Origin of the sequence: Ruegeria atlantica, assembly GCF_947495585.1 — a bacterium.
Taxonomy (GTDB): Bacteria; Pseudomonadota; Alphaproteobacteria; order Rhodobacterales; family Rhodobacteraceae; genus Ruegeria; species Ruegeria atlantica_G.
The window spans coordinates 54,873-110,714 of record NZ_CANLZK010000012.1 but is presented as its reverse complement, the minus strand read 5'-3'; the positions used below and the strand labels follow the sequence as shown (position 1 = coordinate 110,714).

Here is a 55,842-nt window from a genome sequence, read left to right as displayed (position 1 = left end):
GAAGCGACAGCCACGCTGCGACCTTTGGACAGTGCATAGCTGAGCACCAGCAGGACCGTCGGTCCTGGGATCAATAGTAGGGCCGTAGATGCAGCGACAAAGGCGAGCCAAAGGTCAAGGGACATCGGAAATCCTGTGAATGCGTTTTTCGCAGCAAGCCCGGACCGGCGCGCAAGGTCAAGCCCTGCGTGGTTGCGTTGTCAGACGCATCAGCGCCTCGAGCGGACCGCGTTTGAATTTGCGGGACCACAATAGGGCAAAGATCGAGGACGCGGCACAGAACGCAACAGCGTAACCCGCGATCTGCGGGGCGTTAAGTGACCCGTTCAGCAACCCGGCCTCATCCAGTATGCCCATGCCGATCAGGATGTGCGCCACATAGAGCGTCAGGCTTTGCCGACCGGGCGCGGTCAGGGCTGGACCGATGCGCAATTTTTCGATCTTGGGCCACAGCTTCAGCAGCAGTCCGATCATCACGCAAGCCGACCCAGTACCGGCAATAATGTAGAACGGTCCCGGTGGGATAGACGCGGTTCCCAGATAGATCACCAAATCAGGATCCGAGGCCAACTTCTGCGGAAATAAGGAAAATACGGCAGCTCCGAACCCCCACATGATCAGCCTGTGTTGAATGCAGATCGTGTGCAGCTCGGATCGTCCAATGGCCATTCCGATCAACAGGAACGCCGCCCATGGAAGGACCGGGTGCCAGCCGTTGAAAAACAGGTTGCGCAAAAAACCGGGCAGGGTCCAAAGGTCGGTGTATGTCAGCGTTTCCCAGTCCCAGCCAAGGTCGTAGTTGAAAATCATGACGGCGAGGACAGCCAGCGCCACCACCCCAACTGAACCCAACCACAATGCACGGGTTGGTGCCGTCAGGAAAGCAGCGCCAACAACGAAGTACACGGCGTAGAAATGCAGGATATCGGCGTCAAATACGGTCATGTTGATCAGGCCGAGCGCGAACAGAAACACCGCGCGCCGTAGCAGCACCGACGTTGAAACAGAGGATAACCCAATTCCGATGCCGGCCAGGATGACGAACAAAGCGGCCGCGCGGCCTTCAAGCAAATCGATCAGTGTCGAGGCCCAGTCATTGCCAGGGGCGACCTGAGCGGCAATGCGGAAATTCACCAGAACCATTCCGCAAAACGCCAGAAATCGGGCTGCGTCCAATGCCTCAAGTCGCTTCATGCTATCCCTCTGTTTCGCCGGCGTTTTGACGGTGCCGTGCGAACCACAGATCGGTGCAGTACAGGCGATTTTTCAAGATGAAGGGCAAAAAAGAGCCGGGGCTGTGCAACGCGGCAACAAGTTTTAAGATTGGATTAAGTGTAACCCGCGCGGCTTGAAACGGTTCCTTGGGCCATCGACCTTGGAGCGGACGCAACACTTCGGAGAGGCCGATGGTTCAAACAGATCAAACACGCGTGAACGCGGCACCTGAAACCAGCCACTCGCGGCTTGCCCACGTAAAGGGCGCGCTGATCCTTTTGGTTCCGGTCCTCGCGGTGATCTATGCGGGCATCGTGGGGTACATGTATGTGAACCAGCAATCGCTGTTGTTCAAACCGGACGGAGAATTACCGGCGCCCAACACGGTAGGGTTGGCTGATGCGGAGTCCGTTTCCTTCACAATGTCCGATGGCGTTACGCTGACCGCGTGGTCCGCCCCGCCCGCGACCGATGATGCGCCGACAGTATTGTTCTTTCATGGCCAATCGGGCAACCTGGGCGACCGGGCCGATCGGATGAGAGAGATCCTCAACAGTGGTTTCGGCCTGCTGGCCCCGAGCTATCGCGGATATCCGGGCAGCGAGGGCGAACCGTCCGAGATGGCGCTGATTTCCGACGGCATCCAGATGTATGACCAGCTGGATCGCCAAGGCGCGGACGTTGTGTTGCACGGCCAAAGTCTTGGAACAGCCGTTGCAACCGCGGTGGCCGAACAGCGCCCAAATGCACAGCTGCTGGTGCTTGAGGCACCCTTTACGGCCACGGTGGACGTCGCGGCGGAAAGGTATCCCTGGCTACCCGTGCATGCCCTGATGCGGGATAAGTTCGCGACCCGTGATTTGATCGGGAACGTGACCGTTCCGACTTTGATCTTCCACGGGACCCAGGATGAAACGGTCCCGCTGCATCATGGTGAAGAACTGGCCGCGATGTCTGGGGATACCGCGCAGATCTTTGTTATCCCGGACGGCACACACAACGACCTCTGGTCGCATGGGTTGTGGGATCAGGTTCAACAGTCTTTGCCAGCCAACTAAGGTTGCCAGTCAGAGAATCCGACCAGCAACAGCATCCAGTTTTGCCAACACGGTGGGATCACGTTTCTCCGGTGCGGTCAGGATGGCATATTCCAAAGCCCGGTCGCAGCCATGAGGGCAGGGCGCGCGGTCAGCGCCCAGCAGATCGGGCAGACCTTTGACAAGCGCACGGCCTTTCTCGGCATTGCCGGTCAGCGTGGCGATGATGGCGGTCACGTCCACCTCGCCGTGATCCGGGTGCCAGCTGTCGTAATCGGTGACCATGGCGATCGATGCATAGCAAAGCTCGGCCTCGCGGGCGAGTTTGGCCTCGGGCATGTTTGTCATACCGATTACGTCGCAGCCCCAGTGTTCGCGGTACATCTTGGATTCCGCCAGCGTAGAGAATTGCGGCCCCTCCATCGCCAGATAGGTGCCGCCGCGATGGATGGTTATCCCTGCCGCTCGACCGGCAGTCTCACACGCGTCCGACAGGCGCGGGCAGGTGGGGTGTGCAACGCTGACATGGGCCACGCAGCCGGTGCCAAAAAAGCTCTTCTCGCGCGCAAACGTCCGGTCGATGAACTGATCGACGATCACGAAATCGCCCGGTGCCATATGCTCGCGGAACGACCCGCAGGCCGAAACTGAGATCACATCCGTCACGCCCAGTCGCTTCAGCGCGTCGATATTGGCGCGGTAAGGCACTTCAGTAGGGGAATGCACGTGGCCGCGCCCGTGACGAGGCAGAAAGGCCATCTCAACGCCATTCAGCGATCCCGTCAGGATCTGATCCGAAGGATCGCCCCATGGGGTTTCGACCGTGACCCATTCCGCATTTTCCAAACCGTCGATGTCGTAAATGCCTGATCCGCCGATGATGGCGATTTTGGTCTGGGTCATGGCTGCTCTCCACAAGAAAAAACTGTCTGGGAAGTTCTGCGTGGCCGTTGCGGGTTTGGCAAGTGGGTTCAAGGGTTTGTGTAACTTGCTTGCCAGCTATGCGGTTTGCGCATATCAGGGTCCCGCTGGGTGCAGTATCTAATGTCAGATATGACAGGTAAAAGGCATCTTTCGCGCGAACAAACAACCCCACAGGACGTCTCATGCCCCGAGCCATGCTGGCAAGCTTTGCCAATCGTATAGCCAAACCCGATCTCCGCTGGATGCCGGATGAGGGGCTGACCGTCTCGCGCCTGCGGATTGAGCTGTTGTCGGGCCTGACGGTTGCGCTGGCGCTGGTCCCCGAAGCGGTGGCGTTTGCCTTTGTCGCAGGTGTGCACCCGTTGGTCGGGTTGTATGCCGCGTTCATGGTGGGCTTGATCACGGCGCTGATCGGCGGTCGACCTGGAATGATCTCCGGCGCAACCGGCGCTCTGGCTGTTGTGATGGTGGCGTTGGTGGCTGAACACGGGGTGGAGTACCTGTTCGCCACGGTGGTTCTGATGGGTATTTTGCAGGTCATTGCAGGCGCGATGCATTGGGGCCGGTTCATCCGACTGGTGCCGCATCCGGTGATGCTGGGGTTTGTGAATGGTCTGGCCATCGTGATTTTTCTGGCCCAGATGGGGCAGTTCAAGGTTCCGGGCACCATGGAAAACACCGGTCACGGCCTAAGTGGTGGCGAATGGCTTTCGGGTCTGCAGATGTATACGATGCTGGGTCTGGTCGCCCTGACGATGGCCGTGATCTGGGTCACGCCGCGGATTACACGCATCGTGCCCGCGCCATTGGCCGGTATCTTTGTCGTTGCCGCGCTGGTGATTGGCTTTGGTCTTGATGTGCCGCGCGTCGGCGATCTGGCCTCAATCGAGGGCGGTCTGCCCGCATTCCACATCCCGATGGTGCCGCTGAACTGGGAGACCTTTGAGATCATCCTGCCTTACGCCGTCATTCTGGCCGCAATCGGCTTGATTGAATCTCTGCTGACCCTGAACCTTGTTGGTGAGATTACCGGAAAGCGCGGCGGCGCGTCGCAAGAGTGTATCGCGCAAGGTGTGTCCAATGTAGCGACCGGATTTTTCGGAGGCATGGGCGGTTGTGCGATGATCGGTCAGTCGATGATCAACGTAAAATCGGGCGGTCGTACACGCATTGCTGGGATCGCTGCGGCGCTGTTCTTGTTGATCTTTATCCTGTTCGCCTCACCCCTGATTGAGCAGATTCCACTGGCGGCGCTGGTGGGTGTGATGTTCATGGTGGTAATCGGAACCTTTGCCTGGAACTCGTTCAAGATCATGCGCAAGGTGCCCCTGACGGATGCGTTTGTCATCGTTTTGGTGACTGTTGTGACCGTGATGGAAGACCTTGCGGTTGCCGTGGTTGTTGGTGTGATTGTGTCAGCGCTGGCCTATGCCTGGAACAATGCCAAGCGTATCCATGCCGTCACGCGTGAGTCTGCCACGGAAGAAGGTGCAAAGGTCTATGAGATTCAGGGACCGCTGTTTTTTGGCTCATCCGATGGTTTTACCGAACTGTTCGATGTTCAGAATGACCCTGACACCGTAATCGTAGACTTTGCCGAAAGCCGCGTCGTGGACCAATCCGCGCTGCAGGCCATAGAGAACATCGCTGGCAAATACGAGACCGCAGGCAAACGCGTTATGCTGCGCCACCTCAGCCGGGACTGCCACAAACTTCTAAACAAAGCGGGCCACCTTATGGTCGATAGCGACGATGACCCGGATTACGAAATTGCAGTAGATTACTCGGTCCGCACTGGTGTTCTGGGCGGGCATTGATTGAAAAAGGCGGCCACTTCGGCCGCCTTTTACTTTGGAGCAATCCGTTCCAATTTTTCAATATTACCGGACAGAAGCGCCTCTTCGGCTTCGGCGATCTTCTCGGCGGGCCAATCCCACCAGTTCAATGCCAAAAGCCGGTCGATGGTGTCCTTTTCGAACCGGAACCGCCGCACTTCGGCAGGGTTTCCGGTAATGATCGCATAGGGCGGTACGTTTCCGCGAACAACAGACCCGGCACCAATAATTGCCCCCGAACCGATCTGCGCACCGGGTAGGATCATTGCGCCATAGCCAATCCAGACATCGTGGCCGATGAGAGTGTCGCGCGTGTCCGGCTGAAACCCGGTCATTCCGTCCGGGTCAAACACTGGAAACGGAAAGCACGTCAATCCATCCATTGAATGATTGGCCGATGATGTGATGAAACGTACGCCATGGGCGATCTGACAGAACTTCCCCAGCACCAGCTTTTCTTGCGAAAACGGAAACAGGTAGGGGGCAAGTCGTTGCGCCCAATCGTCTGACGGCTCAAAATCCGATGCGTAGCTGTATTCTCCGGCCTGAAACCTGGGATGGTCAATCGCTTCAGACAGGAAAACTGTGCCCTTGTGATCAGAGCCATCAGGGAGCGTGATCGGGTATCTGCGTAAGGGGTCAGGAAGCGGCATTAGTCATCCGGTCGTGAAAGGCTGAACAGCTCGGTGACCACTGAATAGTCCCGGTACCCAAGCCTTGCCAGCGGTTGGAATGTTGTGACGTCGAACATGCCGTCTTTCAGGCAATCGTCGCGCAGATGTACGCCGGTTACTTCTCCGAACACCACCCGATTGGCCTCGCCCGGAAGGGACACGATCTGGGTTAGCTTGCATTCCAGCGCTGCCGGAGCCCCATCGATCCGGGCGCATGGGATGGTTTCGCATTCCAAGGGTGTCAGGCCTGCATGGCCAAATTCGTCGACATGTTTCGGCAAGCCTGCTGAGCTGGCATTCATTGCGTCGCGATGTGCGTGCGCCACGACGTTTACACAAAACACCCCCGTTGCCTTGATATTGGCAAGACTGTCTTTCGTGCCGTCTTGATCGTGTTTGGTTCCGGTTGAAGCAAACATCACCTGCGGCGGGGTGTAAGCAACGCCGTTGAAAAACGAATACGGAGCCAGATTGTTGATCCCATCTGTGTCACGCGTGGAAATCCAGCCGATCGGTCGTGGCGTGATAATGGCGTTGAACGGATTGTGTGGCAGGCCGTGGCCGTCTTCGGGGCGATAGAACATAAGATCTCCAAGCGTTTGCCCAAGGCGTACCGAAGTGCTAGGGCGATTGCCAGCTAGGAAAAGAGGGCAGGGTGCAGCAGTTCGTGATCAGGCCGGAGGAGCCGGATGATTGGTGGGAGGTCGAGGCACTTTACGACCTGTGCTTTGCGCCGGGGCGTGAAGCGCTGTCCTCGTATCGTCTGCGCGATGATGTTCCACCTGTGTCGGGCCTTTCGCTTGTTGCGCGCGACGGGCAGGGCATTCTGGCCGGGGCGATCCGTTTCTGGCCCGTGCATGTGGGCGATCACGACGCTTTGTTGCTGGGCCCCGTGGCGGTGCACCCGACCCATCAAGGCGAAGGTCTGGGGGGATTCCTGATCCATCAGGGGCTTGAGGCCGGTCGCGAAATAGGCTGGCAAAGGGCGATGCTGGTGGGCGATGCGCCTTATTATGCGCGTTTCGGGTTCACACGACTTTCCGGTGTGGAAATGCCCCCGCCAACAAACCCAGACCGGGTCTTAGGCGCGGAATTGAGCCCCGGTGAATGGTTGAATGTGCGTGGCGAGGTGACCCGCTGGACGCGCTGAGCTATTGAAACCCTGCCGTTCAGCCCCGATGTTTAACGTCAGGAGGGCTTATATGCAGGACGTGCTTCTAGTCGAAAAGCTGGATACCGATGCCGAATTGGATCGGTTGGCCAAGTATTACAGAACCGCCGGAGGTCCCGGCGTTAAACTGTTGAACAGTTTGGGGGGGTCGGCGGAATCGCTACTGGAACAACTTCCTGTATCTGTGCGTGAGGGGCTGACAGGGGCCACCGAACAGGCGCTTTGGCTAGCGATGCACGCAGCCGAGGGTTCGCGTCGCGCCGTTCCGGATCAAAAGCCATGGGTGAACACGGCTGTCGCAACGGCGATGGGGGCGGCCGGTGGCATGGGTGGCGTGTCGACTGCCCTGATGGAATTGCCTGCAACAACGGCCATGCTATTGCGTGCCATTCAGGGCGCGGCGTTCCGCGAAGGGTTCGATCCGTCCGAAGAAGGCGTCAAATTTGATTGCGTTCGCGTCCTGTCTGCAGCCGGACCTCTGTCTTTTGACGATGGCGCAGATCTGGGCTTCTTTTCGGTCCGCCTGACGTTGACTGGCCCGGCGATGCAAAAGCTAATTTCAGCGGTAGCGCCGCGACTGTCCATTGTACTGGGCCAGAAGCTGGCAGCGCAATCGATACCGGTTCTGGGTGCGATCGCAGGTGGTGGTATGAACTATGTCTACACCCGATATTATCAACAGGTGGCGCGCGTTCACTTCGGGTTGCGGCGGCTGGCAATCGATGCCGATATCCCGCATGAAGATCTGGTTCGGAAGCTGGCTGCCCGCGTTTGAAACCGACCTAAATGCTTGGAAGAAACCGCACCATATGGTATTCTGACCCCAGCCGGCCGCTAAATGTATAAAAACCTCAAAGGTCGGCGATTGAGGATGAAAGCAGTTTGAAAGGTGGTGCGGCGTGATCGGTGCGAGGCAACCGACGTGTCAGCGGGGAAGCGAACAGCACCTGCGGCTTAAGCATCAATCGGCAGCGCTCTGCTATCGCATCAAACACGGAAAGCTCAGGGTTTTGCTGATCACAACGCGCAAATCCAAGCGCTGGATCATACCGAAGGGCTGGCTGATCGCGGATATGACACCGTCGCAAACCGCCAGACGAGAAGCTTGGGAAGAGGCTGGGGTTAAAGGCAATTGCGCAAACAAGCCCATGGGCCGTTTCACATACCTAAAATCCCGCTCGAGTATGAACCCTATGGTGTGTCTGGTGGATGTCTTTCCCCTCTGTGTTACGTCGATTGCGCCTGAATTTCCTGAACGGGCCCAACGAAAGCGAAAGTGGGTTTCGCCCAAAAAAGCGGCCTCTCTGGTGAAATCGCCGGAACTGTCCCATTTGTTACGCAGTCTTGGCCCGATTCTACACTGACTCGCCTTGCGAAGGGCTTGATCTTGCCATGTCTGTCGGTATCTATTTGCCTACCGGAAAATGGACGGACCATGATTCAATATTCGCTGAAATGCAGCCGCGACCATACATTTGACAGTTGGTTTCAATCGGCCGCCGCTTACGACAAACTCGCCTCCGCAGGTATGGTGACCTGCGTTGTGTGTGGTGACGCGCAAGTAGATAAGGCTATCATGACCCCTCGCGTTCGTCCGGCCCGCAATGCCCAGACAACTGAACCACAAAGCAAACAGGTGGATGTCGCGACCCCGTCGCCAGACATCGAGAAGGTGCTGGCGGATTTGCGTCGCAAGGTCGAGGAAAACTCGGACTATGTCGGTAAGGATTTTGCCAAAGAGGCGCGTAAGATCCATTTGGGCGATGCGCCCGAACGCGCGATCTATGGCGAAGCCAAGCCCGATGAGGCCAAAGCGCTGATCGAAGACGGCGTGCCGGTTTCGCCGCTTCCTTTCCTACCCACCCGTAAAACGAACTGACCCATGCATATCGTTATCACCGGGGCTAATCGCGGAATTGGCCAAGCTCTGGCAGATCGTTACCGCGTGCAGGGGCATGACGTTACCGGAACCGCCCGGGATTCCAGTGCGCAGCTTGTACTGGATGTGACTGATCCGAAACAGCAGGCCGCGATGGCACAAGGGCTTGCGGGTCGTCCGGTTGATCTGTTGATCTGCAACGCCGGGGTCTATCTGGACAAAGGCCACGGCATAGACGGCTATCCTGCCGACATGTGGGCGCAGAGTTTTGCGACCAACGTGACGGGCGTGTTTCTGACCGTGCAGGCGCTTTTGCCCAATCTTCAGGTCGCGAAAGGCAAGGTTGCGATCCTGTCGTCCCAGATGGCGTCGCATACGCGCGCGCCCGGTGGCAGCTATATCTATCGTGCGTCCAAAGCGGCGGCCCTGAATCTGGGGCGCAATCTGGCGACGGATTTGCGCGCGGATGGTGTCGCCGTGGGTATCTATCATCCGGGTTGGGTGCAGACGGATATGGGGGGCACTCAGGCTGAGATCACTGTTGATCAGGCTGCCGACGGGCTGCTTGACCGTTTTGGGGCATTGTCACTTGCCACAACCGGGTGTTTTGAAACCTGGGACGGTCAGCCGCACGATTATTGACGTTTCAGCGCTGCCGTGGGGATTTCGTAAACTTCATCGGGGTCGATGAAGACCACTGTCAGGTCACCCCGTGTTTCGTGACTGATCCGGGCCGGTGAGCTGCTGGAGGTCGGTACGCCATCCGTGAAATAGATGCTGCGTACTTCGGCGCCGCCCAATCCGACAGCAAGTGTCGTGGTTCCGTCGTCATGGTGGCGCAGCTCGGCGTGGCAGCTGCTCAGCGCTGCTCCGCCTTTGGCACAGGGCACCGTACCCAGTGCATTCTTGCCGTCGGTTGCAGCCAGCGTTGAGACCTGTGCAAAGGCGGATGAGGATAAAAGGACGAGGGCTGCGGCAGCGCGGATCATGGAGAACCTCTGGGAATAAATGCGAGTTGCAGGCTGACAGCCTCTTGGTCGGTTGTAAAGCGATCAGGTGCGGCCATCCGACTGGTTTTGAACTCTTGCCCTTGCGGCCCCCCTCGCATAAGACGCACGGGACCAGAAATCCAAGGCGCGGAGACACTTGCCCCCATGCCCTTACTCGTGATGAAATTTGGCGGCACTTCGGTGGCCAACCTTGACCGTATCCGCCGCGCAGCCAAGCGCATCGGCGTCGAAGTGGCGAAGGGCTATGACGTGATCGTCATCGTGTCGGCCATGTCCGGCAAGACGAACGAGCTTGTGGGCTGGGTCGATGAAACTTCACCGCTATATGATGCGCGTGAATATGATGCCGTTGTTTCCTCGGGTGAGAATATCACGGCTGGTCTGATGGCGTTGACGCTGCAGGAAATGGATGTCCCGGCACGCAGTTGGCAGGGCTGGCAGGTTCCGCTGATGACCACCAGCGCCCACAGCCAGGCCCGGATCGAAGAAATTCCGACCGATAACCTGAACCAGAAGTTTGGCGAGGGCATGAAGGTTGCCGTTGTCGCCGGGTTCCAGGGCATCAGCCCCGAAGGCCGTATCACGACCTTGGGCCGGGGTGGGTCGGACACCACCGCCGTGGCATTTGCCGCCGCCTTCGGTGCCGAGCGGTGCGACATCTACACGGATGTTGACGGTGTCTATACCACCGACCCGCGCATCTGCGAGAAGGCACGCAAGCTGGACCGTATTTCGTTCGAGGAAATGCTGGAATTGGCCTCGCTGGGGGCAAAGGTGCTGCAAACCCGCTCGGTCGAATTGGCGATGCGGTATAAGGTGAAACTGCGCGTTCTCTCAAGTTTTGAGGAACAATCCGACGAGGCTGGTACGCTGGTCTGCGATGAGGAGGATATCATGGAATCCAATGTTGTGGCCGGTGTGGCCTATTCCCGCGACGAAGCCAAGATGACCGTTGTCTCGGTGGCTGACCGCCCGGGCATCGCGTCGATCATTTTTACCGCGCTTAGCGATGCGGGCGTGAATGTCGATATGATCGTGCAGAACATCTCGGACGAAGGGCGCACGGACATGACCTTTTCCTGCCCCACCGATCAGGTGGCCCGCGCCGAACAGGCATTGCTGGCGATCAAGGATGCGGGTGAGCTGAATTATGCCGAACTGGTCGCGGATCAGGATGTCTGCAAGGTCTCGGTCGTGGGTATCGGTATGCGCTCGCAGTCGGGCGTGGCGGCCAAGATGTTCAAGATACTCTCGGATGAGGGGATCAACATCAAGGTCATTACAACCTCCGAGATAAAAATTTCCGTCCTAGTCGACAGGAAATACATGGAACTTGCTGTTCAGGCACTGCATGATGCCTTTGAATTGGACAAGGCGGCCTGAGCATTTCAGCCAAAGGTCTCGCCTGATTCCGTAATTTGGGTGGGATATGGCGGAAGGCACCGAAACTGAATCCCGCAAGCTGCTGGGGCGGCTGCGCGAAGAGATGGCGAGCGAAGCCGCCGGTCAGGAACGTCTTGACCGGATCACCCATCTGATTGCCGACAGTATTCGGGCCGAGGTGTGCTCGATTTACCTGTTCCGGGATGCCGACACCCTTGAGCTTTGCGCGACTGAAGGGTTGTCGCCAGAGGCGGTTCACAAGACACGTATGCGGTTGGGTGAAGGGCTTGTGGGTCATGTTGCGCAATCCGGCAAGGTTGTGAACACAGCAGACGCGCCTTCAACCAAAGGGTTTCGGTACATGCCGGAAACCGGCGAAGAGAGGTTCTCGTCCTTCATCGGGGTGCCGATCCAACGTTTGGGTGAAAAGCTGGGCGTACTGGTCGTGCAATCCCGTGATGCACGCGTGTATTCTGCTGACGAGGTCTATGCGCTGGAAGTGGTCGCCATGGTCTTGGCCGAAATGACCGAGCTTGGTGCCTTTGTGGGCGAGGGCGCAGCGCTTTCACCTCGGCACCAGCAATCGGTGCAATTTGAGGGGGGACCAGCACAGGAAGGATCTGCCGAAGGGCATGTCTGGTTGCATGAACCCCGTGTTGTCGTCACCAACCCGATTGCTGACGATCCCCACCGCGAACGTGAACGTTTGAACGAGGCCGTGGATGAACTGCGCGTGGGCGTCGACAAGATGCTTGAGATTTCGCAGGGCGGTGACAAGGAACAATTGCAGGTTCTGGAAGCCTATCGCATGTTCGCCAATTCCAAAGGCTGGATGCGCCGGATGGAAGAGGACATTGCCCTGGGCCTTAGCGCCGAAGCGGCGGTTGAGAAAGAACAGTCGCAAGCGAGGGCGCGCATGGGGCAGGTTACCGACCCCTATCTGCGGGAACGGCTGGCAGATCTGGATGACCTCAGCAACCGGCTGCTGCGTATCCTGACCGGGCAGGGGGGCACCAACGGGGCCGACCTGCCACCCGATCCGATCCTGGTTGCCCGAAATATCGGGCCAGGGGATCTGCTGGAATATGGTCGCTCGTTGAAAGGGATCGTTCTTGAGGAAGGCTCGGTCGGTAGCCACGCCACGATTGTGGCTCGCGCCCTGGCAATTCCACTGGTGGTTCACGTTGGGCACATCACCACAGAGGCATTGAACGGAGATCATATTCTGGTCGATGGCGATCAGGGTATGGTCCAACTACGTCCGGAAGATACGGTTGTCTCCGCGTTTCGCGATAAAATCGCAATGCAGGCCAAAGCGCAGGAACGCTATGCCTCGATCCGCGATACTCCGACAGTGACGCGCGATGGTGAACGGATCAATCTGGTTATGAACGCGGGCCTGATGGCGGATCTGCCGTCGCTGGGCAATTCAGGGGCCGAGGGTGTGGGCCTGTTCCGCACCGAGCTTCAGTTCCTGATCCGCAATCAGATGCCCAAGCGGTCCGAGCTTGTGACACAATATCAGCGCGTCATGGATGCTGCTGGCGACATGCGCGTGGTGTTCCGCACACTGGATATCGGGTCGGATAAAGTTCTGCCCTATATGAAACATGTAGAAGAGCCGAACCCGGCTTTGGGCTGGCGCGCTATTCGCGTTGGTCTGGACAAGCGCGGCGTTATGCGGATGCAGTTGCAGGCGTTGATGCGTGCAGCCAATGGGCGGCCTTTAACGATCATGTTCCCGTTTGTGGCGCAGGCCGAAGAATACCGTGAGGCACGTTGGGAAGTGAACAAGACCATCGAACGCGAAAAGCGCCTTGGTCATGTGCTTCCAGAATCGATCGAAGTTGGCGCAATGCTGGAAACGCCGTCTCTCGCCTTTGCTCCGCAGAAGTTCTTTGACGAGGTCGATTTCGTCTCGATCGGGGGCAACGACCTGAAACAGTTCTTTTTTGCCGCTGACCGCGAAAACGAGCTGGTGCGCCGACGCTATGACACGCTGAATGTCAGCTTCCTGACCTTCATCGAACGGATTGTCGAACGCTGCAATATCTCGAACACGCCGTTGTCTTTCTGTGGCGAGGATGCCGGGCGACCGGTTGAGGCGCTTTGTCTGGCAGCCATGGGTATTCGGACCTTATCCATGCGCCCGGCGTCGATTGGCCCGGTCAAAAGCGTGCTGTTGCGCGCCGATCTGCAGTCACTGCGTAAGATCATCGCTGACGCCCGCCATCGTGGAGACCAATCGGTTCGATCCTCGGTAATGGAGTGGTTGCGGAATCAGGGTTGATTTTCCAGTTGCGCTTCCCTATTCAGTGGCTGAATGTTAGCGATAACAATGCTTGCATCACAAGGACCAGTGATAACTGCGCCTGAGTGATGCCAGCAGATTTGAAGGAGCCCATAGATGGTTTCACGCGTAATCCCGGTAGACCCGTTCGATCTGGTGCTATTCGGCGCGACCGGCGATCTGGCGCAGCGCAAGATCTTGCCCGGGCTCTATCATCGGTTTGAAGTTGGCCAGATGCCCGAAGACGCAAAGATCATCGGCACGGCGCGGTCCGACATGGACAGCGACGGGTTCCGGGACCAAATACGCGCCTCGATGAAAGAGTTCGCACCTGCGTTCAAAAAGGACGTTCTGGATCAGTTTCTAAGCCATGTTGAGTATGTTCCCGTTGACGCACTGGGAGACTTAGGTTGGAAAGACCTTGCCAATACCTTGCGTCCTGACGTTGTACGCGCTTTCTACCTGTCAGTTGGCCCCAACCTTTTCTCTGGCATCGCAAAAAGGCTCAGCGATCATGGTATGGCGACGCCTGACAGCCGTATCGTGGTCGAAAAGCCATTTGGCCACGACCTCGCCTCGGCTAAGGCGCTGAACTCCGGGCTGCGAGCCTGCTTTGAAGAGCATCAGATATATCGGATCGACCACTATTTGGGAAAGGAAACGGTGCAGAACCTCATGGCGCTGCGCTTTGCCAATTCCCTGTTCGAACCTCTCTGGAACGCGACGCATGTCGATCATGTTCAGATTACAGTGGCAGAGACTGTTGGCGTCGAAGGGCGCGGAGCCTATTACGATCAGTCCGGTGCGATGCGGGACATGGTGCAGAACCATCTGGTTCAGCTATTGTGCCTGACTGCGATGGAACCTCCGTCCAAATTTTCGCCCAACGCCGTGCGTGATGAGAAAGTCAAGGTGATCGAGGCGCTGGAGCCCGTTGCGCCGTCTGACATCGCACGCGGTCAATATCGTTCGAGCAAGGGCGGCGACGGTTATTTGGATCATGTTGGCAACCCCGCGAGCCGCACCGAAAGCTACATCGCTCTTAAGGCTCATATCGGCAACTGGCGCTGGGCCAGTGTGCCGTTCTATTTGCGAACTGGAAAACGCCTGCGGGCTCGCGAATCCGAAATCGCGGTGTTTTTCCGGGATCCGCCGCATACGATCTTCCCCAATGTCGGCCCGCTGCACGGCAACGTGCTGGTGATTCGCCTGCAACCGGACGAAGGTATTACCCTGCGTACAACAATCAAAGAACCGGGACAGGGCGGGTTCCGCCTGTCAGATGTTGCGCTGGACATGAGTTTTGCCGAGGCGCTTGGGGATGAGGCGCAATCGCCGGACGCCTATGAACGACTGATCATGGATGTCATTCGTGGCGACCAAACCCTGTTTATGCGCGGCGACGAAGCCGAAGCCGCCTGGGCCTGGGTTGATCCCATTATTCACAGTTGGGAAGAGCGTGGAGATCGCCCCGCGAAATATGATCAGGGCAGTTCCGGCCCAGAAGAAGCACTGATGCTGATGCATCGCGATGGGCGCCGCTGGCGTCAGATCGGAGGGTAATCATGGTACATTCAGTCATCACCGACGTCACTCAACGCATCATCGACCGCAGCGCCGAACTGCGCGGCCCGCATATTGAACGTATGGAACATGCCCGATCCAAGGGACCGGCGCGGGCGCATTTGTCTTGCAGCGGTCAAGCCCATGCCTATGCCGGTGCGGGTGAGGATCAGCAAGCTATGGCCACTGATACGGCCGGTAATCTGGGCATCGTCACCGCCTATAACGACATGCTTTCCGCCCACCAGCCGTTCGAGCGTTATCCCGCACTGATCCGTGACGCGATCCGAGCGGCAGGTGGCACCGCACAAGTTGCGGGTGGCGTGCCAGCCATGTGTGACGGCGTCACCCAAGGCGAGGCGGGGATGGAGTTGTCTCTGTTTTCGCGTGACGTGATTGCCCTGGCGACCGGAGTGGCGCTGAGCCATAACACCTATGATGCGGCCGTTTTCCTGGGCGTTTGTGACAAGATCGTGCCCGGTTTGATTATCGGCGCACAGGCGTTCGGCCACCTGCCCGCTGTTTTCCTTCCAGCCGGACCGATGACCAGCGGTCTGCCCAACGATGAAAAAGCCAAGATTCGCCAGAAATTTGCCGCAGGAGAGATCGGCCGCGACGAGCTTATGGCCGCTGAAATGGCCGCGTATCACGGACCGGGCACTTGTACTTTTTATGGCACCGCGAACACCAATCAGATGCTGATGGAATTCATGGGCCTGCACCTGCCGGGCTCCAGCTTTGTGAATCCCAACACGCCTCTGCGGGACGCACTGACCGAGGAGGGCGCGCGCCGCGCCCTGTCGCTGAGCGCGCTGGGCAACCATTATACGCCGGCCTATCAGGTTTTGGATGAGCGGGCGTTTGTGAACGGCATCGTGGGTCTGATGGCCACGGGTGGGTCGACCAACTTGCTGATTCATCTGATCGCTATGGCGCGCGCAGGTGGTATCGTACTGGATTGGCAGGATTTTTCTGACATTTCCGCCGTGGTGCCTCTGGTTGCGCGGGTTTATCCGAACGGTCTGGCAGACGTGAACCACTTCCACGCAGCGGGTGGTCTTGGGTACTGCATTGGAACGCTACTGGAAGACGGACTGCTGCACCCCGACACTCTAACCGTCGCGGGCCAGGGTCTGCAGAATTATACCAAAGAACCGAAGCTGAAGAACGGTGAGCTGGTTTGGGAAGACGGGGCTGGCCAAAGCCTGAACGAAAAAATCGTCCGCCCGGCGAAAGACCCGTTCCAACCCACTGGTGGGTTGTCGCGCCTGACTGGCAATTTGGGCACCGGCGTGATGAAGGTTTCGGCCGTCGCCCCGGAACATCAGGTTGTCGAAGCGCCTGTACGCGTGTTCCATGATCAGGACGAAGCAAAAGCCGCGTTCAAGGCCGGAGAGTTCACCGGCGACGTCATCGTTGTTGTCCGGTTCCAGGGACCCAAAGCAAATGGCATGCCCGAGCTACACTCGCTGACGCCGATCCTGTCGATCTTGCAGGGCCGTGGGCAAAAGGTGGCGCTTGTAACCGATGGTCGTATGTCCGGCGCGTCTGGAAAAGTCCCTGCGGCGATCCACATCTGTCCCGAGGCGCTGGATGGCGGGCCGATCGCTTACCTGCAGGATGGCGACATCTTGCGCGTCGATGCGGTGAAGGGTGAGTTGGAGATTCTGACCCCTGGGGTTCTGGACCGTACACCCGCCACCGCTGATCTGTCGGCCAACCAACACGGCGTAGGGCGCGACCTGTTCGCTACCTTCCGCCAAAATGTCGGATCAGCAGACACCGGCGCCAGTATTTTCGGAGTTTGACCTATGTCCAAAACCCAACGCACGCGCGAAATCTGCGCACTTGCGCCCATTGTTCCTGTCCTTGTCGTCGATGACGCGGCTCAGGCGCGCCCATTGGCCGAGGCGCTTGTCGCAGGTGGCCTGCCCGCGCTTGAGGTTACTCTGCGCACCCCCGCCGCGCTGGACGCGATCCGCGCGATGGCGGATGTGCCGGGCGGGGTCGTCGGCGCAGGAACTTTGGTGACGCCCGAAGATGTGCGCGCCGCGAAAGAAGCAGGCGCGCAATTCGGGGTCTCGCCCGGTGCCACCGACATTCTGATCGCGGCCTGCGAGGCCGAAGGCCTGCCCTTGTTGCCCGGCGCCGCCACAGCCAGTGAGGCGATGCGTCTGTTGGAAAAGGGCTATGACATGCTCAAGTTCTTCCCGGCCGAAGCATCGGGTGGTGCACCGGCGTTGAAGGCGATCGGCGCGCCGTTGCCGCAAATCAAGTTTTGCCCGACCGGTGGTGTGTCGCCCGAAAATGCAAAGGATTACCTGTCCTTGTCCAATGTGGTTTGCGCGGGAGGAAGCTGGGTTGCGCCGAAAAAGATGGTCATTGATGGGGATTGGGCCGGTATCGAAAACCTTGCGCGCGCGGCCTCCAAGCTGATGGATTGACGCCGCCTAAAGCTGCGCTAGGGTGGGCGACAATTCATACAGGTTGATCCCATGACAAACTCCATTTCCCTGGCGCAAGGGCGCGAATATCTGGCGATTCCAGGACCTTCGGTCATTCCAGACGCGGTGTTGCAGGCCATGCACCGCCCGTCACCGAATATCTACGAGGGCGAGCTGATCGAGATGATGCCGTCGCTGACCCGCGATCTGTGTCGCGTGGCGCGGACCGAGCATAATGTTGCTATCTATATCTCTAACGGCCACGGAACGTGGGAAGCCGCGCTGTCCAACGTCATCGCACCCGGTGAAACGGTTCTAGCCCCCGCATCTGGCCGATTTACCCATGGCTGGGCCGAGATGGCCGAGGGTATCGGCGCCAAGGTTCAATTGATCGACTTCGGCTCGTCCTCGGCGTGGGATTTTTACCGTATTGCCGAGGCATTGCGTGACGACAAAGCCCACATGATCAAGGCGGTACTGGCCGTTCATGTGGACACGTCAAGCTCAATCCGGAACGACATTCCAGCACTACGCGCCTTGTTGGACGATCTGGACCACCCGGCGCTTTTGATGGCGGATTGCATTGCCTCGCTGGGGTGTGACCGGTTCGAAATGGATGCCTGGGGCGTCGACGTCACGGTTACGGCCTGTCAGAAGGGGCTGATGACACCCGCTGGCACCGGCTTTGTCTTCTTCAATGACAAGGCACAGGCCAAACGGGCCGCTATGCCACGAGTTTCGCAGTATTGGGACTGGCAGCCACGATCCAACCCCGACCTGTTCTATCAGTATTTCAACGGCACCGCACCGACCCATCACCTCTACGGTTTGCGCGCAGCCTTAGACATGATCCATGCCGAGGGGATGGAACAGGTTTGGGCGCGGCACGAGAGGCTAGCCGCGGCCATCTGGGAAGCATGTGAAACCTGGGCGCAAGGTGACGCGCTGCATCTGAATGTTGCGGAGCGTCAACATCGCAGCCACGCTGTCACCGCCTTGCGACTGACCGAGGGGCGCGGCACGCCATTGCGCGAGTTCACTGAAAACCAACTGGGGTTGACCCTTGGTATTGGTCTGGGGATGGACGACTGGGAAGGATGCTTCCGTCTTGGCCATATGGGTCACGTCAATGGCCAGATGGTTATGGCTACTTTGGGCGGTGTGGAAACAGCCTTGGCCGCGCTGGATATCCCTCGCGGCAAAGGCGCGTTAGACGCTGCAGCTGCGGTGCTTGCGTCGAAGACCTAACGCCCCGCCTCGGCAAGCGCTTTTGGCAATGCTGTGGCAAAGGCATCCAGATCGGCTGCCTCGCCACAGCTGACGCGGAGGCAGCGGTTTTGCGGTGCGGCAAAGGGCATACGCACGAAAATGCCCTGCGCAACCAGCGAGTCCAGAACCGCCTTGGCAAAGGCCCCATCCTTCCCGCAATCAATGGCAACGAAGTTGGTGGCCGAGGGCAAGGGGGCCAAACCATTCTCTCGTGCAATATGGCCAATCCGGTCACGCGCTTCGGTAATCTTGGTCTGAACATGATTTAGCCACTCGGCATCATTCAGTGCGGCCAGCGCACCGGCCTGCGCGGCTCGGTTCATCCCGAAATGGTTGCGCACCTTATTGAAGGCTGAAATCAGGCCGGGTGCGCCGATGGCATAGCCAACCCGCGCGCCCGCCATGCCGTACACCTTGGAAAAAGTTCGCATCCGGATCACCCGCGGATCGTCTGCTGCCACAGGGGCGGCGGTGCCTTCAGGCGCACATTCCACATAGGCCTCGTCCAATACAAGCAGACTCCCGTCGGGCAGATCGTCCAGCGCCGCCACGATATCCGCTCCGGAATGCCAGCTACCCATCGGGTTGTCAGGATTGGCCAGATACACCAGCTTGGCATCCACTTCACCCGCCTTGGCAAACAGCGCCGCCGGATCCTCGTGGTCGTCGCGATACGGCACTTTGTGGAGCGTTCCGCCGAACCCCGTCACATGGTAGTTGAAGGTCGGGTATGCCCCTTCTGAGGTGACAACCGCGTCTCCGGATCCGACCAGTAGCCGCACCAGGTAACCCAACAGCCCGTCGATGCCTTCGCCAACCACGATGTTTTCCGGCCCGATTCCATGGTGATCCGCCAATGCAGCGCGCAGATCGTGGTTTTCCGGATCGCCATACATCCAGATCCCCGTTTCTGCCATTGCCGCTATGGCGTGCGGAGAGGGTCCAAACACGCTTTCATTTGCGCCCAGCCGCGCCACAAATGGCGCGCCACGCTGGCGTTCCTGCGTTTCGGGGCCAACAAACGGCACGGTTGCAGGCAGGGATTTGGCAAGCGGGGTATAGCGTGGCTCTGTCATGGGGGCAGATAAACGTAAGGTCATACGACAGGCAAGCTTGCGTTGCAGAATGCTGCTCCGCATTGTTCGCGTAACGATTAAAGGGAGGAGCGCGCATGCGCATTGTTTTGGGCTTGTTGATTGTCGGCCTCGCCTATCTGGTTTTCTGGCCGGTCCCGGTTCAACCGGTGGCATGGACCCCACCCGAAGCACCGGGTTTCACTGGTGACTTCGCGGAGAACAATACGTTGGACCAGCTGGAACTGATCTCGTTGCCTGACGGTGAGAAAGGCCCCGAAGACATTGCCATCATGCCCGACGGGTCCGTCTACACGACCAGCCTGTCCGGGGCTCTATACCGGATAGACGGCGAGGTCCCGGTGAAAGTTGACGACCTCGGCGGTCGTCCCTTGGGCCTGACGGTCGGTCCGGATGGGGTGCTTTACATCGCCGACAGCTTCCGAGGCATCATGCGCTGGACCGGCCCCGGTACGCTGCAGCCAGTGGTGTCCGAGATAAACGGCGCGCCGGTGATCTATGCAAATCAATTGGACGTGGCGAAGGACGGGACGATCTATTTCTCAAACTCGTCCGATCGGTTCGATCCCGAAACGATGGGCGGGACCAAACCGACTTCGGTACTGACCATCTGGGAGCAATCGGACACAGGTTACGTTGCCCGCCACGCGCCCGATGGCACGACCGAGAAACTGGCCGAAGGCTTTGTCTACACAAACGGCGTCGCGTTGTCGCCAGGTGAGGATTTTCTGCTGATCGCCGAAACCGGGCGCGCCCGGGTGCACAAGCTTTGGTTGACCGGCCCGAAGGCCGGGCAGCAAGAGGTCCTGATGGACAATCTCCCAGGCTATCCCGACAACATCGAGGCACAGGGTGATGGTACGTATTGGATGGCTTTTGCCAGCCCGCGCGTGCCAAGCGAGGCACTGATGCCATACCCGTTCCTGCGCAAGGTGATCTGGCGACTGGGGCCGACGGTGCGGCCTGCGCCGATCCATCGCGGGATGATGGTGCAGTTTGACGGCGACGGGAACATCCTGCAGACCTTGCAAGACCCCGGGGGTCGGCTGGGCATCACCACGGGTGGCAAGTTGGCCGGGGGACATTTCTACGTCATGACATTGGATTCGCCCTGGTTCGGGCGCATGCCTGCGTCAAATCTGCCCTAACGTTTAGGTGGAACTGCCTGATCCATCGGGGCATTGTACCCCTAACCGGAATTGAGAGGCCTGAGATGTCACGAGTATCCGTCGAATACAAAAATCACATCGCGCACGTAACTCTGACGCGCGGCGACAAGATGAATGCGCTGGATGATGCGATGATAAAGGCCATCATTTCTGCGGGGCAGGAGGTCGCTGCCTCGGATACCCGTGCGGTGGTGCTATCGGGTGAAGGCAAAAGCTTTTGCGCGGGTCTGGACATGGCCAGCTTTGCGAGCATGGCGCAAACGGACCCGACCGAATGGTTGATGACCCGCAGCCACAAGGACGCCAATGAAGTGCAGGAAGTTGCCTTGGTTTGGCAACGCGTGCCCGTTCCCGTCATTTGTGCCATTCAGGGTGTTGCTTATGGCGGCGGTTTGCAACTTGCGCTGGGCGCTGACATCCGGATAGCACATCCCGAGGCTAAACTCGCCGTAATGGAGATGAAATGGGGTCTGATCCCCGACATGGGCGGTATGGTTTTGCTGCCAAAGCTGGTCCGGTCGGACGTTTTACGCCTGTTGACCTATTCGGCCCGCCCCATCGGTGCCGCGCAGGCAGCGGACTGGGGGCTGGTTACCAAGCTGTCGGATGACCCGCTGACCGAGGCATTGGCCTTGGCTGAGGACATTGCGGGCCAAAGCCCTTCGGCCATCCGCGCGGCCAAGCGCCTGATCGAGGTTGCGGAAGCCAAACCCCGCACAGAGGTGCTGCTGGAGGAGTCGTCAGAGCAGGCGGAACTGATCGGCAAACCGGACCAGATGGAAGTCATCGCGGCGAATTTGCAAGGTCGCAAACCAGAGTTCAAATGATCTGGCCATCTGTCACACGATTGATCCTGTACGCCAAGGATATCGAGAAGATGGTGCATTTCTATGAGACGCATTTTGGCTATGTAGCGCGCCGACTCAAAGGGGACCGGATTGTAGATCTTGTGCCTGACGGTGACGGGTTGCGCCTGTTGTTGCATCCGGCCAGCAAGGCCACCCGTCAGGGGCAAGCGGCGGTCAAAATCGTTTTTGATGTCGCGGACGTTGCCGAGTTTTGCAAACAAGCCGCGCAGCACGGGCTGAAATTCGGTCCGATCCACAAGGCGGATGGCTACGGTTTCGCGAATGCCAAGGACCCGTCAGGAAACTCGATTTCCGTGTCCAGCAGGGCATTTGCACCCGGCAATTAACGCATAAAAGCCCGTCGTGCATCACGGGCCATATTGTATCGCATCTCAAGCTCGGCGATCTTAGCCATAGTCACTTTACGCTCGTCAGCATCGGACTGCGACGCATAGGTTTTGCGGGCGGCAACTAATTCTTTCTTGATGCTGAACTCTTCGGGCAGAACGCCTGCTTGCGCCATGATCCGATGACCGGCGGCGACGGCCGGATCGGTCTGAGCCTCGGACGAACGGTCAGGCAGCGGCTGGCCTTCGCCCTCCAGCCCCTCTAGCTGACCTTCGGCTTGCGCCTTTTTGATCTGGCGTTCGACCAGTTTTCCGAGCGATCCAAACATAGGTTCGTAGTACCCGACCAGCACAGCGGGGGAAAGCTGTCATCTGGATCGGTTGGTAACCAGATAGGCGATACCACCTGCGGCCAAACCCCAGACTGCAGCGCCCAGGCCGAAGACGGTGATTCCTGATGCGGTTATGGCGAATGTCAGAATCGCCGCTTCGCGTTCGGCGGGAACCTCTAATGCAGCAAAGGTCGCATTTGCCATCACACCAATCAGGGCAATGCCGGTCAGTGTACCCATGAGCAATGGGTCCGCGTGGGCCGCGAACCCGGTGATTGCCACGGCAAAGACGCCAAATACGCAGTAAAATAGGCCTGCCATAACCGCTGACCAGTAACGCTGGTTCGGGTCCGGGTAGCTGTCTTCGTTTGAACACATCGCAGCGGTAATCGCGGCAAGGCACGTGGCCGGAGCGCCAAAGGGGGCAGACAGAATACTGGCTCCTCCGACGGCTGAGAACAACTTGCCAGCAATTGGCGCATACCCAAAGCTGCGCATGACGGCGATGCCGGGTATGTTTTGCGTAGCCATGGTGACGATGAACAGGGGGATGCCAATCCCGATCGCCGATGCGATCGAGAATGTCGGAATGGTCCAGACAGGGGCGGTGACCAGATGCTCGGGTCGGACCGAACCGTCACCGGCGTTCAATACAACGACGATTGCCGCGGCAACCACTGCGGCAGGAACTGCGATCAACCGATTGATCCGCCCAGCGATAAACCACGTCATAATGACCGGCAGCGCTTGCCAGGGCAGCTCAACTGCCGCCTTGAACGGAATGATGCATAAGGGCAGCAAAACCCCGCCCAGCATGGCCTGTGCAAGTGTTGTCGGGATAGCGGCCGCAAGCCGTCCAAGCGGACGCCACATTCCGGCAACAACAGTCAGGGCTCCGGCGCAAAGAAAGGCCCCAACTGCATCAGAAAATCCGACCAATGGGGTCGCCGAGACCGCCAGCAGAGCGGCACCGGGTGTTGACCATGCCACGCTGATCGGCTGCCGGTACCAAAGGCTGACCACAATCGCCGTCACCCCCATTGCAACCGCGGCCATCATCAAACCCGAGGCCGCCTCAGCCTCCGAGGCGCCCATTGCAATAAGGCCCTGCAGCACGATCGGGAAAGAGCTGAAAAAGCCGACAACGGCCACCACAAGGCCAGTCGAAATTGTCTGCACAGGAGGGAAAGGGCGCGCCATGACTTCCTCGGAGTTGTCTGCAGAGATTGCTAACAATCGCAAGCGGATAGAAACAAGGTGAAATGCGTCACCGAACAAAAAAACCCGCCGGGTGAGCGGCGGGTGTTAGATTTTGAGTATTTGCGAAAAGACGAAGATCAGGCGATTTCGGCCAAACGGGCGAGGGCCTCGTTCAGTTTCGCCTCTTCTTCTTCGCGGGCGGCAAGGTTGGCTTTGGCTTCCGCGACAACCTCTTCCGGGGCCGAAGCCACGAATTTGGGGTTATTCAGACGTCCGCGCAGACCGCCCAATTCCTTGGCCAGTTTGCCCTTGGCTTTCTCCAGCCGTTCCTTTTCCGCTCCGATATCGATGATATCCGCCAGCGGCAGGCCGAAAGAGGCGCCGGGGGCGGCAATCGAGATCGTACCTTTGGGCAACTCATCCGCTTTGGTCAGGCTGTCGATCCGCGCCAGGCGTTTGATCAGCGCCTCGTTGCGGTCCCACGCGGCTTGGCCATTGGCGTCGATCTCGGTCACCAGCATCGGCACGTAAAGACCGGCCGGAACCCGCATCTGTGCACGGGCCGAGCGGGTGTTTTCGATCACCGAGATCACCCAGTTCATCTCACGATCCGCTTCAGCGTCAATCAGGTCGGCGGCAGAATAGGTTGGCCAATCGGCGTGGACGGCCATTTTGGCGCGGTCGCCGGTCAAGCCCCACAGCTCTTCGGTGATGAACGGCATGATCGGGTGCAGCAGGACCATGCACTGATCCAGAACCCAACGCATCGTGGCGCGGGTTTCAGCCTGCGCCTCGGCATCGTCCCCTTGCAGCAGTGGCTTGGACAGCTCCACGTACCAGTCGCAAACCTTACCCCAGACAAAGGCATAAAGCCCGTTGGCCGCGTCGTTGAAGCGATAGCTTTCCAGCGCCGCGTCGACCTCTTCCCGCACCCGTGCGGTTTCGCCGATAATCCAGCGGTTCACCGCAGCTTTGGGCTTCAGGTCAGCCACGTCCAGTTGAGGAACGGCGTCGGTGAAGACCTCGTTCATCTCGGCAAAGCGGACGGCGTTCCACAGCTTGGTGCCGAAGTTGCGATAGCCGGTGATGCGTTCGCGGGACAGTTTCAGCACGCCGCCGATCGCCGCCATCGAGGCGTTGGTAAAGCGCAGCGCGTCGGCACCGAATTCGTCCACGATCTCCAGCGGGTCGATGACGTTGCCGGTGGTCTTGGACATCTTCTTGCCCTTCTCGTCGCGAACGAGCTGGTGCAGGTAGACGGTGTGGAACGGAATCTCGTTCATCACGGCCAGTTGCATCATCATCATCCGGGCGACCCAGAAAAACAGGATGTCCGCGCCGGTGATCAGAACGTCCGTAGGGAAGTAGCGCTCCAGTTCTTCGGTCTTTTCGGGCCAGCCCAGTGTGCCGATCGGCCAGAGGCCGGAGGAGAACCATGTGTCGAGGACGTCGGGGTCGCGCCAGACCGGATAGATCAGTTTGGTTGGGTCTTGTTCGACGGCATACTGAGCGAGACTTTCAGCAAACCGATGGATCGCCTCATGTTTGTCTGCAACTTCCACAACTGTTGCGTGGCTCAGCGGGCTGGGAATGTTGGCGTTGTCGTCCAGGAACTTCTCGGTGACTGCATCCAAGCTGGTTGCGCATTCCATGACATTGCCACGGTGCAGCATGCCACCTTCATTCAGCAGACGACCCAATTCGACCAAATCAAGGTCTCCGTCGTTCTCGTCGTCGATGAAGTCTTCCGCAGACAGATCGAGACCATACCAAACCGGAATCTGGTGCCCCCACCAAAGCTGACGCGAAATGCACCAGGGCTCGATGTTTTCCAGCCAGTGGTAATAGGTCTTTTCGCCCGACTCAGGGATGATCTTGACCGTGCCGCCCTTGACCGCATCCAGCGCGGGGCCGACGATCTTTTCGGCATCCACGAACCACTGATCGGTGAACATTGGCTCGATCACAACTTTCGAGCGGTCGCCGAAGGGCTGCATGATCGGCTTGCTCTCGACCAGCGGCACCAGTGCTGCGGGATCATCATCCTCGCCCAGCTTGGTACCCAGAACCGGATCATCCGCACGGGTCATTACGGCCAGACCGTCCGCGTTGATCTCTTCGACCACTTTCGCGCGCGCCTCGAAACGGTCGAGACCTCGGAGATGGTCGGGAACGAGGTTAATCGCGTCGATCTCGTTCTCGGTGAACGCGCGACCACGTGCGTATACCTGCGCCTTGCCCGCCTCTTCGGCGTAGGGCGCACCATCTGCCCGCATCGCGCCTTTGGTATCCATCAGGCGGTACATCGGAATGCCGCCGCGCTTGGCGACCATGTTGTCGTTAAAGTCATGCGCGCCTGTGATCTTCACCGCACCCGAGCCGAAATCAGGATCGGGGTAGTCATCGGTGATGATCGGGATCTGGCGACGATGCTCTTTCGGGCCAACCGGGATTTCGCAGAGTTTCCCAACGATTGGCGCATACCGTTCATCCGACGGATGAACCGCAACCGCGCCGTCACCCAGCATGGTTTCGGGGCGGGTCGTGGCAATCGAAATGTAATCGCGTTCTTCTTCGAAAACGACGTTCCCGTCCTCATCCTTCTCGATATAGGTGTAGCTTTCACCACCAGCCAGCGGATACTTGAAGTTCCACATGTGGCCCGCGACCTCAATATTCTCGACCTCAAGGTCCGAGATCGCGGTCTCGAAATGGGGGTCCCAATTGACCAACCGCTTGCCGCGATAGATCAGGCCCTTTTCATACATGTCGACGAAGACCTTGATGACCGCGTCGTGGAAGTTGGCCGAGTTTTCATGCCCGGTGCGCGGATCGCGTGGTGCGCCCGCCATGGTGAAGGCGTTGCGCGACCAGTCACAGGAGGAGCCGAGACGTTTCAGCTGCTCGATGATCGTGCCGCCGTATTCGCCCTTCCATTCCCAGACCTTGTCCAGAAAAGCCTCGCGACCCAGCTCGTTTCGGCTGGGCTGTTGGGTGGCGGCCAGCATCTTTTCGACCTGCATCTGGGTGGCGATACCGGCATGGTCCTGACCGGGTTGCCACAACGTGTCGAAGCCGCGCATCCGGTGCCAGCGGGTCAGGATATCCTGCAAGGTGTTGTTGAACGCGTGGCCCACATGCAATGCGCCCGTCACGTTGGGAGGCGGGATCATGATGGTAAAGCTTTCGTCGCGCGATCTGTTCGCGCCTGCCTTGAAGGCCCCGGCCTGTTCCCAGGCCTCATAAATGCGGGCCTCAGCCTCGGCCGCGTTGAATGTCTTTTCCATCGCCATAGGATGCGTCCTGCGTCAACAAATTCGGGTCAGCGCCTGCAATAGCGAATGCGTGAGGGAAGGGGAAGGGTTGTATGCTATTCGGCCTGGGCAAAGCGCGCGCGAAAATAGTCCTGAACACACTGGAAGGCCGGTTCATGGAAATCCAAAGTCAGCAATGAGTGGTCGTTGCCGTCAAGTTCCACCGTATCAAGATGATCACCGAAAGTATTCTTCAGGGCGCCCATATGCCGTTCTGACGTAAGTTTGTCATCGGCGTAGCGCATGACGAAGGCCGGGGCCGTTCCGTGCCATGCCCGCGCGGGTGTCGCCACCGACATACACGTCGTGGGTGGCTTCGCTGTTGCTGGTTAGCAGGGCGGTGAACGGAAATACGCTGTCATGTGCCCATGTCATGACCTGTAGGTTAACCAAAAAATGACTGGCAAGACACGGGGAAGCTGTCTGTTCGACTGGACATCGCCTTGGGCTGGGCTACGGTCGCCATCGCAGGAGGATCATCGCATGGAAAAGTTCGGCAAAAGCCAGCCCGTCAAACGGACAGAAGATCAGCGGTTTCTGACCGGGCATGGACGATACATGGATGATGATGTGCCCGAAGGGGCTCTGTTTGCGGCCTTTTTCCGCAGCCCGGTTGCCCATGGTCGGATCACGGCGCTGGATCTGGATGCCGCGCGTGAGGCGGAAGGGGTGCGCCTTGTCATGACGCTGGATGATCTCTCGACGGCTGGGATCGACACTGTGATGAACGCAGCAACTGTGCAGAACCGCGATGGCTCTCAGACCCTTGCGCCCGACAGGCATATGCTGGCCCAAGATCGCGTCCGGTTTGTTGGCGAACCTGTGGCTGTCGTGATCGCAGACACGCTGTTGCAGGCGCGAGATGCTGTTGAGATGATCTGGATGGACACAGATGATCTGCCCGCAAAACTCGATGTCGAAGCCGGTGGCGAACAACTGCATGATCAGGTCGCCGACAATCGTGCTTTTGATTGGGGGTTGGGCGATGAAGCAGCAACCGATGCCGCCTTTCAGGCCGCCGCGCATACCGTTTCGCTGGATGTGGCCGACAACCGCGTGATCATCACCTCAATCGAGCCACGGGGATGTCAGGCCAATTGGGTCGATGGACGTTTGCACTTTGCCTATGGTGGGCAAGGCGTCTGGGCGATGCGGGGGCAGTTGGCGCAAAAGCTGAAGCTGGAACCCGAGGCGATCCGTGTCACTACTCCGGATGTGGGTGGCGGATTCGGCATGAAGGTCATGCCGTACCCTGAGTATTTTTGCGTCTCAGTTGCAGCGATGAAACTCGGGCAGCCGGTTCATTGGATGTCTGACCGATCCGAGGCGATGCTGTCGGATCATCACGGTCGCGACCTGACCTCATTGGCTGAGCTCGCCTTTGACGAGGACCTGAAAATCACGGCCTACCGTGTGCACAGCAAGGTAAATCTAGGTGCCTATAGCAGTCATTTCGGGCAAGCGATCCAGACCAGTCTTTTTAGCAAGGTGTTGATGGGGGTTTACGACGTTCAAACGACGTATCTGCGGGTTGAGGGGTTCTATACCAACACCACGCAAGTCGATGCCTATCGGGGGGCAGGGCGGCCCGAGGCGATCTATGTTCTGGAACGTGTAATGGATCGCGCCGCGCGCCAACTGGGCGTCGATCCTTGGGAGTTGCGCCGCAGGAATTTCATCCAGCCGGAAAACTTCCCCTACAAGACCGCGACTGGCGAAATCTATGACGTTGGTGATTTCGATATGGTCCTGTCCCGTGCAGGTGCCCAGACCCATGGATTCACGACGCGAAAAACTGCAGATGCGGAACGTGGCCTGATCCGGGGGCGGGGCTTGTGTTACTATATCGAAAGCATTTTGGGTGACCCTTCGGAAAACGCGAAAGTCGAGTTCTGCGAGGATGGCACGGTGAACCTTTATGTCGGCACCCAATCGAACGGGCAGGGGCATGAGACGGTCTACGCGCAATTCCTGTCAGACCAGACCGGAGTTCCGATGGACCAGATCAATGTGGTCCAGGGTGACAGCGATCAGTTGCCACATGGTGGCGGGACTGGCGGGTCACGTTCGGTCACGGTGCAAAGCACCGCGACGCTGGCCACCATCGACGTCATGATCGCCGCATTCACGCCGTATCTGGCGGATAAGATGGGGGTGGAGGAAAGTGATGTGCGTTTCGACCATGAAACCTTCCGGGCGCCTGGGTCAAACCTGACGCCCACGCTGAGCGAAGCCGCGGATATGGCCCGCGCCGATGGGCGCGCCGACCTGCTGAGCCATGAAGCCAGCGCCGATCTGGATGCGCGCAGCTATCCCAATGGCGCACATGTTGCCGAAGTCGTGATCGATTCTTACACCGGTGAAACCTGGGTCGACCAATATACGATCGTTGATGATTTCGGTAATCTTATCAATCCGATGTTGGCCGAAGGGCAGGTGCATGGTGGGGTGGTGCAGGGCATTGGCCAGGCGTTGACGGAACGTGTTGTGCATGATGCGCAGGGGCAACTGCTCACGGCTTCGTTGATGGATTACGCCTTGCCCCGCGCGGCCGAGATACCCATGATTAAGTTTACCTCGGCGCCGGTTCCGTCAACTTCCAACCCGATGGGGATGAAAGGATGTGGAGAGGCCGGCACCGTGGGCGCGCTGGCCGCGGTGGCAAACGCGGTTCAGGATGCGCTCTGGGATCACGGGGTGCGGCAGGCGGACATGCCTTTCACACCTCATAAAGTATGGGAATTGTTGACGCATGGTTCTGTCGCGGCTGAGTAGAAAGGTACTGGGATGGCTCGGACGGCCCTTACGGTCCGAGCATTCCGCCGAGGCGCTTCACCGCGAGCCCGTCAGCCATGTGATTATCCTGGACGGCACCATGTCGACGCTTGAGCCGGGCTACGAAACCCATGCGGGCCAGACCCTGCGACTGTGCCGCGAAATGGGCAGCAAAGTGTCCGTCTTCTACGAATCCGGTGTGCAGTGGGAAAGCTGGAAATCCTCGCTGGACGTGATGATGGGGCGAGGGATCAACCGCCAAATCCGCCGCGCATACGGCTATCTCGCCTCACGCTACAAACCCGGCGACCGTATCTATTTCATCGGCTATTCACGCGGCGCTTATGGTGTGCGCAGCTTGGCTGGTGTGATCGATATGATTGGTCTGGTTAAGGCCGAACATGCGACCGTTCGCAACATCAAGCAGGCCTACCGGCACTATGAATGCAATGCCAGCGGTTCGGCCGCGGCCGCGTTCCGGCGGCAATTTTGTCACGAAGATGTGGCGATTGAGATGGTCGGCGTCTGGGACACGGTCAAGGCGCTGGGCATGCGTCTGCCGCTGCTGTGGCGCTGGGCCGAAGAGCGCCATTCCTTTCACACCCACCAGCTGGGCCCCGCGACGCGTCATGGCTACCACGCGATGGCACTGGACGAGACCCGCGAGGTGTTCGAGCCGGTCCTGTGGAAATGTACCCCCGAATTCAAAGGCCATGTCGAACAAGTTTGGTTCCGTGGCACTCACGGCGATGTGGGTGGCCAGTTGAACGGCTTTGAAGAGGCCCGTCCGCTCAGCAACATTTCTCTGGTCTGGATGCTGGATAAGGCAGAACTGCATGGTCTTCCGCTACCTGAGGGTTGGCGTGATAGGTTCCCGACGGATACCTCCGCCCGTTCTGTCGGAACCTGGCGTGGCTGGGGCAAGATTTTCCTGCTGCGCAAGCACCGCAAAGTGGGCCGTGACCGGTCAGAGAAGCTCCATGTCTCAGTCTCGCCGGATGAGTTACCACGCTGGGTGCCAATGCCGGATTTGCCGTCGCATCCGGCGCAGTAATTTAGTCGAACCGAGTGAGTTTGTCGTCTGCCGCCTTGGCGTAAAATGCGGTTACGATATCGGCTTTGATCGTTCGTCCCAATGACAGTTGGGGCAAGTTCTCAGGTGCAAAGAACGCTGCATCGCTTGTTTCCCGGCCTGCCTCTGGGATTTCCCTGCCGACAAGGTCACACAGAAAGTACAACTTGTAGAAATCTCGCACATCTGCTGGGTAAGGATGTCGCGCTTTGTGGTGCACGGCATAGAGATGCTCCGCCCTAACGCGTAACCTTGCTTCTTCCCAGACTTCGCGTTCGATGTTTTCTGCTGGCGAGTTGCCGATATCAGCAAACCCGCCCGGCATCGACCATTTCCCGTCGCTACGTTCGCGGACCAGCAATATGAGCCCATCGCGGATCACCGCGCCGCGAATATCAATGCTGGGCGTGGCGTAGCCTGCTGCGTGTTCTGAAACCAATCCGTCGATCCGTGACAGGGGCACTTGCCCAAGATCGGCCAGCATAGCACGGGCAATATTTGCGATCTCGTCATAGCGTTCGCGATCGAACTGGTCTTTGGTAAAGTGCTGGCCGGTTTCGGCCAGCGCCAGCAATCGTTTTGCCTGGGCAAGCCAGGTATCCTCCATCACTGCAGGATCCTGGCGCATCGGTCTTTACCGCCGGCGGTCGCGACGCGAGCTCATTGGCTGGAAGGCTACGCCAACATGCGCTTCGCAATAAGGTTTACCGGCTTCAACCGGCAGGCCGCAGAACCAGAAATCCTCGGTCGCCGGGTCGCCTACTGGCCATTTGCAGGTCTTCTCGGTCAGTTCCATCAGCGTCAGCTTCTTGGCCTTCTTCTCGATCTCGTTGACCTTGGCCAGCGCCTCGGGGCTGATTTCGTTGGCCGAAGGCTGCGGCGGCAGTGGCTGACCAGCCGGGATGATCTGGCGGCGCGCCGGAACGGCCGGTTTTGTCTCGGCTGCAGGTGCCGGCGTTGGGCGCGCCGGTTCGGTCTTAGGCGCGGGCCTTGGCTTGGCCTCGGCCTTGGGCGCGGGTGCCGGTTTGTCTTTAGGTTCGGATTTGGCCGGCGAGGCACCGGTTGCGCGGTTCGACAGACCCAGACGGTGCACCTTGCCGATCACCGCATTGCGGGTTACGCCGCCCAGCTCCTTGGCGATCTGGCTGGCCGACTGGCCCTCGCCCCACATTTTCTTCAGCAGTTCTACGCGCTCGTCAGTCCAGGACATCATTTGCCTTTCAAAAGCGGAAAGCGGCCCCGGATTCGGGCCGCCTTGGGAATTCGTCTCAGCCCCCTATTTTAATCACTGCGAGCCGAGTTACAAGCGGTTCTCGAATCAGGATGAGGGCAGGTGATGCAGATTTCCGCAGATCAGAGCGAACGGCGTTTCGGAACAGTTAACTGGATGGGGCTCTACACGCTGGCCCAACGCGAAACATTGCGGTTTCTGGCGGTCTGGACACAAACCCTGTTGGCTCCGCTTGTGACGGCCGGGCTGTTCCTGCTGATCTTCAATATCGCCATCGGTCCGGGGCGTCCGGATGTGATGGGGGTGCCGTTCCTGACCTTTCTGGCGCCCGGCATTATGATGATGACCGTGATCCAGAATGCGTTCGCCAACACTTCTTCGTCGATGGTGATCGCCAAAGTGCAGGGAAACATCGTCGATACGTTGATGCCGCCTTTGTCCCCGCTTGAGATCCTGCTGGGCTATCTGGCCGGTGGCGTAGCACGCGGCGTTCTGATCGCTTGTGTGGTTGCGGTCGCACTTGCGCTGGTTTTGGGCATATACCCGCAAAACCCGTTGTTTGCCCTGATATTCGTAGTTCTGGGTGGCGCATTCATGGGGGCCTTAGGCCTGTTCGCCGGTATTTTTGCCAACAAGTTTGATCAGATGGCGGCCATCACGAACTTCATCGTGACACCATTGGCTTTCCTGTCGGGTACGTTTTACTCGGTCCAGGCGCTGCCTCCTATCCTGAACCGGGTGAGCCATGTGAACCCGGTCTTCTATCTGATTGACGGCCTGAGGTATGGAATGATCGGCGTGTCCGACAGCTCACCCTGGTTGGGTATTGCCGTTTGCACCGGTGCCACGCTGCTGGTCGGCGCGCTGACCTGGCAGATGTTGCGGACGGGGTATCGCCTAAAGGCTTAACCCGTCTCGGCCAGTGAACCGGGTTGAAAAGTCATCCTGGGCTTTCCCAATCGGGGGTGCAGATTTGCGGCCACGGCCCAGGCCCCGAACAAGGCCAAGCCTCCGACTGCGAATACCCCGGCGACAGGTGAGATCAGAAGGACAAGGGATGCAACTCCGGGTGTCAGAATGCCGGAAACATCGCGGTAGCTGGAGTAGATCGCTGACATTTCAGTGCGTTCGGACGGTTTCACTGCCATGAGGAAAGGCAGCCCTGCGCAAATGTCCAGAACGATCAGCCAGATGGACCCAAGAACCAACGCCGCAACCGCCGCGACCGGCCAACCTGCGATTGCCCCAGCGGTGACAAAGCAGGTTCCGCAGGCAGCAAAACCCACGCGGACAGCTGTGCGTATCGAACGCCCCTGCACCCAGCGCAGAATAAGCGGAGCTGCGAACAGCATCGCATTGGTGGTGGACAAAAGGATGCCGCCCAGTTGCTCACCCAGCCCGTTTTGAATAGCGAAGATGGGTAGGTACACCACGTAGATCCACCAGCCACAGGATCGGATCATGGCGAAAAGGTACCCGGCCACCAACCGCGGCTGGGCGAAGAAGCGTGGCAGAAAGGCCAGCGGGTTTTTTGCGGTGCCTCGCGCCTTGGCGATCAACTTGCCATTGCCCAACCGCATGCGCCAGAACTGGATCAGCATGACCGCACCTGCCAAGGCGCTGATGACAAAGGGGGCAGGGGCCCAGACCTCCAGCAGTAAGACGCCGGCCATCGGTCCGCCTGCCCAGCCCAGCGCGCTATAAAACATGCGGCTGGTCTCGCATTTGCCCAGCTCGATTTTGCTGATGTAATCCAAGACATAAGCATTGAAGCAAATGAATGTGACCACTGTCGCGACCGTGTTCAGGGCAAGCGCACCGACCACGGCCGCCGGGCTGCCTTCAATCGCGAGAAGGGCACCGCCGATGAACATGAGGCAACCAACAGTATACGCCCATCTGCGCGGTATGAAGCGGATCAGGAACGGCACCATCAGCCCCGCAATCAACGAGATAACGCCGACCAGAAAATACAGGAACGACACCGAAGACGCATCACCCAATGCTCGGTACATAGCCAGTGGAAAGACGGAGATCAAAATACCGCGGACAATCGCCTCGAACCCGGCAAGGATACCGAAGTCGCGGACTGAAGGTGCTGGGGCATGGCGCACCCATTCGGGGATACGGCGTTCGTGCATGGGTAAACTCTCAAATCAACTGAGGTTACATTGCGCCGTATCAATCCGCGTTCTTCCGGGTTTGCGACATACAGGTCGCCCCCGGCCCATGTCAGGAAAACTATTTAAAGTTTTAGGCTTGCCGCGCCCGCGCTTCTCGCCAGACAAGAATAAGTCCGCCAGTCAGAATTATGGCTGAGCCGATCATGCTGATCCCGTCCGGAATCACGCCGAATATCGCGAAATCGTAGAAAGCGGCGAAAATCAGCGTCGCATAGCTGATTGGGGCAACAAATGAGGCGTCTGCCCGGGCCATGCCGTTCACAAAACACGCCTGCGCGCAGGCCATCAGCGCGCCAATACCTGCCAGCGCTGCCCATTGTTCTAAAGTTGGCATCTGGAATACAAAGCTCACCGCGACAGAGGCAATCGTCAGGCCCATTGCGTTGTTGATCAGCAAGATCTGGATCGGGATTTCTCGACCCGAGAGTTTCTTGATGAATATGAGCTCCATCCCGATGACTGCGGCTGCGGTCAGTGCCAACAGGGCAGCTGGCTGAAAGCTATCGGGTGTCGGGCGCAACAGTATCAGCGCCCCAGCCAGCGCCACCACTGCCGCCAGCCAGCGCCAAGGGCCGACGCCTTCTTTCAGCAGCGGGATTGCCAACACCATTGCAAAGACCGGGTTCAGAAAGGAAATCGCCGTCGCATCCGCGATCGGGATGAATGCGACCGAGGCGAACATCAGCGTGATTCCGACCCAGCCGAAACTTGTGCGCCCAATATGCAGCCCCCAATGCGGACGCTGCAAGCGGGGCCGCATCACGCCTACGGCGGTGACGATCACGATAAATGCAAACAGAAACCGCCCATGGCTGATCTGCATTGGATGCAGCGCGGGACCCAACGTGTCCGTCCCCAAGGCTTTGGCCAGCAGGGTGGTCCCGGCCAGCAATGCACTGGCGGCGGTGATCAGCACGGCCGCAAGAGGCGGATTGTGGGCTTTGGCGACAAACATATGTCAGCGGTGCGTCAGCGCATGTCAAATGGCAAGCGGCAAATGTAATGGGCCACAAGTATTTTAACGGTCCGCAAAATTCAGGGTTTTCAGACGCCTCGGGCAGCGCTATACGGCGGCTCATGATCAAAAAAGCACATATCCTGCGACTCCGACGCCGACGCTTCGCCGCGTAACCGGCCTCTTTGATCTATTTGCGCTGTTCAAATCGGCGCAATTTCCACCAAATCAGTTGACGAACACAGGCCGAGTGTATCACTCACAAGGCTCAAACTACCTGAAAAGGATGATCCCATGATCCCGTCCGTTCTGCCGACCTATAACCGCGCGCCCCTGACTTTCGTGAAGGGTGAAGGCGCCTGGCTGACCGAGGCGGATGGCCGACGTTTTCTGGACCTGGGTGCCGGGATCGCCGTGAATGCGCTGGGCCATGCCCATCCTGCACTGGTCAATGCCCTGACCGAGCAGGCGCACGCGCTGTGGCATGTTTCAAACCTTTACCACATCCCACAGCAGCAGGCGCTGGCCGATAAACTGGTCGAGCACACCTTTGCCGATACTGTGTTCTTCACAAACTCGGGCACCGAGTCTTGCGAACTGGCGGTCAAGATGGCCCGCAAGTATTTCTATGACAAGGATCAGCCCGAACGGGTCGAGATAATCACTTTTGACGGCTCGTTCCACGGCCGGTCGTCGGCTGGTATTGCCGCTGCCGGGTCTGAGAAAATGACCAAGGGTTTCGGCCCACTGCTGCCGGGCTTTGTTCATGTCACATTTGGCGACCTCGATGGCGTCACCAATGCGATCACCGATAAAACCGCCGCGATCATGATCGAACCCGTGCAGGGCGAGGGCGGCATCCGTCCCGTCCCAGACGCGGAGCTCAAAGCCTTGCGCCAGATTTGCGATGACAACGGCCTGCTTTTGATCCTCGATGAGGTGCAATGTGGAGTAGGTCGTACCGGCAAGCTGTTCGCCCATGAATGGGCTGGAATTACCCCGGACATCATGATGGTCGCCAAAGGCATCGGCGGTGGCTTCCCTCTAGGGGCGGTTCTGGCCACGGAAGACGCCGCCAGCGGTATGACGGCAGGCACGCATGGCTCTACCTATGGCGGCAACCCGCTGGGCTGTGCCGTGGGCTGCGCCGTTATTGATCAGGTGGCAACGCCTGCATTCCTAGAGGGCGTCAACCGCAAGGCCGGGATGCTGCGCCAGAAGCTCGAAGGGCTAATCGCCGAGCACCCGGAGGTCTTCGAAGAAGTGCGCGGAACAGGACTGATGCTGGGCCTGAAGTGCAAAGCGCCCAATATCGATATGGTCAACGCCGGCTATGATAATGAGGTCATTACCGTCCCCGCAGCCGATAACGTGATCCGCCTGCTTCCGCCGCTGACATTGACCGAGGATGACATCGCCCAAGCCGTGATCCGCCTCGACAAAGCCGCTGCGAAGGTCGAAGAGTCAATGGCCTCGGCCTAAGACACACCCGAATGAAAAGTGAACTGAAATGAACCATTTCCTCGATATCCATAAAACCGACGCGGGCGATCTGCGGACCATGATTGATCAAGCGGGCGCTATGAAACAGGCGCGCCTGGGCCGCCCAAAGGCAGCACTTGATGACGAACAGCCTCTGAAGGATCGCATGGTTGCGCTGATCTTCGAAAAACCGTCTACCAGAACGCGCGTGTCATTTGACGTAGGCGTGCGCCAGATGGGCGGGCAAACCATGGTGCTGTCCGGGAAGGACATGCAACTGGGCCACGGCGAAACCATCGCCGACACCGCCCGCGTCCTGTCGCGCTATGTCGACATGATCATGATCCGGACCTTCGATGAGACCATTCTGACCGAGATGTCTGAATACTCGGACGTGCCAGTCATCAACGGCCTGACGGATCGCACCCATCCCTGCCAGATCATGGCGGATGTGCTGACGTTTGAGGAACACCGCGGTCCGATTGCGGGCAAGAAAGTAGTCTGGACCGGCGACGGCAACAATGTTTGCGCGTCGTTCCTGCATGCCGCGGGGCAGTTCGGGTTTGATTTCACCTTCACCGGCCCGGCCCAGCTTGATCCGGAAGAAGAGTTTATGGGGCTTGCCCGTCAAAAAGGCTCGAAAATCGTGGTCGAACGAGATCCGTACAAAGCGGTTGAGGGTGCCGATCTGGTGGTCGCTGATACCTGGGTCTCAATGCACGATTCTCAGTCCGCCAAGGAGCGTCGCCACAACATGCTGCGCCCCTATCAGGTCAACGCCGAGCTGATGTCCCACGCAAAACCGGACGCGCTGTTCATGCACTGCTTGCCTGCCCACCGCGAAGAAGAAGCGACATCCGAAGTGATGGACGGCCCCAACTCGGTCATCTTCGACGAGGCCGAAAACCGTCTGCACGCGCAAAAGGCTGTAATGCGCTGGTGTCTGGGCGTCTGAACGGATTCCATCATGCCCCATGTCACATTGGAGTTTTCGAAAGGCATAGAGCAGGTCCATGATGTTCAGGCAATTTGCGATCAGCTATTTGCCTTGCTGGCTGAACATCGTGAATTCGACGCTGAAACGATAAAAATCCGCGCCATTCCGGTAGAATACTACCGTATTGGCACTGATCCCCAGAGCTTTGTCCACGCCGCGCTTCTACTGATGCAGGGTCGGGACGAGGCGATGCGTAGTGAGCTTAATGCCGCCATTCTTAAGGTTCTGTCGGCAGCCTTGCCCGAGGTTGGCAGCCTCACAGTGCAAGACGTTCAGATGAACCGCGCTTCCTACGCGAAACGGTTGGCCGGGCCATAGCCAGTGTTCGGTTGTCATAGATCCTGTGTTGTTCAGCTGGGTCGCCTGATATCCCAAATCCGCAATTTGGCGAGCGTCGCGACGCTCGCCAACACGACCAAACCGCATAACGCCCATTTGGTCGTGACCTCCATTGTACCTTCAATCAGCAGGGCATGCACCACACTGCCGATGATGGTTATGGTGGCAAGGCCCCCGTGCCCCAACCTCCAGACGCGAAACCTTAAGCCAAGGTGCTTGCGAAAAAGACCCAGAAACGCGGCTCCGAACGCGGCCCACATCGCAATCACACCCCAAGCCGAAAACGGTGTCGGTGAAACAAATAACAGAGCGTCAATAACGTCGGGCGGGCTGGTGATCCACAAACCACCGACATGGATCAGAATGGCTGCAACTAATGCTAGCCCACACCATCTATGCCAATGGCGGCTGGCAACCGGGGTCAGCCCCGGCAACAAACGGCCCGCAAGTAGCGGCTGCATCAACAGCAGACACATTGAAATAACACCGGCAAACCCGGCGGTGATGTAGATCGGTTCACGCCATGCCAGCTGAGGGCTCGCCGCAGCCGCGATAATCGGTGCGGCCATGGCAAGGATCACAAAGGTCCAGATTACTAGGCTTCGACGCACTGTGGTTAGGCAGGCTGCAGAACGAAATGCGCGGCCAAGGTTTTGTCCTTGGAGCTGCCCATAATTGGGCGCAGGAAAACCGTTTCGAATTCACCACTGTCATAAGCTAGATGGCCGTGTGGCTGGCCAAAGGCGGGTACGATTTGTGGCATCTCCAGTCGGAACTCTCCATTGGCATCGGTCAGAGTTGCGCCGTGGCTCTGCGGATCGCGTTCGTGGCCTTCTGTCGTATGCGCCCAGATCTGGATGCGCTGACCGGGCAGGGGGGCGCCGTCCCCGGCGCGTCGCACTGTTCCGGTCATCCAGAACCCGCCGCCGCCAATCCGGTCAACGATGGGCGCGCCGGGACGGTAATTGTTGGACCCTCCGCGCATGGATGCGGTGGGGGCCACACCACTTGCGCGCGCTGGCACCAAAAAGCCTGTCGCACCCGTTGCCAGAACAGCCCCAGACGCCAAAACCAAAGAACGACGAGAGAACGTAAGACCAGGCATGCAAACCTCTCTTTTCAAGTGTTTCACCACGCCTCGACAATGCCGGGCATCCTTTCAGCGGAAAGATAGCACGATTGTTTCAGTTTCCGAGGGGTCGCGCGGCGGGGGGTGACAAATTGTGAATTCCTTTGACCGTGCCCCCGCGCGGGTGCCATCCTGAAATCCGTCAGTTCGGGGAGTCCTGCAATATGATTGTCGAAGACGTTGTCTCAGACGAAGAAATCAAGGCGTTCAAGCGCGACGGTGCGGTTGTGCTGCGCTCCAGGTTCTCAGAGGATTGGCTGGCACTTTTGCGAGACGGCATCGACGCGGATTTGGCCCGCCCAACCGATAATTTCACCCGCCATACCAAGGACCCTCGCGCACCTGCCTATTTCGAGGACTACTGGGCTTGGAATAAAATCCCGCAATTCACGCAATTCGTTCACAACTCACCTTGTGCTCCGCTTGCCGCACAGTTGCTGGGTGCACTATCGATCAATCTTGTCATGGACAACTGGTTCCTGCGCGAGGCTGGATCAATTTCGCGTCCACCGTTTCATCAGGACCTGTCCTATTTCGACTTCGAAGGCACGATGTGCGTCCTGTGGTTGCCGCTTGAGCCGGTTACCAAAGAAAACGGTATCGCCTTCGTCAAAGGCTCGCATCTGTGGGACAAGCTGTTCATGCGGGTCAGGTTCGCCGACGGGCATCCCAGCTACGAACCCACCGAGGTTGCGGGGCTGACCTATCACCCGCCGCCAGACGTCAATGCCGATCCGGGCGCTTTCGATCTTTTGCAATGGGATATGAATCTGGGCGACTGCATCTTCTTCGACATGCGCACCTTGCACGGTGGGCTGTCATCAGTCACCCCAACGGAAACCGTACGCCGTTTTACGCTGAGGATGACCGCTCCGGATGGCAGGCTCCGGTATCGGGGGGATTGGGCCAAGGATGAACGGGCGCAGTTCGAAGCCGAAGGATATCGCGAAGGTGATCGAATTGATGGGGCGTTTTTCCCGCAGCTTTGGCCGCGCCGTGCCTGATGTATGGTCCGGGTTCGCACCCGTTCTGTGCGTTTCTGCAAATTGAAAGGCGAGTATGTCAGGCCTTACCTACATCAGTGAACCGAATGAACTGATCGCGGGAGAGCAGGCATGAGTTGGAATCCTACCCAAAACCCCGAGAATTCGCCTCTGGAGACACTGATCATCCCTCGTGCCCGTGATCTGGGCGGTTTCGAGGTGCGGCGCGCGTTGCCCTCGCTCAAACGTCAGCTTGTTGGACCGTTTATCTTTTTTGATCAGGTGGGCCCCGCCGAGTTCATCACCGACGGTGGCATCGACGTACGGCCGCACCCTCATATCGGATTGGGTACAGTGACCTATCTGTATCAGGGCGAGTTCGAGCATCGCGACAGCCTTGGCACCCATCAGATGATCTATCCCGGTGAGGTCAATTGGATGGTGGCTGGCCGCGGCGTGACCCATTCGGAACGTACCAGTGAAGAAACGCGGGCTAAGCGGCACAGCCTGTTCGGTGTTCAGACTTGGATTGCACTGCCTGAGGTGTACGAGGACATGGCCCCGGATTTTGAGCACCACAAGCAGGGCGCGCTGCCGCATATCCAAGACAACGGCGTCAGCGCGCGGCTAATCCTTGGTTCGGCTTATGGCGAAACAAGCCCGGTGACGATGCCGTCGGAAACCTTCTATCTGGACGTGCAACTTGAACCCGGCGCCGCCTTTCCATTGCCCGACGACCACGAAGATCGCGGGGTTTATGTCATTCAGGGATCGGTTGAGATTGCGGGCGACACGTTCGAAGAAGGTCGCATGATGGTGTTCCGCCCGGGCGATCGCCTTTCGGTCAAGGCGGGTCCGTTTGGCGCGCGGTTGATGCTGCTGGGCGGAGCCACATTGAATGAGGGTCGCTATATCTGGTGGAATTTCGTGTCCTCTTCGAAAGAAAAAATCGAAAACGCCACCCGCGAATGGAAAGCCGCCGATTGGGCCAACGGTGCCTTCCACCTGCCCCCCGGCGATGATCAGGAGTTCATTCCGATTTCAGACGAGTTGGAGCGCACAAGCCCAAGACGGGCGCGTTAACCAGACGTCAGGGGGCCTTGTCCGAACTTGCGATACCGGCAATCCTCGCCTCAACGGGAGGGTTGCCATGAAGATCGTAATCGCAGGCGCGGGCAGCATTGGATGTTATTGCGGAGCCTTTTTGGCTGATGCCGGTCACTCGGTCACGCTGTTGGGTCGCCCACGCATTCTGGACCCAGTCCGCGAGAAGGGCCTGAGCGTCACTGATTTTTCCGGTCTGCATCTTCATGTGGCGGCCGAGACGCTGACGATGTCCGAAAGCCCCGATTGCCTGAAAGATGCGGAGTTGGTGATTGTTGCCGTCAAGGCCGCGGCCACGGGGGATATGGCAGAACAGATTGCGCGGTTCGCGCCGGCCTCTGCGCCAGTGTTGTCCTGGCAGAACGGGATGGAAAATGCCCGGGTGCTGCGGGCAGCGCTTCCGGATCATGACGTTCGCGCGGGAATGGTGCCCTTCAACGTCGTGCCGCCCCAGCCCGCGAGCTTTCACCGCGCCACTTCCGGCAATATCGTGATCCAGTCCGGCCCCGGCAATCTGGGGAAAGTGCTCAGCTCGCCCAACCTGCCGGTGATCGAAAGCGACGACATCGAATCTGTGCAATGGGGTAAGCTGGTCATCAACCTGAACAATGCACTGAACGCGTTGTCGGGGCTGACGTTGAAGGATCAATTGCTGGATCACAGGTGGCGTCGCCTGATGGCCGACCAGATGGCCGAGGCTTTGCGGGTACTTCAGGCCGCAGGCCACCCTGTTGCTTCAACCACGCCTTTGCCCGCTTGGACGACGCCGCATATCCTGCGTCTGCCAACGCCATTGTTCACCCGGATCGCGGCCCGGATGCTGACCATCGACCCAAGCGCGCGCACGTCGATGGCCTATGATCTCATGGCGGGGCGCCTGACGGAAATCGACAGTCTGCAAGGGGAGATTGTCCGACTGGGCAAGCAACATAGGCGGCCTGCGCCGATTTGCGCTAGGGTACAGGCTCTGATCGAACAGAAGCCGGATGTAAGTCTATCACCGGATCAGATCTTCCCGTGACCTGACCACATTCAGGTGAACGCAGTCAAAATCCAGAAGATAACGGCTGACATTGTAGCCGCCGCTGGGACGGTAATAACCCAGGCGGCAATAATGGTCATGAAATGCGACCGCCGCACCAGCTTGCGCCGCCGCTGCTCTTCACGGGCCAGCCGCAACTCGGGCGGACGGCGATCATTACTTTGCTTGCGTCGGCGATCCTGATTCCATTCACGGTAAAATCCGACGCCGAACACCGCACCCACCGCGATGTGGGTCGAGCTGACCGGCAACCCAAGCCAGCTTGCAACGATCACTGTGATCGCCGCCGACAATGCGACACAGAATGCGCGCATCGGGTTCAGTTTGGTGATCTGGCTACCCACCATCCGGATCAGCTTGGGGCCAAACAGGAACAGGCCGAACGAAATCCCAAAGGCCCCGATCACCATCACCCATGTCGGGATCGTAACTTTAGAAGCAAAATCGCCAAATTCAGCGGCGTGCACAATCGCGGCCAGCGGGCCGACAGCATTGGCGACGTCGTTGGCACCATGTGCAAAGCTCAGAAAACCGGCTGAGATGACCAGAGGCAACCCAAACAAAACTTTCAGAGATTTGGTGCGGTTTTCCAGCCCTTCGGATTTGCGGCGAACCCAAGGCACGGTCACGGCCCAAGCCAAAATGCCCGAGGTCAATCCGATCAGTAGCGCGATTTCCAGATCGATTTTCACGATCCGCTTCAGGCCTTTGACAGAGAGATAGGTGGCAAATGCACCGGCCATAACAGCCACCAGAATAGGCACCCAGCGACGGGCCGCGGCAATTTTGTCGTCTTGATACTGAATTTTCGCCTTGATCAGCGCTAGAAATCCGGCAGCAATCGCGCCGCCCAGAACCGGAGAGATCACCCAGCTGGCTGCAATCGCGCTCATCGTGCCCCAGCTAACCGCGCTGAGACCTGCTGCAGCGATACCAGCCCCCATCACCCCGCCCACGACCGAATGCGTTGTGGAAACGGGTGCGCCGACCCATGTTGCCAGGTTGACCCACATCGCCGATGAGATCAGCGCCGCCATCATCGCCCAGATAAAGACCGAGCTATTTTGGACTGAGGCAGGGTCGATGATGCCCTTGGAGATGGTCGAGACCACGTCTCCGCCCGCCAGCAGGGCCCCCGCGCTTTCCGCGACTGCGGCGATGGCAATTGCCCCACCCATGGTCAGGGCGTTAGCACCGACCGCAGGGCCCATGTTGTTGGCAACGTCGTTGGCGCCGATGTTGATTGCCATATAGGCACCAAAACCGGCAGCCGCGATGACGATCAGCCCACCGTCTGCCCGACCGAATAGTATCGCAGCAATCAATCCGGCAATGACTATGAAGGCCAGCGCGATGCCCGGCGCAAGCAGCGGCCGCGCCACGTGCACGTTCGCATGCTCAAGGCGGGAAATTCGGTGCAGATCGCTGTCCAGGGCTTGCCAGCGGTTTTTATTGTTCGTGTTCGACATCGGTTTTCTGTGGGTGATACGGTTTAACCGGCGCGGTTAACGGTTGCCCGGTCTTGTGGCAACCGGCCTCACAGAAGTTTGTTGCGAAAGCGTTACATTTGCCGCAGCATTTCGCGCAGTTCCGGCTCTTGTACCAGCTCTGCGGCCTCTTTCGGCGAAAACCAGCACCGTTCACGTTCGCTGACCTCGGGGAATTCCTCGGCCAGATCTTTGACATCTATGCGATACACATTGGTGCGCACGGGTTGGGCCGTACCGTCATCCAGGATCTTGTCATAGGTGAAATGGCCCACTGCCTTGCGGCCCAGGTGTTTCACTTTCACACCGGCTTCTTCCCAAGCTTCTTCTTTGGCAGTCTCGGCCCCGTCCATGCCGTCAATCGGCCATCCCTTTGGGATGACCCAACGGCCTGTGCCACGGCTGGTGATCAACAGAACTTTTTTGTCGTCGCCGGTTCCGCGCACGCACAAGGCTGCAAACTGTACCCTGTGTGGGCGTTGAAAGAAGGGTTTGCCAACTTCTTCCCAGATATTGTTCAGCCAAGATGCCATCGATTAAGTGCCAGTACTTTTCTTAGGTTCAAGGAAAAGTGACATAACAACTATAAACCGGGGCTTCAATGCATCTATTGAACGAACGCATTTACTGAAGCAAACGAACGTCAGGTCCGCCGCTTGGCCCGCAAGGTTGGATCGGCCTGCGTCGGATCCTCGGGCCAGGGGTGTTTGGGATATTGCGCGCGCATATCCTTGCGCACATCCGCGTAAGATCCGGCCCAAAATCCCGGCAGATCGCGCGTGATCTGGATGGGTCGCCGCGCAGGGGACAGCAGAGTGATCTTGAGCGCCTCGCCCCCGATAGCCGGATGCCGGGTGACACCGAACAGTTCCTGCAGGCGGACTGATATCTCGGGCACCGCGCCGCCATAATCAATTGGCACCTTGCGGCCCAGTGGTGTTTCAAACGATCCCGGCGCGCGACGGTCCAATTCCTGCGTTTGGGCCCAGTCCAGCCGCGCGCGCAGGGCAGGCAGCAGGTCGAACTTTTTCCAGTCGTCTGCACTGCGCTGACTTGACAACATGGGCAGCAGCCAGTCGTCCAGAGCGGCCATCAGCCCGCCCAATGAAAAGTCCGGCAGGTCGATCCCTTCGGCGCGTACTAGTTCCACCCGTGCCGCCAATCGTGCTGCGGCCCCGTCCAGTCGCAATCCTAGATCACGCACTCCGTCCAGCATGGCGCGGGCGATGGCCTCGTCCGGCGCGTCCTTCCAGATACGGTCATCCAGAGTGATCGCGCCAAGGCGTTCCTGCGTGCGCGCAATGACCCGGCGTTCGCGTTTCGACCACGCGCAGCTGTCTACCCATTCGATCTGATCCGCGAACAGGTCCCGGATTTCACGCTCTGAGATTTGTGCGGCCATGCGCACCTTGGCCTCGCGCGGGTTTCCGTCCGTATCTGTCACCACAAGATACGGCGCGGCCGCCAATGTGTCACCGCTGTCCAACACGACGCCCTTGCCGCCGGACAGAACGTAACGCGGCACATCGCCTTTGCGGCGTTGCCCAATGCGATCGGGATAGGCCAATGCGGCCATCGCGGCTGGGCTCAGGTCTGTCTTGCTGCTTCGTGTTTTCAGCCGCTTGCTCTCGGCTTTGATCCGTTCCAACGCGCCCATGTTGATCTGCCACACCCGGTTGCGTTGAAAGGCGCGGGTATCACGCAAAGCATCAAGCCGCAGCAATAGATCTACCGGAGCGCCCTTTAGCGGATCACGTTCCGCCATCAGCGCTGCCAGCGGAGCGGCGCTGGTCCCGGCCGTCACCAGCATATGCCCCAGCCGAGGATGCAGGGGTAGCGAAGCCAAGGCCCGTCCGTGGTCGGTGATCCGCCCTTTTGCATCCAACGCACCCAGCATGTTCAGCAATGTGCGGGCCTCGGCCATCGTTCCTTCGGGTGGTGGTGTCAAAAAGGCCAGGTCATCCGGTTCGGCCCCCCAAAGCGCCAGTTCCAGCGCAAGGCCCGTCAGGTCGGCGGCTTCGATTTCGGCAGGGGGGTAGGCGGCCAGCGCGCCTTCTTCACCTTTGGACCAAAGCCGGTAACACACGCCCTCGGCCACGCGCCCAGCACGACCTGCGCGTTGGGTTGCTTCGGCCCGCGTCACCCGTTCCGTGACCAGCCGCGACATGCCAGAGCCCGGATCGAACCGCGCCCGGCGCGCCTGACCCATATCCACAACCACGCGGATGTCGGGAATAGTTAGAGAGGTTTCGGCGATTGACGTCGCGAGCACGACCTTGCGCCCTGTCTCGGCTGGCGAGATCGCTGCGCGCTGGGCGGCAAAGGGCATTGCGCCGAACAGGGGTCTAACTGCGCAATCGCCAGGCAACCGTTTGGATAGCGCGGCCTCGGCCCTGCGGATTTCGCCCTCGCCGGGCAGAAACACGAGCATGCCGCCTTCGGTTTCACGCTCGGCCTTGGCGACCAGATCTATTAGCGCATCCAGTCGTCGCGCCTGTGCACCCAGTGGCCGGTCCAGCCAACGTGTTTCAACCGGGTAACTGCGCCCTTCGGACGTCACCACCGGCGCGTCCATCAGTTGGCCGACCGGTTCGGCGTCGAGTGTGGCGGACATCGCCAGCAGGATCAGGTCATCGCGTAGTGCGCCCGTAACCTCAAGGCACAAGGCAAGCCCGAGGTCAGCGTTCAAAGATCGTTCGTGAAACTCGTCAAAAATCACAGCGCCGACGCCCGGCAGATCCGGTTCAGATTGCAGCATTCGGGTCAGAATACCTTCGGTCACCACTTCTATGCGGGTTGTTTTTGAGGTTTTCGCATCGCCCCGCACGCGGTAACCGACGGTTTCACCCGCACGTTGTCCCAGTGTTTCAGCCATCCGCTCTGCCGCGGCCCGCGCAGCAAGCCTGCGGGGTTCGAGCATAATGATCTTGCCATTGCACAACCCGGCCTCAAGCATCGCCAGAGGTACCCGCGTTGTCTTGCCCGCGCCCGGAGGGGCTTGCAAAACGGCCCGGCCATTGGCTTTCAGGGCGTCAAGCAAATCGGGAATGGGGTCATCGATGGGCAGGCGTGTTGTCATTGGCGCTTTATCAGCCAACCACGGCGCAACGTCCAGTTCCGCTGTTTCCCAATGACGATGATCGCGCCGCTGCGGCCTAGAGCCAGCGGCGGTCCGGTCAAAGAGGATCAACAGCAACACATAGGTGCGAAATGCAGGTATCGGGCAGGTTTCCTGCGCGGTCCGGTCTGGACAAACCACCCGTCGGGGCGGCAAGTAGTCGTGCCGCAAAAGATCGGGGTCGGAATGGATATGGACAGCCTAGGTGATAAGATTTTGAACGGAGACCGGCGTGCGCTGGCCCGGGCAATCACTCTGGTCGAAAGTGGTCGCGCCGATCATCGGGCACAGGCGTCTGAATTGCTGGCGCATTTGGCCAAAGCCGGGCGGCAATCCCTGCGCGTTGGGTTGTCCGGTACTCCGGGGGTGGGCAAATCCACCTTTATCGAAAGCTTTGGCATGATGCTGATCGAGCAGGGCCTGCGCGTTGCGGTCTTGGCTGTCGACCCCAGCTCGACCCGTTCAGGTGGTTCTATTCTGGGCGACAAAACCCGGATGGAGCGGCTGAGTCGTGAGAAGAACGCCTTTATCCGTCCGTCTCCCAGCCAATCCCATTTGGGCGGCGTGGCCCGCCGCACCCGCGAGGCGATTGCCCTGTGCGAGGCGGCAGGGTTCGACGTGGTGCTGATTGAAACTGTAGGAGTCGGGCAGTCCGAGACCGTCGTTTCCGAAATGTCGGATCTGTTCCTTCTGTTGCTTGCGCCTGCGGGCGGGGATGAGTTGCAGGGGGTTAAACGCGGAATCATGGAAATGGCCGACATGATCCTTGTGAACAAGGCGGATGGAGATCTGAAAGCCACGGCCACCCGCACCTGTGCTGACTACGCGGGGGCTTTGCGCCTGCTGCGAAAACGCCCGCAGGACCCCGAGGGTTTTCCCAAGGCGATGACTGTTTCCGCGGTCGAGGAACATGGGCTTGACCAAGCCTGGGACGAAATGACCACTCTGTCAGGCTGGCGGCGTGAAAACGGCCATTGGGATGGCAACCGCGCGGCGCAGGCGCGGTTCTGGTTCGATCAAGAAGTGCGATACGCGCTGCTATCTCGGTTGGATACGCCGACCGCCCGCGCAGAAATGGATCGCCTTGGATCCGATGTTGGCGCAGGCAATCTTAGCCCGACGGCGGCTGCGGAACGAATGCTTAGTGTCCTAGCAACACACTAGACGCCTTTTAGCGTCAGAGGTGGAGGGTGCGCCAAAATCATGTATTATGGGCAAAGATACAATTTCTGATTGTGCTGCTTCGAGGGGAAGTCGATAGTCTCGATGGTGCGCAAGTCAACAAATGAACGCGTCGGAGATAGCCGTGCATGCCCAATATTCGTGGGACAAATGGTGACGACGATATCGAAGTCACCGGCGACGAAGGTACGCTGAACGGTACGCCCCAGGGCACGCCCATTGATGATATTCGCGCCCGTGGCGGCGACGATGAGATTACGATTGTAAGCAGTACTATTTCCGGGAGTGTACGCGGCAACGCCGGAAACGATGAAATCACCGTGTTCAACGCCCAGATCGATGGGCAGATCAATGCGGGTCGCGATGCGGATACCGTCACGGTTTTTGACGTAGGCGTCGGCAATATCCGTTTGGGGCAGGGCAATGACACCCTGAACTTTATCCGAACCCAAGTCACCGGGGATGTTCAGGGCGGCGGCGGGCAGGACGCGCTGAACCTTCCGGTGGGCACAGTTGTAACCGACGCAAATTTCGGAACGTTCACCGTTGTTGTCGGGCAATCCTATTCGCTGTCCAGCGGCAGCTTCGAATTGCCCTCGGGGATCGTGGTCAACTATAGCGGGTTTGAATCCGGCACAGGTTTCTTGTGCTTTACCCGTGATACAGTAATTCAGGCGCAACGTGGTCCGGTCCTTATTCAGGATCTTAGGCAGGGGGATATGATCCCAACGCAGGGCAACGGGATGCAGCCGATCCGTTGGATCGGGCGCCGCAAATTTGACTCAGTGGCATTGGCAGGCGATCCGAAACGTCGCCCCGTCCGCATATTGGCAGGCGCGCTGGGCAACGGTTTGCCCAAACGGGATCTGCTGGTGTCACGGCAGCACAGAATGCTGGTGCAGTCGAAAATTGCAGAACGGATGTTTGGCGAGCCCGAAGTTTTGATTCCAGCGATAAAACTGACCGCGCTGCCAGGGATATTCGTCGATGATACGGTGAACAGTGTCGAATATTACCACCTGCTTTTTGACAGGCACGAGGTTATCTTTGCCGAAAACGCCCCAAGCGAAAGCCTGTTTACCGGGCCTGAGGCGCTCAAGACCCTTAGCCTGGAAGCCCGACGTGAAATATTCGATATCTTTCCGGAATTGGCGGATATGAACCACAATCCCAACCCGGCCCGGTACATCCCCAAAGGCCCCCAACAAGCGCGCCTCGTGGCTCGGCACCTGAAGAATGAAAAGCCACTGCTGCAGGGCTATGACGTATAGGGAAATGCCCCTTGGATGTTTAAATCCCCAAAAAAGCAGTTATGTAGAACCCGCCCTGAATACGTGACTGAATGAAATAACCCGATCAGGCAGGCGATTTTGGTCAAAAAAGGGCAGTTGAAGAATGCAGCAATGTAGGATTTTTGATGGAAATCGACTACGTGCCACGCTTTTCAATCCAGGTCAGTCACGCTTGTATGACACCTTTCGCCACCGGGTTTCTGACCCGGGGCGGTTTTCGGAACCCCGGTCAGCGGCAACTTTTATACAGCCGGGGTATGCGCATTTGCATCGTGCAGCACGACTGAAAAGCCCCCATTACTGGGCGCGTCTGGCGGCCGCAGCGGCAAAAACAGGTCGCCCTGAGTTGGAAAATCACGCCCTGAAACGGCTGGGAGAATTAAATGAAAACTTGGTGCTGTGAATCCTTGGCATATGGCTTGACCCCGTCTGTGATTCCCACTACATGCATCCAACCAGTTTTCGGGCGCGACTTCGGGTTGTGCCCCTTGTGATTTGGCCGAGGGTGTAATGCCTGGCCTCCAGAAACAAAGGAAGAAACCATGTCGCGCCGTTGCGAACTGACCGGAAAAGGCCCGATGACTGGCAACAATGTCAGCCATGCCAAAAACAGAACTCGTCGTCGTTTTCTGCCCAACCTGAACGACGTTACGCTGCAGTCGGAAACGCTGGGCCGTGGCGTCAAGCTGCGCATCTCGGCGGCTGCCCTGCGTTCGGTCGACCACCGTGGTGGTCTGGACGCGTTCCTGGCGAAAGCCAAGGACGATGAGCTGTCCAACAACGCATTGAAAGTGAAAAAGGAAATCGCCAAGGCGCAAGCTTCGGCCTAAGACCTTTTTCCTGCAAGAATTCAGGCCCTGTACCTTATGGTGCAGGGCTTTTTCGTTTTGTGCAGAGTGCTGTTCTCAATTTGGAATTAAATTTTCGCATTGGGTGAAATTGTTCACATACCGTTTGCTCTACCCGTATTATGTTTAGGCATATTCATCTGGCGGAGTTCAACCTCATGTCGTTCAAATCATTACCTTCTTTCTCCCTTCTGGCCGGCTTTTTCGGCAAAACGTTTGGGGCATGTCTGCGGATACAGCGTCGGGTGAATCGGCTGCATACAAGCCTGACAAAAGGGTCCGTCAAGCGTCCGGAACTGGACCGCTGACATTGTCCTCCCGGCCCTGGGCTTCAGGCGTGTCTGATTGCGCTTGAAGCCCGTTTTGTCTCTGGCCTATATCGGGGACAGGATGAAACCCTTTCTGAACAAAGTTCTGCCGTTTGTGCTGTCGCTGCTGGTCGTTTTGACCGGGCAGGGCCTTGCTGCATCGCGCGGTGTGGACCGTGCGGTCGGGCATATGGTGTTGTGCACCGGTTCGGGACCGGTTGTGGTCTATATGGATGCCGAAGGGCAGCCGACAAAGGCCCCACACTTCTGTCCGGATTATGCGCTGAACCTGATGGGCGCGTTGAGCATTGCGGAACCGTCCTTGCCGGATGCCCCGGAAATCGATCGACCCATGCCATCGCGCATGGCGGAGAATCTGATTGCTCTGCCTATACCGTCTCAGCCTGCTCGGGCGCCTCCTGCAAGTGTTTGATTCATTAAAATTCTTATCAAACACCAAACTACAGGAGAGGCGCTATGTCCCTCACATCCAGACTGCTGACCACACTTGCCGCCGCAACCATTGCTACCGCCGCTTTCGCGCAGGGCACGATCACCGTCGATGACGCTTATGCTCGGTCGTCGGGTAAATCAGCCAAAGCTGGCGCGGCCTTCATGATGATCCAGAACACCGGCGCGACCGATGATCGTTTGATCGGTGTTGAATCGGACGCTGCGGCTCGGGTCGAGTTGCATACACATATTGTCGACGAAAATGGCATTGCCAAAATGACCCGTGTCGAAGAAGGCATTTCCATCCCGGCTGGTGAAACGCACATGCTGAAGCGCGGCGGCGACCACGTGATGTTCATGGGCCTGACAGCCCCGTTTGAACAGGATGCAATGGTTCCCGTTACGCTGATCTTCGAGACAGCAGGCAAAGTCGAGATCGAAATTCCGGTGGATTTGGTGCGTAAGGACACCGGCGGTCACGGTTCGCATTCGAACTAAGGTTACGCTTAAATTCGGGCCGCGCTGCGGCCGTCATCTATACGACAGGCCGGGAAATTCCCGGCCTGTCGTGGTTGTGGAAAAGGTTCAGCGGTTGACCACCCGCATTGCCACGCGATCATGGGCGCGTTTGAAGCGCATAGCCAGCCAGAGCATCACGGCAGCAACAGCCAGCGCCGAGAAGGCAATCGCCCAACCGAGCGCCACCATGCCGGTGCCGGGCCAGAACAATAAAACAAGACCGATCAACAGCGCAACGATGCCGGAGTTGCGCATGGTGGATGCGTCCGGATGTGCATCGGGCAATTGCCGCCACGCCATCAGCGAGCCTATCCCGACAATCAAAGCCCAGGCGCCGAGCAGGAAGAACGCGAGGCGCGCGACGCCTTCCGGCCAGATCAGCAGGATCAGTCCGATCAGAAGCGCCCCGATGCCGAAACCGCCAATCAGGCCACGCCGGCCAAACCCCAGCAGCGTCAGGCCGCCATCGAGGACCAACAGCAAGCCCACCAGACGGATCAGCAACGAGATACTGCCCGTCGGCCAGAATAGCGCTGCGATCCCGAGCGCACCGGCCAGGATTCCGCGCAGCAAGAATGTCCACCACAGGTCCATTAGCTGATCACCAAAGGCGCCGCGTGTATCGAGCCTGTCATCGTCAAGGATTTCACCTTGTTGGTTTTTGGGGTCTGTCATGGGGACCTCTCGGGTTGTTAGGGCACTAGTATAGCAAGGAAATTCGCCGCTTGTCTGCGGGTATCGCCCTACTGCGAGTTCAGGATCTGATCAACCCAGCGCGGAACGGCTTCTGTCGCGGGGCCCAGTATGACTTCGTCGAAACTGGATGCGCCGGTCGACGGCTCGAGGTTCAGTTCGACAGTTCTTGCCCCGGACATCATGGCCTCGTGCACGAAAGCCGCGGCGGGATAGACCTGACCCGAAGTGCCAATGGCGGCGAAGATGCTTGCGCCTGCCAGATGATCATAGATGGCGTCCATGTGATAAGGCATCTCACCAAACCACACCACATCCGGACGCGCAGTGGGGGCTACGCAGGCAGGGCAGGGCTCGCCCACGGCCATCTCGGGCGGTGCCGTCCAGCGGTGGCCGCAGGCCGCGCAAAGCGCTCCGGCCAGCGTTCCATGCATGTGGATCACGTTTTGCGCGCCACCGGCCTCGTGCAGGCTGTCGACGTTTTGTGTGACGATCACAACCTCGCCGGGCCAGTCCTGCTGTAGTCGGGTAAGTGCATCGTGGGCCGCGTTAGGTTGCGCCTCGGCGGCCTGTACGCGGCGGGCATTGTAAAACCCGTGCACCAGCGCGGGATCACGCGCGAACCCTTCGGGCGTGGCAACGTCTTCGATCCGGTGTTGGGCCCACAAACCGCCCTCGTCGCGGAACGTGCCCAACCCGCTTTCGGCGGAAATCCCGGCCCCTGTCAGAATGACGATCTTTTCCATCTTGGCCCTTCGCGTTGCACCGTGGTTCATGACCCACCGTATCCTGTTCGTCTGTCTGGGCAATATCTGCCGTTCTCCCGCCGCCGAAGGTGTTTTTCGCACCCGCGCGCCGCATCACACGACCGATAGTGCTGGGACGTCGGGTTGGCACATCGGTGACCCACCTTATGGGCCGATGCAAAAGGCAGCTCAGTCGCGCGGCATAAAGCTTGATGATTTACGGGCGCGGCAATTCGCAGCCGCGGATTTCGACAGGTTCGATCTAATCATCGGGATGGATGCCGACAACATCGCGGATATTGAGGCATTGAGGCCAGCCGGGAACGAAACCCCAGTGCGTCTGCTGACGGATTTTGCGCCACATATCGGCACAGACCACGTCCCGGACCCATACTATACACGTGACTTCGATGGAGCATTGGATCTAATCGAGGCAGCGGTCGAAGTTCTCGACGCGCATCTGCGCAGCTAGCTCATCAGTTTTAGGCGAGTATTCAACCACGGCAATTGTGCAAGGGCCGGGTCAACAATCTGGCTGCCCATAAGGCGGCGCATCATGCCTGCGACCTCTTGCGGAACCTGACCTGACCAGTCGGTGCGGGTGAATAAGGAAATCGTCCGCGAAACGTCTCCGATCGGGGCAGGGTGTGCCTCAAGCCCGTCATGGAATCGCGCCGCCCGCATATAGCCCAGCGGCGTCGTGATCGCCCAGCCGAGGCCGCGCGCGACCATCGCCATCAGCGCCAGATGAGAACCGATTTCGAACCGTTCTTCAAATTCCAGCTGCTGGCGCGCCAGATGGGCCTCAATCTGGCGGCTGATCAACTGTTCGCGGGCATAGCGTAGGAAGGGCAGATCCTGCATGGTATTTTCGGCCCCTTTGGGCGTCACCAGAATGAAGGGATCGCGAACCAGCGGGTATTCAACAACGCCTTCCAGAACCTCGCCGCTATGGGCCGACACCACAAGCTGAAGGCGCTGCGCCTCAAGTTCTTCGAACAGGTCGAGGCTGGGCAGTGTGATCAATTTGAACTTTGACCGCGTCAGACTTTCGGCCAACAGAGTGGCCAGTCGCGGGGTCAGGTCATTGTCGAAATCGTCAATCAGGCCGACAGACAGGGTCGCAAGGTGACCCAAGTCCATCACGGTCAACTCGCTTTGGGCCATCTGCAGCTCGGCCAGAACCGCCTGCGCGCGGGCCAGAAAGCTGCGCCCGGCCTGCGTCAGGCGCATCGGGCGCCGTGCATGGTCCACCAGATCGGTGCCCATCGCCTTTTCCAGATTGCGCAACTGCTGGGACACTGACGGCTGGCTGAGCCCCGTGATCTCGGCGGCCTGCGCCACCGATCCAGTCCGCGCCAACGCCTCGAACACTTCGAGGCCGCGCAGGGTCAGCCCTTTCATAACCATCAGATATCCCTTTCGCTGAGCCTTTCTGGGGCGCAGTTCGGGTCAGGTCAAGGATTGATCAGCCTAGTTGCAGATCGCCTTCGCCATCTGACCAAAGTTCCGATACCGGTCCCACAGCGCATCGTCGCGCGCAGTCTGTGACATCTTGAGCTCTTGCGCCTGATGCGGGTCGCGGAACCACTTGGCAACGGTCTTCTGATCGCTACGGGTCAACGCCTGATTGGCCACCCGCTGAATGCAACTACACCGATCTCGCGTCGCTGCCGACCGGTCAGACGCCAGACACGCCCGTTTGATTTGCGCCGCGTCTACTACCGGAGCTATTGCCATCAGCGAAGTGGCACAGAATGCGATTAAGAGGAACTGTTTCATGCTCATGCCTCGTTTTTGCCTGCCCGGACGGGTCTGATGCCCCTCTCGGTCTGCGGCGGAGTATGAATCAAACTGGAATTGTGATCAATGGCCAAGATATTTCGCAGCAACAGCGCCGCCTCGGTTCGGGTCAAAGCCGGTCGGGCAGTTTCCATTGGGCCTGCCGCGCACCCCGCGAGGTCACGAAAGAACAATCTGTCGGGGTCATCACATTGCGTCGTTGGCGTTGACAGAAGGCTCTCGGATGCGGCGCCATTGGCGCGGATAATACTGTGGTTGTCCAGCAGTACGTGGTGATAACAGGCAGTTTTCTCGTTGGACAGGGTCGCAACGCCTGCATCTACGAAACTGATCGCTGGCACAAACACCTCGGGTGCTGCAAACAACAGTTCCGCTACTGGATGCGCGATTACCAGCCTGTGCTGTTGCGAAACCTATATCGGCGAGAAGTTAAATATTATTCCGGTCGGAACCTCGACCAATCTGAAACGTCCTGCCGCTATGACATCCTGCGATCCGACCCATTTCACCGATTGACAGCCATTGTCCTGCGTCCAAACCTTGTCGCCCGGACGCAATGTCTCGATACGGGCATAGCCATTTGGGGTTTCTATCAATGTGCCACTGCCATAACAGATCGGCGTGACGTAGTCCGCAACGGCAAAGCTTGGACCTTCCTGGGTGTCAACAACCGTCAGTGTAACGCCTGCTGGAGGAAACTCCCCCAGGCCACCGATGAAGGCGATCCCTTCCACCGTCGCATAGGATGGGGACGAGTTGTTCACGTTGAACGCGATGGCCTGCCACGTGTTTGTACCATCCGTCAGCGTGATACCGTATTCGGCCTCAACCCGAGTACCGTCGTTGAAGTTGACGCCGTCGATAGTTTGATCACCGTCGAGGAGCTGGTTGGTGTCATTGTCGGCAAAATTCGTGTCACTACCGCCATCGCTGATGAAGACCTCGGTAGCGGTTCGCGTGTCAATCGTGATGGTCTGTCCGATAAGGTGTATACCTGTACCCTGGTCCAAACCATCCAACCCCTGCGAAACAGAGATGGAAAGCTGGCTTTCACCCAGCACGAATATCGAATAATTGGCCAAAGACTACTCTGCTTTCTTGTT

The 55,842-nt window shown here is 58.7% G+C and carries 56 protein-coding genes and 1 pseudogene (1 of these 57 cut by a window edge); 31 read left to right on the top strand and 26 right to left on the bottom strand.

All coding sequences use genetic code 11. The features are described from left to right. Together QMP16_RS18235 and QMP16_RS18230 are read right to left on the bottom strand one after the other, a co-directional pair. Window positions 1–125: the 5' end (the start) of a LysE family translocator gene (locus QMP16_RS18235; protein WP_282153538.1), read on the bottom strand. It extends 505 nt beyond the left edge of the window; the window shows 125 of its 630 coding nt (coding positions 1–125); the start codon lies at window positions 123–125; the stop codon falls past the left edge of the window. Between the two features lie 52 nt (window positions 126–177). Further along, window positions 178–1,194: a DUF418 domain-containing protein gene (locus QMP16_RS18230; protein WP_282153537.1), complete on the bottom strand. Its 1,017-nt coding sequence runs from the start codon at window positions 1,192–1,194 to the stop codon at window positions 178–180. Between the two features lie 212 nt (window positions 1,195–1,406). Between QMP16_RS18230 and QMP16_RS18225 the strand changes: the two genes are divergently transcribed. Further along, a complete protein-coding gene (locus tag QMP16_RS18225) occupies window positions 1,407–2,273 on the top strand; it encodes an alpha/beta hydrolase (protein WP_282153536.1) in 867 nt (288 codons plus the stop codon). 9 nt (window positions 2,274–2,282) lie between these two features. Here QMP16_RS18225 and QMP16_RS18220 read toward each other — a convergent pair whose 3' ends face one another. Continuing rightward, entirely contained in the window at window positions 2,283–3,155 is an 873-nt protein-coding gene (locus QMP16_RS18220) for an S-methyl-5'-thioadenosine phosphorylase (protein WP_282153535.1), read from the bottom strand. Between the two features lie 203 nt (window positions 3,156–3,358). On the opposite strand from QMP16_RS18220, the gene QMP16_RS18215 reads away from it, so the two are divergent. Next, on the top strand, window positions 3,359–4,993 hold the full coding sequence (locus tag QMP16_RS18215) for a SulP family inorganic anion transporter (protein WP_282153534.1): 1,635 nt from the start codon (window positions 3,359–3,361) through the stop codon (window positions 4,991–4,993). Window positions 4,994–5,022: 29 nt separating this feature from the next. On the opposite strand, the gene QMP16_RS18210 is transcribed toward QMP16_RS18215, so the two are convergent. Together QMP16_RS18210 and QMP16_RS18205 are read right to left on the bottom strand one after the other, a co-directional pair. Further along, window positions 5,023–5,664 (bottom strand): CatB-related O-acetyltransferase, encoded by a 642-nt coding sequence (locus QMP16_RS18210; RefSeq protein ID WP_282153533.1) that lies wholly within the window; start codon window positions 5,662–5,664, stop codon window positions 5,023–5,025. Beyond that, window positions 5,664–6,269, bottom strand: coding sequence for a flavin reductase family protein (locus QMP16_RS18205; RefSeq protein WP_058272253.1), 606 nt, complete (start codon window positions 6,267–6,269; stop codon window positions 5,664–5,666). Before QMP16_RS18205 ends, QMP16_RS18210 begins: the two co-directional genes overlap by 1 nt. 71 nt (window positions 6,270–6,340) lie before the next feature. Between QMP16_RS18205 and QMP16_RS18200 the strand changes: the two genes are divergently transcribed. The 5 genes from QMP16_RS18200 to QMP16_RS18180 all read left to right on the top strand — a co-directional run bounded on the left by QMP16_RS18200 (window position 6,341) and on the right by QMP16_RS18180 (window position 9,377). Further along, on the top strand, window positions 6,341–6,835 hold the full coding sequence (locus QMP16_RS18200; protein ID WP_058276957.1) for a GNAT family N-acetyltransferase: 495 nt from the start codon (window positions 6,341–6,343) through the stop codon (window positions 6,833–6,835). 52 nt (window positions 6,836–6,887) lie between these two features. Continuing rightward, window positions 6,888–7,631, top strand: a complete 744-nt coding sequence (locus QMP16_RS18195) for an EcsC family protein (RefSeq protein ID WP_282153532.1) — start codon at window positions 6,888–6,890, stop codon at window positions 7,629–7,631. Between the two features lie 124 nt (window positions 7,632–7,755). Next, entirely contained in the window at window positions 7,756–8,220 is a 465-nt protein-coding gene (locus tag QMP16_RS18190) for an NUDIX hydrolase (protein ID WP_282153531.1), read from the top strand. A 71-nt stretch (window positions 8,221–8,291) separates the two neighbouring features. Beyond that, window positions 8,292–8,735, top strand: coding sequence for a DUF1178 family protein (locus tag QMP16_RS18185; protein WP_108861745.1), 444 nt, complete (start codon window positions 8,292–8,294; stop codon window positions 8,733–8,735). 3 nt (window positions 8,736–8,738) lie between these two features. Further along, window positions 8,739–9,377, top strand: a complete 639-nt coding sequence (locus QMP16_RS18180) for an SDR family NAD(P)-dependent oxidoreductase (protein ID WP_282153530.1) — start codon at window positions 8,739–8,741, stop codon at window positions 9,375–9,377. Here the strand turns inward: QMP16_RS18180 and QMP16_RS18175 are convergent. After that, on the bottom strand, window positions 9,371–9,724 hold the full coding sequence (locus QMP16_RS18175; RefSeq protein ID WP_058272247.1) for a hypothetical protein: 354 nt from the start codon (window positions 9,722–9,724) through the stop codon (window positions 9,371–9,373). The two genes, QMP16_RS18180 and QMP16_RS18175, sit on opposite strands and share 7 nt — an antisense overlap. A gap of 165 nt (window positions 9,725–9,889) precedes the next feature. Here QMP16_RS18175 and QMP16_RS18170 point away from each other — a divergent pair, with 165 nt between their 5' ends. The 6 genes from QMP16_RS18170 to QMP16_RS18145 all read left to right on the top strand — a co-directional run bounded on the left by QMP16_RS18170 (window position 9,890) and on the right by QMP16_RS18145 (window position 18,673). Then, the gene (locus tag QMP16_RS18170; protein ID WP_058272246.1) at window positions 9,890–11,128 is read left to right on the top strand and encodes an aspartate kinase; all 1,239 of its coding nucleotides are present in this window, start codon (window positions 9,890–9,892) and stop codon (window positions 11,126–11,128) included. Window positions 11,129–11,174: 46 nt separating this feature from the next. After that, window positions 11,175–13,418: a phosphoenolpyruvate--protein phosphotransferase gene (ptsP, locus tag QMP16_RS18165; RefSeq protein WP_113790526.1), complete on the top strand. Its 2,244-nt coding sequence runs from the start codon at window positions 11,175–11,177 to the stop codon at window positions 13,416–13,418. A gap of 117 nt (window positions 13,419–13,535) precedes the next feature. Further along, window positions 13,536–14,981 carry a glucose-6-phosphate dehydrogenase gene (gene zwf / locus QMP16_RS18160; protein ID WP_282153529.1) on the top strand — a complete coding sequence of 482 codons (1,446 nt, stop codon included), beginning with the start codon at window positions 13,536–13,538 and terminating at the stop codon, window positions 14,979–14,981. Window positions 14,982–14,983: 2 nt separating this feature from the next. After that, a complete protein-coding gene (gene edd / locus QMP16_RS18155; protein WP_282153528.1) occupies window positions 14,984–16,789 on the top strand; it encodes a phosphogluconate dehydratase in 1,806 nt (601 codons plus the stop codon). A gap of 3 nt (window positions 16,790–16,792) precedes the next feature. Continuing rightward, window positions 16,793–17,425 carry a bifunctional 4-hydroxy-2-oxoglutarate aldolase/2-dehydro-3-deoxy-phosphogluconate aldolase gene (locus QMP16_RS18150; protein ID WP_058272242.1) on the top strand — a complete coding sequence of 211 codons (633 nt, stop codon included), beginning with the start codon at window positions 16,793–16,795 and terminating at the stop codon, window positions 17,423–17,425. A 51-nt stretch (window positions 17,426–17,476) separates the two neighbouring features. Continuing rightward, a complete protein-coding gene (locus QMP16_RS18145) occupies window positions 17,477–18,673 on the top strand; it encodes a pyridoxal-phosphate-dependent aminotransferase family protein (RefSeq protein WP_282153527.1) in 1,197 nt (398 codons plus the stop codon). Here the strand turns inward: QMP16_RS18145 and QMP16_RS18140 are convergent. Next, window positions 18,670–19,770, bottom strand: a complete 1,101-nt coding sequence (locus QMP16_RS18140; protein ID WP_282153526.1) for a pyridoxal phosphate-dependent aminotransferase — start codon at window positions 19,768–19,770, stop codon at window positions 18,670–18,672. The genes QMP16_RS18145 and QMP16_RS18140 overlap by 4 nt on opposite strands. Before the next feature lie 95 nt (window positions 19,771–19,865). Between QMP16_RS18140 and QMP16_RS18135 the strand changes: the two genes are divergently transcribed. From QMP16_RS18135 to QMP16_RS18125, 3 genes are all read left to right on the top strand, one after another. After that, on the top strand, window positions 19,866–20,936 hold the full coding sequence (locus QMP16_RS18135; protein ID WP_282153525.1) for an SMP-30/gluconolactonase/LRE family protein: 1,071 nt from the start codon (window positions 19,866–19,868) through the stop codon (window positions 20,934–20,936). Window positions 20,937–21,001: 65 nt separating this feature from the next. Further along, the gene (locus tag QMP16_RS18130) at window positions 21,002–21,784 is read left to right on the top strand and encodes a crotonase/enoyl-CoA hydratase family protein (protein WP_282153524.1); all 783 of its coding nucleotides are present in this window, start codon (window positions 21,002–21,004) and stop codon (window positions 21,782–21,784) included. Continuing rightward, complete coding sequence (locus tag QMP16_RS18125; RefSeq protein ID WP_282153523.1) at window positions 21,781–22,152, top strand: VOC family protein; 372 nt, start codon at window positions 21,781–21,783, stop codon at window positions 22,150–22,152. Before QMP16_RS18130 ends, QMP16_RS18125 begins: the two co-directional genes overlap by 4 nt. Here QMP16_RS18125 and QMP16_RS18120 read toward each other — a convergent pair. From QMP16_RS18120 to QMP16_RS18100, 5 genes are all read right to left on the bottom strand, one after another. Next, complete coding sequence (locus QMP16_RS18120) at window positions 22,149–22,481, bottom strand: DUF1992 domain-containing protein (protein WP_282153522.1); 333 nt, start codon at window positions 22,479–22,481, stop codon at window positions 22,149–22,151. The genes QMP16_RS18125 and QMP16_RS18120 overlap by 4 nt on opposite strands. A 39-nt stretch (window positions 22,482–22,520) precedes the next feature. Further along, window positions 22,521–23,684, bottom strand: a complete 1,164-nt coding sequence (locus QMP16_RS18115; protein WP_282153521.1) for a benzoate/H(+) symporter BenE family transporter — start codon at window positions 23,682–23,684, stop codon at window positions 22,521–22,523. Between the two features lie 137 nt (window positions 23,685–23,821). Beyond that, window positions 23,822–26,977, bottom strand: coding sequence for a valine--tRNA ligase (locus tag QMP16_RS18110; RefSeq protein WP_282153520.1), 3,156 nt, complete (start codon window positions 26,975–26,977; stop codon window positions 23,822–23,824). A 77-nt stretch (window positions 26,978–27,054) separates the two neighbouring features. After that, window positions 27,055–27,243, bottom strand: coding sequence for a hypothetical protein (locus QMP16_RS18105; protein ID WP_282153519.1), 189 nt, complete (start codon window positions 27,241–27,243; stop codon window positions 27,055–27,057). Further along, entirely contained in the window at window positions 27,227–27,373 is a 147-nt protein-coding gene (locus tag QMP16_RS18100; protein ID WP_282153518.1) for a hypothetical protein, read from the bottom strand. The genes QMP16_RS18105 and QMP16_RS18100 overlap by 17 nt, the downstream gene beginning before the upstream one ends. Window positions 27,374–27,481: 108 nt before the next feature. Here QMP16_RS18100 and QMP16_RS18095 point away from each other — a divergent pair, with 108 nt between their 5' ends. Continuing rightward, window positions 27,482–29,773 (top strand): xanthine dehydrogenase family protein molybdopterin-binding subunit, encoded by a 2,292-nt coding sequence (locus QMP16_RS18095; RefSeq protein WP_282153517.1) that lies wholly within the window; start codon window positions 27,482–27,484, stop codon window positions 29,771–29,773. Further along, complete coding sequence (locus tag QMP16_RS18090; RefSeq protein WP_282153516.1) at window positions 29,751–30,827, top strand: DUF2235 domain-containing protein; 1,077 nt, start codon at window positions 29,751–29,753, stop codon at window positions 30,825–30,827. The genes QMP16_RS18095 and QMP16_RS18090 overlap by 23 nt, the downstream gene beginning before the upstream one ends. Window position 30,828: 1 nt before the next feature. On the opposite strand, the gene QMP16_RS18085 is transcribed toward QMP16_RS18090, so the two are convergent. Together QMP16_RS18085 and QMP16_RS18080 are read right to left on the bottom strand one after the other, a co-directional pair. Continuing rightward, window positions 30,829–31,452: an NUDIX hydrolase gene (locus QMP16_RS18085; RefSeq protein WP_282153515.1), complete on the bottom strand. Its 624-nt coding sequence runs from the start codon at window positions 31,450–31,452 to the stop codon at window positions 30,829–30,831. A 27-nt stretch (window positions 31,453–31,479) separates the two neighbouring features. After that, window positions 31,480–32,055 carry a GcrA family cell cycle regulator gene (locus QMP16_RS18080; RefSeq protein WP_058272305.1) on the bottom strand — a complete coding sequence of 192 codons (576 nt, stop codon included), beginning with the start codon at window positions 32,053–32,055 and terminating at the stop codon, window positions 31,480–31,482. 126 nt (window positions 32,056–32,181) lie between these two features. On the opposite strand from QMP16_RS18080, the gene QMP16_RS18075 reads away from it, so the two are divergent. Next, on the top strand, window positions 32,182–32,985 hold the full coding sequence (locus tag QMP16_RS18075) for an ABC transporter permease (RefSeq protein WP_109313410.1): 804 nt from the start codon (window positions 32,182–32,184) through the stop codon (window positions 32,983–32,985). On the opposite strand, the gene QMP16_RS18070 is transcribed toward QMP16_RS18075, so the two are convergent. Further along, window positions 32,982–34,217, bottom strand: a complete 1,236-nt coding sequence (locus QMP16_RS18070) for an MFS transporter (protein WP_282153514.1) — start codon at window positions 34,215–34,217, stop codon at window positions 32,982–32,984. The genes QMP16_RS18075 and QMP16_RS18070 overlap by 4 nt on opposite strands. 112 nt (window positions 34,218–34,329) lie before the next feature. Continuing rightward, entirely contained in the window at window positions 34,330–35,214 is an 885-nt protein-coding gene (locus QMP16_RS18065; protein WP_282153513.1) for a DMT family transporter, read from the bottom strand. A gap of 294 nt (window positions 35,215–35,508) precedes the next feature. On the opposite strand from QMP16_RS18065, the gene QMP16_RS18060 reads away from it, so the two are divergent. From QMP16_RS18060 to QMP16_RS18050, 3 genes are read left to right on the top strand one after another with little or no spacing between them, the layout of a single operon-like run. After that, a complete protein-coding gene (locus tag QMP16_RS18060; RefSeq protein ID WP_282153512.1) occupies window positions 35,509–36,696 on the top strand; it encodes an aspartate aminotransferase family protein in 1,188 nt (395 codons plus the stop codon). Between the two features lie 28 nt (window positions 36,697–36,724). Beyond that, window positions 36,725–37,651 (top strand): ornithine carbamoyltransferase, encoded by a 927-nt coding sequence (gene argF, locus QMP16_RS18055; protein ID WP_058272227.1) that lies wholly within the window; start codon window positions 36,725–36,727, stop codon window positions 37,649–37,651. Between the two features lie 12 nt (window positions 37,652–37,663). Continuing rightward, window positions 37,664–38,011 (top strand): 5-carboxymethyl-2-hydroxymuconate Delta-isomerase, encoded by a 348-nt coding sequence (locus QMP16_RS18050; RefSeq protein WP_282153511.1) that lies wholly within the window; start codon window positions 37,664–37,666, stop codon window positions 38,009–38,011. A gap of 32 nt (window positions 38,012–38,043) precedes the next feature. On the opposite strand, the gene QMP16_RS18045 is transcribed toward QMP16_RS18050, so the two are convergent. Together QMP16_RS18045 and QMP16_RS18040 are read right to left on the bottom strand one after the other, a co-directional pair. Beyond that, entirely contained in the window at window positions 38,044–38,601 is a 558-nt protein-coding gene (locus tag QMP16_RS18045) for a ferric reductase-like transmembrane domain-containing protein (RefSeq protein ID WP_282153572.1), read from the bottom strand. Window positions 38,602–38,648: 47 nt separating this feature from the next. Then, complete coding sequence (locus QMP16_RS18040; RefSeq protein ID WP_058272225.1) at window positions 38,649–39,137, bottom strand: hypothetical protein; 489 nt, start codon at window positions 39,135–39,137, stop codon at window positions 38,649–38,651. 188 nt (window positions 39,138–39,325) lie between these two features. On the opposite strand from QMP16_RS18040, the gene QMP16_RS18035 reads away from it, so the two are divergent. From QMP16_RS18035 to QMP16_RS18025, 3 genes are all read left to right on the top strand, one after another. Beyond that, window positions 39,326–40,165: a phytanoyl-CoA dioxygenase family protein gene (locus QMP16_RS18035; RefSeq protein WP_282153510.1), complete on the top strand. Its 840-nt coding sequence runs from the start codon at window positions 39,326–39,328 to the stop codon at window positions 40,163–40,165. A 111-nt stretch (window positions 40,166–40,276) separates the two neighbouring features. Next, window positions 40,277–41,227 carry a pirin family protein gene (locus QMP16_RS18030; protein WP_282153509.1) on the top strand — a complete coding sequence of 317 codons (951 nt, stop codon included), beginning with the start codon at window positions 40,277–40,279 and terminating at the stop codon, window positions 41,225–41,227. 67 nt (window positions 41,228–41,294) lie between these two features. Further along, window positions 41,295–42,269 carry a 2-dehydropantoate 2-reductase gene (locus tag QMP16_RS18025; protein WP_282153508.1) on the top strand — a complete coding sequence of 325 codons (975 nt, stop codon included), beginning with the start codon at window positions 41,295–41,297 and terminating at the stop codon, window positions 42,267–42,269. A gap of 11 nt (window positions 42,270–42,280) precedes the next feature. Here QMP16_RS18025 and QMP16_RS18020 read toward each other — a convergent pair whose 3' ends face one another. From QMP16_RS18020 to hrpB, 3 genes are all read right to left on the bottom strand, one after another. Continuing rightward, the gene (locus tag QMP16_RS18020) at window positions 42,281–43,759 is read right to left on the bottom strand and encodes an inorganic phosphate transporter (RefSeq protein WP_282153507.1); all 1,479 of its coding nucleotides are present in this window, start codon (window positions 43,757–43,759) and stop codon (window positions 42,281–42,283) included. A 92-nt stretch (window positions 43,760–43,851) separates the two neighbouring features. Further along, the gene (locus tag QMP16_RS18015) at window positions 43,852–44,310 is read right to left on the bottom strand and encodes an NUDIX hydrolase (protein ID WP_282153506.1); all 459 of its coding nucleotides are present in this window, start codon (window positions 44,308–44,310) and stop codon (window positions 43,852–43,854) included. A gap of 110 nt (window positions 44,311–44,420) precedes the next feature. Then, complete coding sequence (hrpB, locus tag QMP16_RS18010) at window positions 44,421–46,856, bottom strand: ATP-dependent helicase HrpB (protein WP_282153505.1); 2,436 nt, start codon at window positions 46,854–46,856, stop codon at window positions 44,421–44,423. A 225-nt stretch (window positions 46,857–47,081) separates the two neighbouring features. Between hrpB and meaB the strand changes: the two genes are divergently transcribed. The 5 genes from meaB to QMP16_RS17985 all read left to right on the top strand — a co-directional run bounded on the left by meaB (window position 47,082) and on the right by QMP16_RS17985 (window position 51,476). Then, a complete protein-coding gene (gene meaB, locus QMP16_RS18005; RefSeq protein ID WP_282153571.1) occupies window positions 47,082–48,059 on the top strand; it encodes a methylmalonyl Co-A mutase-associated GTPase MeaB in 978 nt (325 codons plus the stop codon). Window positions 48,060–48,205: 146 nt separating this feature from the next. After that, complete coding sequence (locus QMP16_RS18000; protein ID WP_282153504.1) at window positions 48,206–49,348, top strand: Hint domain-containing protein; 1,143 nt, start codon at window positions 48,206–48,208, stop codon at window positions 49,346–49,348. Between the two features lie 563 nt (window positions 49,349–49,911). Continuing rightward, entirely contained in the window at window positions 49,912–50,199 is a 288-nt protein-coding gene (gene rpmB, locus QMP16_RS17995) for a 50S ribosomal protein L28 (RefSeq protein WP_058272217.1), read from the top strand. 363 nt (window positions 50,200–50,562) lie between these two features. Continuing rightward, the gene (locus QMP16_RS17990) at window positions 50,563–50,958 is read left to right on the top strand and encodes a hypothetical protein (protein ID WP_282153503.1); all 396 of its coding nucleotides are present in this window, start codon (window positions 50,563–50,565) and stop codon (window positions 50,956–50,958) included. 44 nt (window positions 50,959–51,002) lie between these two features. Beyond that, the gene (locus tag QMP16_RS17985) at window positions 51,003–51,476 is read left to right on the top strand and encodes a copper chaperone PCu(A)C (RefSeq protein WP_282153502.1); all 474 of its coding nucleotides are present in this window, start codon (window positions 51,003–51,005) and stop codon (window positions 51,474–51,476) included. A gap of 87 nt (window positions 51,477–51,563) precedes the next feature. On the opposite strand, the gene QMP16_RS17980 is transcribed toward QMP16_RS17985, so the two are convergent. Both QMP16_RS17980 and QMP16_RS17975 read right to left on the bottom strand, forming a co-directional pair. Beyond that, window positions 51,564–52,172 carry an HdeD family acid-resistance protein gene (locus QMP16_RS17980; RefSeq protein WP_282153501.1) on the bottom strand — a complete coding sequence of 203 codons (609 nt, stop codon included), beginning with the start codon at window positions 52,170–52,172 and terminating at the stop codon, window positions 51,564–51,566. 68 nt (window positions 52,173–52,240) lie between these two features. Then, entirely contained in the window at window positions 52,241–52,936 is a 696-nt protein-coding gene (locus QMP16_RS17975) for an NAD-dependent deacylase (protein WP_282153570.1), read from the bottom strand. Between the two features lie 28 nt (window positions 52,937–52,964). Here QMP16_RS17975 and QMP16_RS17970 point away from each other — a divergent pair, with 28 nt between their 5' ends. Continuing rightward, window positions 52,965–53,408 carry a low molecular weight protein-tyrosine-phosphatase gene (locus QMP16_RS17970; RefSeq protein ID WP_282153500.1) on the top strand — a complete coding sequence of 148 codons (444 nt, stop codon included), beginning with the start codon at window positions 52,965–52,967 and terminating at the stop codon, window positions 53,406–53,408. Here the strand turns inward: QMP16_RS17970 and QMP16_RS17965 are convergent. From QMP16_RS17965 to QMP16_RS17955, 3 genes and pseudogenes are all read right to left on the bottom strand, one after another. Further along, window positions 53,405–54,346: a LysR family transcriptional regulator gene (locus QMP16_RS17965; protein ID WP_282153499.1), complete on the bottom strand. Its 942-nt coding sequence runs from the start codon at window positions 54,344–54,346 to the stop codon at window positions 53,405–53,407. The two genes, QMP16_RS17970 and QMP16_RS17965, sit on opposite strands and share 4 nt — an antisense overlap. Before the next feature lie 63 nt (window positions 54,347–54,409). Continuing rightward, window positions 54,410–54,718, bottom strand: coding sequence for a hypothetical protein (locus QMP16_RS17960; RefSeq protein ID WP_282153498.1), 309 nt, complete (start codon window positions 54,716–54,718; stop codon window positions 54,410–54,412). Window positions 54,719–54,720: 2 nt separating this feature from the next. After that, window positions 54,721–55,800 (bottom strand): annotated as a pseudogene (locus QMP16_RS17955) (Hint domain-containing protein). Between the last annotated feature and the right edge of the window lie 42 nt (window positions 55,801–55,842).

Bases quoted from the DNA above. Each gene is read 5' to 3' on its own strand.
- QMP16_RS18220 (WP_282153535.1), bottom strand. From the start codon at position 3,155: ATGACCCAGACCAAAATCGCCATCATCGGCGGATCAGGCATTTACGAC.
- QMP16_RS18195 (WP_282153532.1), top strand. From the start codon at position 6,888: ATGCAGGACGTGCTTCTAGTCGAAAAGCTGGATACCGATGCCGAATTG.
- QMP16_RS18080 (WP_058272305.1), bottom strand. From the start codon at position 32,055: ATGTCCTGGACTGACGAGCGCGTAGAACTGCTGAAGAAAATGTGGGGC.
- QMP16_RS18210 (WP_282153533.1), bottom strand. From the start codon at position 5,664: ATGCCGCTTCCTGACCCCTTACGCAGATACCCGATCACGCTCCCTGAT.
- QMP16_RS17960 (WP_282153498.1), bottom strand. From the start codon at position 54,718: ATGAAACAGTTCCTCTTAATCGCATTCTGTGCCACTTCGCTGATGGCA.
- QMP16_RS18130 (WP_282153524.1), top strand. From the start codon at position 21,002: ATGTCACGAGTATCCGTCGAATACAAAAATCACATCGCGCACGTAACT.
- QMP16_RS18105 (WP_282153519.1), bottom strand. From the start codon at position 27,243: ATGCGCTACGCCGATGACAAACTTACGTCAGAACGGCATATGGGCGCC.
- argF (WP_058272227.1), top strand. From the start codon at position 36,725: ATGAACCATTTCCTCGATATCCATAAAACCGACGCGGGCGATCTGCGG.
- QMP16_RS18060 (WP_282153512.1), top strand. From the start codon at position 35,509: ATGATCCCGTCCGTTCTGCCGACCTATAACCGCGCGCCCCTGACTTTC.
- QMP16_RS18065 (WP_282153513.1), bottom strand. From the start codon at position 35,214: ATGTTTGTCGCCAAAGCCCACAATCCGCCTCTTGCGGCCGTGCTGATC.
- rpmB (WP_058272217.1), top strand. From the start codon at position 49,912: ATGTCGCGCCGTTGCGAACTGACCGGAAAAGGCCCGATGACTGGCAAC.
- QMP16_RS18135 (WP_282153525.1), top strand. From the start codon at position 19,866: ATGCGCATTGTTTTGGGCTTGTTGATTGTCGGCCTCGCCTATCTGGTT.
- QMP16_RS18040 (WP_058272225.1), bottom strand. From the start codon at position 39,137: ATGCCTGGTCTTACGTTCTCTCGTCGTTCTTTGGTTTTGGCGTCTGGG.
- QMP16_RS18140 (WP_282153526.1), bottom strand. From the start codon at position 19,770: ATGACAGAGCCACGCTATACCCCGCTTGCCAAATCCCTGCCTGCAACC.
- QMP16_RS17970 (WP_282153500.1), top strand. From the start codon at position 52,965: ATGACCCACCGTATCCTGTTCGTCTGTCTGGGCAATATCTGCCGTTCT.
- QMP16_RS18090 (WP_282153516.1), top strand. From the start codon at position 29,751: ATGGTTCTGTCGCGGCTGAGTAGAAAGGTACTGGGATGGCTCGGACGG.
- meaB (WP_282153571.1), top strand. From the start codon at position 47,082: ATGGATATGGACAGCCTAGGTGATAAGATTTTGAACGGAGACCGGCGT.
- QMP16_RS18075 (WP_109313410.1), top strand. From the start codon at position 32,182: ATGCAGATTTCCGCAGATCAGAGCGAACGGCGTTTCGGAACAGTTAAC.
- QMP16_RS18115 (WP_282153521.1), bottom strand. From the start codon at position 23,684: ATGGCGCGCCCTTTCCCTCCTGTGCAGACAATTTCGACTGGCCTTGTG.
- QMP16_RS18020 (WP_282153507.1), bottom strand. From the start codon at position 43,759: ATGTCGAACACGAACAATAAAAACCGCTGGCAAGCCCTGGACAGCGAT.
- QMP16_RS18175 (WP_058272247.1), bottom strand. From the start codon at position 9,724: ATGATCCGCGCTGCCGCAGCCCTCGTCCTTTTATCCTCATCCGCCTTT.
- QMP16_RS18150 (WP_058272242.1), top strand. From the start codon at position 16,793: ATGTCCAAAACCCAACGCACGCGCGAAATCTGCGCACTTGCGCCCATT.
- QMP16_RS18045 (WP_282153572.1), bottom strand. From the start codon at position 38,601: ATGGCCGCACCGATTATCGCGGCTGCGGCGAGCCCTCAGCTGGCATGG.
- QMP16_RS18225 (WP_282153536.1), top strand. From the start codon at position 1,407: ATGGTTCAAACAGATCAAACACGCGTGAACGCGGCACCTGAAACCAGC.
- QMP16_RS18025 (WP_282153508.1), top strand. From the start codon at position 41,295: ATGAAGATCGTAATCGCAGGCGCGGGCAGCATTGGATGTTATTGCGGA.
- QMP16_RS18085 (WP_282153515.1), bottom strand. From the start codon at position 31,452: ATGGAGGATACCTGGCTTGCCCAGGCAAAACGATTGCTGGCGCTGGCC.
- QMP16_RS18070 (WP_282153514.1), bottom strand. From the start codon at position 34,217: ATGCACGAACGCCGTATCCCCGAATGGGTGCGCCATGCCCCAGCACCT.
- edd (WP_282153528.1), top strand. From the start codon at position 14,984: ATGGTACATTCAGTCATCACCGACGTCACTCAACGCATCATCGACCGC.
- QMP16_RS17985 (WP_282153502.1), top strand. From the start codon at position 51,003: ATGTCCCTCACATCCAGACTGCTGACCACACTTGCCGCCGCAACCATT.
- QMP16_RS18030 (WP_282153509.1), top strand. From the start codon at position 40,277: ATGAGTTGGAATCCTACCCAAAACCCCGAGAATTCGCCTCTGGAGACA.
- QMP16_RS18100 (WP_282153518.1), bottom strand. From the start codon at position 27,373: ATGACATGGGCACATGACAGCGTATTTCCGTTCACCGCCCTGCTAACC.
- QMP16_RS18110 (WP_282153520.1), bottom strand. From the start codon at position 26,977: ATGGCGATGGAAAAGACATTCAACGCGGCCGAGGCTGAGGCCCGCATT.
- QMP16_RS18050 (WP_282153511.1), top strand. From the start codon at position 37,664: ATGCCCCATGTCACATTGGAGTTTTCGAAAGGCATAGAGCAGGTCCAT.
- QMP16_RS18215 (WP_282153534.1), top strand. From the start codon at position 3,359: ATGCCCCGAGCCATGCTGGCAAGCTTTGCCAATCGTATAGCCAAACCC.
- QMP16_RS17975 (WP_282153570.1), bottom strand. From the start codon at position 52,936: ATGGAAAAGATCGTCATTCTGACAGGGGCCGGGATTTCCGCCGAAAGC.
- ptsP (WP_113790526.1), top strand. From the start codon at position 11,175: ATGGCGGAAGGCACCGAAACTGAATCCCGCAAGCTGCTGGGGCGGCTG.
- QMP16_RS18145 (WP_282153527.1), top strand. From the start codon at position 17,477: ATGACAAACTCCATTTCCCTGGCGCAAGGGCGCGAATATCTGGCGATT.
- QMP16_RS17980 (WP_282153501.1), bottom strand. From the start codon at position 52,172: ATGACAGACCCCAAAAACCAACAAGGTGAAATCCTTGACGATGACAGG.
- QMP16_RS18170 (WP_058272246.1), top strand. From the start codon at position 9,890: ATGCCCTTACTCGTGATGAAATTTGGCGGCACTTCGGTGGCCAACCTT.
- zwf (WP_282153529.1), top strand. From the start codon at position 13,536: ATGGTTTCACGCGTAATCCCGGTAGACCCGTTCGATCTGGTGCTATTC.
- QMP16_RS17965 (WP_282153499.1), bottom strand. From the start codon at position 54,346: ATGGTTATGAAAGGGCTGACCCTGCGCGGCCTCGAAGTGTTCGAGGCG.
- hrpB (WP_282153505.1), bottom strand. From the start codon at position 46,856: ATGACAACACGCCTGCCCATCGATGACCCCATTCCCGATTTGCTTGAC.
- QMP16_RS18180 (WP_282153530.1), top strand. From the start codon at position 8,739: ATGCATATCGTTATCACCGGGGCTAATCGCGGAATTGGCCAAGCTCTG.
- QMP16_RS18035 (WP_282153510.1), top strand. From the start codon at position 39,326: ATGATTGTCGAAGACGTTGTCTCAGACGAAGAAATCAAGGCGTTCAAG.
- QMP16_RS18120 (WP_282153522.1), bottom strand. From the start codon at position 22,481: ATGTTTGGATCGCTCGGAAAACTGGTCGAACGCCAGATCAAAAAGGCG.
- QMP16_RS18095 (WP_282153517.1), top strand. From the start codon at position 27,482: ATGGAAAAGTTCGGCAAAAGCCAGCCCGTCAAACGGACAGAAGATCAG.
- QMP16_RS18205 (WP_058272253.1), bottom strand. From the start codon at position 6,269: ATGTTCTATCGCCCCGAAGACGGCCACGGCCTGCCACACAATCCGTTC.
- QMP16_RS18000 (WP_282153504.1), top strand. From the start codon at position 48,206: ATGCCCAATATTCGTGGGACAAATGGTGACGACGATATCGAAGTCACC.
- QMP16_RS18015 (WP_282153506.1), bottom strand. From the start codon at position 44,310: ATGGCATCTTGGCTGAACAATATCTGGGAAGAAGTTGGCAAACCCTTC.
- QMP16_RS18185 (WP_108861745.1), top strand. From the start codon at position 8,292: ATGATTCAATATTCGCTGAAATGCAGCCGCGACCATACATTTGACAGT.
- QMP16_RS18230 (WP_282153537.1), bottom strand. From the start codon at position 1,194: ATGAAGCGACTTGAGGCATTGGACGCAGCCCGATTTCTGGCGTTTTGC.
- QMP16_RS18125 (WP_282153523.1), top strand. From the start codon at position 21,781: ATGATCTGGCCATCTGTCACACGATTGATCCTGTACGCCAAGGATATC.